The sequence below is a fragment of the Halomonas shantousis genome (genome assembly GCF_054654615.1).
Window position 1 is genome coordinate 622,942 of sequence record NZ_BAAIER010000002.1, and the last position, 56,471, is coordinate 679,412.

The window sequence follows — 56,471 nt, forward strand, 5'->3', positions numbered from 1 at the left end:
GATGATCGGCGTGCCGAGGCTCTGGGCGCCAACGGTGGAGCCGATGGTCGCGGTACCGATGTTGATGATCACCGAGATGCGAATCCCGGCGATGATTACCCGCATGGCCAGAGGCAGTTCGATGCGCCACAGCACCTGCCGGGCGTTCATGCCCGAGCCGCGGGCGGCTTCCAGGGTCGTGCCGGGAACGGTGCCCAGCCCGGCGATGGTGTTCCGCACCACCGGCAGCAGTCCGTAGAGCGACAGTGCCACGATAGTGGGCGTGAAGCCGAAACCCGCCAGAGGCACCACGATCGCCAGCACCGCGACAGGGGGAAAGGTCTGCCCGATGGCGGCCAGCGTGGAGACCATCGGCTCGAATTCGCGGCCTGCCCGACGGGTCACGAAGAGCCCGGCACCGACCCCCAGGGTGACGGAAACCAGCGAAGAGATCAGCACCAGCCGCAGATGATCGAGAGTCAGCTGCAGGAAGGTCTCACGTCGATAGACGACCACGTCGAGATCGGGAAAGGCGGCACGAAACAGCGGCTCCAGCTCGCGCATGAACAGTACCAGAGCCACCAGCAGCAACGTGAGCCCTCCCAGCAGCAGGCGCCGGCGTCGGACGGCGCGGGATGTGGCCGTACTCATGGCTGTTGGCCCATCACGCCGTCCATCGAGACCTCGCCGATCAGCCGGCCCTGCGCGTCGAGCACCGGCAGCGTGAACACGCGAAACCACACCATGCGCGACAGCGCTTCCTTGAGCGTCATGTCGGGGGTGGCGCACCAGTCGGGATGCACCGGTAGCGGTGAGTGCGCCGGTGCGTCTTTCAGCCCCTGGCGCGCACCATATAACGCTCGGGGGGAGCCCGCGGTATCCACCGTCCAGACATGGCCGTGCGTTCTTGACGCCGTGTCGAGCGCATGGCGGGTGGCGTTTTCGGCAAGCGTCGGTGCTTCGCGACAATACTGATGGACCCAGCGTCGCGAGAGCAGCTTGAGACCGAGGTCCGCGCGGCCGATGAAATCCCGCACGAAGTCGTCGGCGGGCTCGATCAGCAGCTCGATGGGGCGGTCGTACTGCACCAGGCGCCCGGCATGCAGGATGGCGATGCGCGAGGCCAGCTTCAGCGCCTCGTCCATGTCGTGGGTGACGAAGACGATGGTCTTGCCGGTCTGGCGGTGCACGCGCTGCATCTCCGCCTGCAGCACGTCACGGGTCAGCGGGTCCACGGCCCCGAAGGGTTCGTCCATGAGCAGCACTTCGGGATCGGCGGCCAGCGCACGCGCCACCCCGACGCGCTGGGCCTGGCCGCCGGAGAGCTGATGCGGATACTTGTCGCGGAACTCCCGGGCATCGAGCTGAAACAGTGCCATCAGCTCATCGATACGATCGTCGATGCGCGATTTGGGCCATTTGAGCAGCTTGGGGACTACGGCGATGTTCTGCGCCACGCTCCAGTGCGGAAACAGGCCGATGGATTGAATGGCGTAGCCGATGCGACGGCGCAACTGCTCGCCGGGCAGGTGAGTGACATCCTCGCCGTTCAGGATGATGCGGCCCCGGGTGAGCGGAATCAGGCGGTTGATCATGCGCAGCGTCGTCGACTTGCCGCAGCCCGACGGCCCGATCAGCACTGCGAATTCGCCGCTCTCCACGGTCAGCGAGATGTCCTGCACCACCTCGCGGCCGTCATAGGCCTTGGTAAGGCCTTGCAACTCGATCATGACAATCCTTGCTCAAGGGCGCCTGCTAGGCGTGAGCCGGACGGCTGAGCGCCACCAGCACCTGAAAAAGAAAATCGACGCAGACCGCCAGGAAGATGGTGGGCAGCGCGCCGAGCAGTACCAGGTCGATGGCGTACTGCCCGAGCCCCTGGAAGATGAAGGCGCCGAGCCCGCCCGCGCCGATCAGGGCCGCCACCGCCGTCAGGCCGATGGCCTGGACGCTGACGATACGCAGCCCCGAGAGGATCACCGGCAACGCCAGCGGTACCTCGACCCGCCACAATATCTGGCGCGAAGTCATGCCCATGCCCCGGGCCGCTTCAAGGGTGGCGGCCGGCACGCCGGCGAAACCGGCATAGGTGTTGCGTACCACCGGCAGCAGTGAGTAAAGCACCAGGGCGATGATGGCGGGAGCCGCGCCGATGCCTTTCACACCCAGCTCACGCAGTAACGGGATGGCACTGCCGAGCGCCGCGAGCGGGGCGACCAGCAGGGCGAACAGCGCAATGGAGGGAATGGTCTGGAAGAAGTTGAGCACCCCGAACAGGCCGGCACGCATCCGGGCCCGGCGTCTTGCCAGCAGGCCCAGTGGCATGCCGATGACAAGCGCCGGCACCAGGGCGGAGATCACCAGCCGCAGATGGGTGAGAAACTCGGCGGTGAAGCTGTCCTGAATATTGAAGTATTCACGCATGATCGACAGGTTGTCGAAACGTCCGCTGGCAAAGAGCGCGGCGATCGCGACGATCGCTGCCGTGCCGTAGAGCCCGCGAGCCAGCATGCCCAGGCGTTGCCGCTGCAGGGCATCGAGCGCAGCCAGGACGGAGCAGAACACGAGTATCCAGAATGTCGCCCCCATCGACACTCGGGCAGCCGGTGAGGTGCTGGACAGGGTCCGTTCGGCATAGTCGCCGATGCCGTACATCACCAGCAGCAGGCAGAGCAGGGCGGCGACCAGTACCAGAGGAGGTGCGAATCCAGACGGCAGCGGGCGGCGCAGGCAGGCCAGCAGCATGAGCGCAGCGAGGCTCGCCAGCAATCCCCACTGCCAGGGCAGCAGTGCCTGCCAGAGCATGATGGGTTGTCCAGAGACCAGGCGGTTGCGTGCGAGGGAGGCGAATGGCAACAGCAGTACAGCGAGGCCTCCCGCCATCCATAGCGTCAGCAGGACGCGATTGGTGACCCGGCGATGCCGGCCAACGGGGCCGTCTCGAGTTGCCGCGAGCGTCATGAAAGCCTCAGTCCAGCAGGCCCTGTTCTTCCAGGTAGCGTCGCGCGACCTGCTTGGCGGGCTGGCCCTCGACCTGGATCTGGCTATTGAGTGTCTGCAGCGCTTCGCGGTCAAGCGACTCGAAGACCGGCGCCAGCAGATCGCGGATTTCGGGATGGGCCTCGAGTACCGGCTGGCGAATCACCGGGGCCGGCGCATAGACCAGCTGCACGCCCTGGGTGTCGTCCATGACGACGAGATCGGCCGGGGCAATGGCGCCGTCGGTACCGTAGACCATCGCGGCGTTGGTACCGTTGGTGTTCCCGGCGGCAGCGCGGATGGTGGCTGCGGTGTTGCCGCCGGCGAGGACCAGCAACTGATCCTGATCCAGCTCGAAGTCATAGGTCTGCTGGAAGCTGGGCAGGGCGGCCTGACTATCGACGAACTCCGCCGAGCCCGCCAGCTTGACCTGGCCTCCGTCGCGTACCCACTGCGCGAAGTCCTCCATGGTCTCGAGATCGTTCGGTTCGGCGACGTCGCGACGCACGGCGATGGCCCAGGTATTGTTGGCCGGGGCCGGTGTCAGCCACACCAGATCGTTTTCCTGACGATCGTAGTCGCGGATCTTCGCGTAGCCCGTGTCTATCTTCTTCCAGGCCGGATCGTCGGTGGTGTTGGTGAAGAACGCCCCGTTGCCGGTGTACTCCGGGTAGAGATCGACTTCGCCCGAGAGCAGCGCCTGACGCACGATATTGGTCGGACCCAACTGCAGGCGATTTTCGGTCTCGATATCGGCGTTGTTCAGCACTTCGATAATCATGTTGCCGAGCAGCTCGCCCTCGGTATCGATCTTGGAGGCGACACGCACGGGGTCCGCCGCGTGCGCCTGACCCATGGTCAGTGCCGTGGCGACGACAACGCCGAGAAATTTACCGAGTCTGCTCATGAGGTCCGCTCCGTGGTAGTCACACATGATGTGAGTAATCGTAGTGGCGAGGCTGATGGCTTGCCTACCTTCAGTCTAACGAGCCTGGCCGAACGGCACCAGTCAACGTGCTTGGGGTGTTCCCATCGGCAGGTGGCGAGGCTGCTCGGCGACGCGTGACAGCCAGGCCTGAATGGCGGGATAGGCGTCGAGATCGAAGCCGCCTTCCGGGGCGATGTGGGTGTAGGCATACAGGGAAATGTCCGCCAGGGTAAAACTCTCACCGGTCAGAAATGGCTGCTCGCGCAGAGTCGCCTCCATCACCTCCAGGGCACGGTGGCCGCCTTCCTGCTTGGCGCGATACTCGTCTTCGCGCTCCGGTGGCAAGCCGAGATAGTGAGCGATGAAGCGTGCCGCGGCGATATACGGCTCGTGGCTGTGCTGCTCGAAGAATTGCCACTGCAGCATGCGGGCATGACGAAAGTCATCGGTCGGAATCAGTTCGGTGCCGGCAGCCAGGTAGTTGAGGATGGCATTGGACTCGGCGAGCATGCGGCCATCATGGCATTCGATCACCGGGATCTTGCAGTTGGGGTTGCGTGTCTGGAACGCCTCGGTACGGGTTTCTCCGGCGAGGATGTCGACCTCGATCCAGCGATGGGGCATGTCGAGGCGATGCAGCAGCCACTGCACCTTGTAGCAGTTACCGGAGCGATAGTCGCCGTAGACTGTCAGCATGTGTTCTCCTGGGCGGGCGGCAGGGGTTCGTCCAGCGTAACCGCCGGCGATGGAGATGGCGAGTTGGAACTCCTCGGAAATCAGCCTAGGGTGAGAGTCGCTGACCCTTCGCTATCGCGGGAGACGAGAGACGTCATGATCCGATACCTTCTTCCTGTACTGCTGGGCGCCGTACTGCTCAGTGCCTGCCAGACTCGCATGCCGCCCGAGGCGCCGCCATCACCACCACGGGTTGCCGCGTCGACACCGGAGGCATCGGGCATCGACACCACCTGCGAGGCCGAGACGGTGCAGTCAGCCGTGGGGCGGGCCTTGGACGAGGCGTTACGCAGGCGCCTGGCGAGCGAGAGTGGCGCCGCCCAGGTACGCGTCATGCATCCCGGCCAAGCGTATACCCTGGAATACCGCGAGGATCGGCTGAGCGTGCGCGTCGATGCCCAGGGGCGTATCGAATCGCTAAGCTGTGGCTAGACTGAGCCGCGCAGTGCCGTTAGCGCTCTACGCAGCATTCGAATCATTATCCGTATCGCCAGCGAGGAGGCGGCATGACCCAGGCCCGCATAGTGTCTCAAGGTACCGTTCATTGCTTTCCGGTAGGGTTGCGTGACGCGCGCGATCGTTTGGTCAACGCGGAGATTTCGGCGGTGGTCTACGATGGGCGGCGCCTGATCCTGGCCAGCGATAAGCCGATCCCCGGGGCCGGTCGTTCGGCGGTGTTCGCCATGGAGGTCACCGAGCATGGCGAGCCCGACGACACGACGCTCGATTACCTGACGGCCGAAGCCATCGTGCGCGCCAACAAGTACGAGGACTTTGCGCTGACGGCCGATGGCCGGCATGTCCTGGCGACGACGGGCTTTGATCGCATCGACAACGCAAGCCACGACCTCAACGCCTACAACCATCTGCTGATCTGGCCACTGGATGAGCCCGACAAGGTGCAGGTCGTCGATCCCGACCCCCGCGACGGGGTGGAAGGATCGCTGGAGCTGCGTGCCAAGCTTTCTGCGGCCATCGGCACGGCCTACTACAAGATCGAGGGGCTGGCGGCGATTCCCGGCACGTGCGGCGATGGTTTGCTGCTATTCGGCGTACGCGAGAGGGGAAACGCGCATGACGATTTCGAATACGTCTCGCATCTGGTGGGCGCACATTATCAAGTCAACGCAAGCGGCAGCCTGGAGTTTATCGACGAGTTACGCGAGTACTACCGTTTCGATCCGGATGCGCATCCCGAGGTGTGCCATGTCTGCGGTCTATCGAGTCTGGAGTACGACCCGCATCATGATCGTCTCTACCTGCTGACCAGTTTCGAGACCCAGGATGACCAGGGCCACGAGCGCATCGGAGGGTATCTATGGGCTATCGCGCTTGCCGATCTGGCGACCGGCCAGGCGCCGGAGTTGGTGACGCTAGCGTCCGGCGCTCCTCTTGAGTTCGAGCATAAGGCGGAGGGCATGGCGGTGCTCGATGAGCACCACCTGTTCGTGGTCTATGACAATGATCGTCACCTGGGACTGGGCGCTATCGACACCCGCGATGAGCGCGAGGCCTGTGAGGCGCCTTATACACTGCTCGACATTCACGACTGACGGAGCATCCTCTCTCTGCGGCGGATGTTCCGTCAGTCTGGTGAGCGCTTCAATCGTCGCCCCACACCTCGCGCGCCACGTCGACGACGAACTCGAGCTTGGCCCACTGTTCGTCTTCGCTCAGTGCGTTGCCATGCTCGGTGCTCGAGAAGCCGCATTGCGGGCTCAGGCTCATCTGCTCCAGCGGCATGTAGCGTGCGGCCGCGTCGATGCGCTGCTTGATGAAATCCTTGGACTCGAGCGCTGCAACCTTGGATGACACCACACCCAGCACCATCTGCTTGCCCTCGGGCAGGAAACGCAGTGGCGCGAAGTCGCCGGAGCGCTCGTCATCGTACTCGAGGAAGTAGGCGTCCACGTCGAGTTCGTTGAACAGAACCTCGGCCACCGGCTCGTAGCCGCCCTCGGCGAACCAGGTGCTGCGGAAGTTGCCGCGGCACAGGTGAATGCCTACGGTCATGTCGTCGGGACGGCTGTCGATGGCGGCATTGATGAGTTCGGCGTAGCGGCGTGGCAGCTCATCGAGATCCTCGCCGCGGGCAGCGGCGGCCTCGCGCATCTTGGCGTCGCACAGATAGGCCAGGTTGGTGTCGTCGAGCTGCAGGTAGCGGCATCCGGCCTGGTAGAGCGAGTCGATCTCGTCGCGATAGCACTGCGCCAGGTCGGCGAAAAACACATCCAGATCGGGGTAGGCCTCGATGTCGATGGAGGCGCGTCCGCCGCGGAAATGCACCATGGTCGGCGAGGGAATGGCGACCTTGGCCAGCGCGCCATCCTGCACGTGGCGCTGCAGGAACTGGTAATTCTCGGTTTCGATGGGGCGCGCGTGGGCCAGCTTGCCGGTCACCGACAGTTTGGGCGGAGAAAAGCCGTCGCTGCTGGGCTTGGCGTTGGGGTTGGAGGCGATATTGCCGGTGACGGTGACGCCATCGAGTTTCTGCAGGAAGTCGAGATGGAAGTAGGCGCGACGGAACTCACCGTCGGTCACGCTCTTGAGGCCCACTTCCTGCTGCTTGCGCGCGATACGTGCAATGGCGTCATCTTCCACGCCACGCAGCTCTGCGGTATCGATCTCGCCGTTGGCGTAGCGGCGGCGAGCTTCGATCAGGGCCGAGGGACGCAGCAGGCTACCGACATGATCGGCGCGGAAGGGAGGGGGTAGCTTGGCCATACGGGACTCTCCTGGAGAAAAGGGCACAGGCTAGCGAGATGGGATGCACTTCACCAGTGAACCCTTTGCACGTTGTTCATGAATAATTTTCTTGCCAGCGCTTGGTCTCGATCTGCGATTTGATGACCTCGAGCACCTCGATGAGGATATGTTCGGTGATGCGATCGGTACGTTCGTCGACATGCAGCCAGACGTCGATGCCGCTGGCGGCCATGTCGCCCAGCAGGGAGCTGAACTCAGGGGAGCGCAGCCCCATGATGGCTTCGTGCACGACACGGCTGGCGACGTCGCGCAGACTGCTTTCCAGCGACTCGGCCAGCGGCTCGCCGAGGGGGAGACGGCGGAGGCGGCGAATTTCGGGACTTTCCGTCATGGTGCGGCTGACCAGGCCGCCGACATAGCGGTGCACGTCGGCGCGGTTCTCCGCATAGGAGGTGTCGATCATGGCTTCCATGCGGCTGGAGATCTCGTTCACCAATTGTTGCTTGCGCGGCCGTATCACTTCCTTGGAGATGCGGTGGGTCAGGGCGTCGCTGCTTCTGATCTCGTCCTGCACGTTGCTCAGCAGCTTGATCGCCACGTGATCGGCAAGTTCCTCCATGAGGATATGGTAGTACTTGATGTAGGTCTCGTAGATCGACCAGCGGGTGATGTCGATCACGCCGAGGCGCTGCAGGCGTACCATCAGCGAGATGACACGCAGCACGCGCAGTATACGAAAGCCGCTGAGGGGAATGCAGCCGAGCACGTCGTACCAGTGCACGAAGGGGTAGAAGAACCAGCGGCGATAACGGTGTTCGGCGATGGCGACGGCCCAGCCGATCAGCACATCGAGGAGAAAGATGGCGACGAAAGCCAGGTCAATGGTCAGAAAGTTGTCATGGATATAAGTGTCGTAGGCGGTGTACAGATCGGGAGCGACAGACTCGAAGGCGCCGTTGAGCGGGGGTAGCAGAAACAGGCTGTCGAACAGCAGTAGCGCAAGGTTGACCAGTACCAGGGTAATGATGAACACGTCCCACACCAGAAAGATGTCTTCCCGGCGACGACTGCCGCCGCGCTTGGGGCGTTTCGGCCGTGGTGGCGGTGTGCGTTCCAGCATCAACGTGTCCTATGCGGGTGAAAACAGGCGGGTAATCGATGGGGTGTTGCGCCACGACAGGATGCCCGGTCGAAGCCGTAGCGTCGACCGGGCAGGGAGTTTCGCGGTGAATCCGTCAGCTGGGTGTGGCGGGCAGCCGACGCTTATGGGCGGTCTTGCGGTAGGCCTCGAGGATGATCTCGCTGGCTCGTTCGTCGACGGGATCGCCCTCGAGAAAGTCGTCGATCTGTTCATAACGGACCCCGAAGGCATCCTCGTCGGCGCGCTGGGGCGATAGCGATTCGAGATCGGCAGTGGGCGCTTTCTCGATCAGCGATACGGGAGCCCCCAGTGTGCGAGCGAGTTCGCGGACCTGACGTTTGGTCAAGCCGGTCAGCGGTGCGACATCGCAGGCTCCGTCACCATATTTGGTGAAAAACCCCATCAACGCCTCGGCCGCCTGATCGGTACCCACCACCAGACCGCCATGGGCGCCGGCGACGGAGTACTGGGCAATCATGCGCTGGCGCGCCTTGACGTTGCCGAGCACGAAGTCCCGGTGTGCCGCGTCGCGGAAGACCAGATCGCCCCGCTCGAGACTTTCGAGCATGGCGTCGCTGGCGGGTTTGACGTCGACAGTGAGAATCTCGTCGGGCGCGATGAAGTCGAGCGCCATACGGGCATCGCTCTCGTCGTGCTGGGTGCCGTAGGGCAGGCGCATGGCGAAAAAGCGCGCGTCCAGGCCCTGCTCACGGGCGCGTTCGACGGCAATCTGGGCTAGACGGCCCGCCACGGTCGAGTCGACACCCCCACTGATGCCCAGCACCAGCGCATGCTGGCCGCTCTCGATCATCTGGTCCCGCAGGAAGGCGCTGCGTCGGGTGATCTCCTGCTCCGGATCGATGGCGGCCCGTACCCCGAGGGCGGAACTGATACGGCGCTGGGCGCCGCTGTTGGGTAGCGTGTCCATGGCTGTCTCCTCTGTCAGTGGTTGTCCGCTCCATGGGCATGAACGGGAATCGCATCGCCACTCATGACCTTGCCGTGATAGTCGGGGATCCGCGAGAGTGCGTAGTGTGCCGCCGCGAGACGCACCTCGTTTCTGTCGCCATCGAAATGCTGCGTTTCGGAAAACAGATAGACGTGGCCGGCATGTCGGTAGGCCCAGGCGAAGCATAGCGTGCCGACCTCAATGTCATCATTGGGCGCGCCAGGACCGGCGACGCCGGTATTGGCCACTGCTACATCGGCATTGTTGCTGTTGAGCGCGCCGACAGCCAGCTCGCGGGATACCGCCTCGCTGGTCAGCCCATGCTTTTCGATGGTGTCGAAGCTGACGTTGAGATAACGATTCTTGGCCTCGGGCGAATAAACGGCCAAGCCGCAGTCGATCGACTGCCCGCTTCCCGGAATGCGGGCCAGTTCCGAGACGATCAGGCCGGCGGTGCAGGACTCGGCCGTGGCCAGCATCAGGGTTTGATCATCGAGATACTTTACGATGCGTTCCAGCAGTTCCATGGCGCGTCTCCTTCTGCGCTGCTCTTGCTCATCGATAGGCGTGGCAATGAATGCTACGCCGCCGTTTCCGTGGCTTACCCTGTACTATAGTGATCCTGCCGAGGCTGTCGACTGACGTCGAATCGCCTCTTCCTTCAGCGAGGCTGTTGCCCGTAATGATCGGTGTGGGTGCGTCGCGCCTCTTCCTCGGCCTGCTTGCGCAGCTTCTTGCGTAGTGCTGCCTTTTCGAAGCGCAGCTTCTGCAGCGGTGTTTCCAGCTTGAGGGGAGGCACCTGCGCGGGGCGCCCCTCGGCATCCACGGCGACCATGGTCAGATAGCAGCTGTTGGTATGACGGATCACCTTTTCCTGAATGGATTCGGCGACGACTTTCACGCCGATCTCCATGGAAGAGCGTCCCACGTGATTGACCATGGCGAGAAAGGTCACCAGCTCGCCCACATGGATGGGCTGCTTGAACAGCACTTGATCCACGGACAGAGTGACCACATAACTTCCCGAGTAGCGGCTGGCACAGGCATAGGCGACTTCGTCAAGTTTCTTGAGAATGGCGCCGCCGTGTACCTTGCCGCTGAAATTGGCCATGTCCGGCGTCATCAGGATGGTCATGGAGAGTTCATGCTGGCGCGGCAGGTCGTCAGGCGTCATATCGGAATCCATCGAGCTGTCAGGGAAAATTATGGTACAGGATTATCATGTTTTGTCTGTAAAGGCGCGCCGCGTTCGGCTCCCGGTGCCTTTTTTGACTATCCTGAACCCCAGACGCCTTCCGCTTGGCGTGTCATTGTGACTGCGGCGGCATCAGTCGTCGCAACGTATTATCCCAGCGTAAGGAGAGGCACCATGGAAAACGCATACAAGGTCGGCGCCGAGGTCCAGGACACGGCGCAGGATAAAGTAGGGACAGTGGATGTCGTGGGGAACGAGTATGTACGTATCGTCAATGAACAGTTGACCTACAACTGGATTCCGTTCACGCGGCTGAAGGCGGAAGGGGACAATCTGTTGACTCTGGTTGACGATCCGGATGGCAACCTCGGCAGCGTCCTGACCTCACCGCCCGTAGGCGAGGACGATGCCCTGGCCGATGAGGCCAGTAACGAGTCCTTCCCGGCCAGTGATCCGCCCGCCTTCACACCCGACAAGTCATGACGCGTAGGCCTTGACCCGTTCTGCCATGGTCGGAAGAGACTATGAGCGGGGCGCTGGCGAGAGCGTGCTGTCGGCGCTCTCGTGCCAGCGTGAGCGGCGATAGTATAGATAGTAGCTGCCCAGTGTGGCCGAGCGTACCAGCGTGAACAATGTGAAGGACAGCCACAGACCGTGGTTGCCCAACTCTTGAGTGAGAAACCAGGTCGGCAGATAGATGGCCAGAGCGACGAAGATGCTATTGCGCATTTCTCGGGTGGCCGTAGCGCCGATGAAGACGCCATCGAGCAGATAGCTCCACACGGCAATGGCAGGCATGGCCGCCATCCATGGCAGATAGTCCGCCGCCATGGCACGGACGTCGGGCAGGTCGGTCAGCCTGGCTATCAGCGCGTTACCCCCTAGCGCGAATACCAGCGTCGCAACGGCCGTGACGACCAGCGAGAAACGTGCGGCCGCTCTCACCGACACGGCGAACAGCCGCCAGTTCCGCTGTCCTACGGCGCGCCCGATCAGGGCCTCGGCAGCATGGGCGAATCCATCCAGGGCGTAGGACGTCAGCATGATGAACTGCAGCAGAACGGCGTTGGCTGCCAGCACGATGTCTCCCTGACTCGCGCCCTGCGCGGTGAAGAACGCCATGGCGAACAACAACCCCAACGTGCGCACGAAAAGATGGCGGTTGACCTGAAACAACTCAGTGTAGGCCATCAGGCGGAACAGCCGTTCGCGCAGGAAACGCCCCGGCAGCAGGCGGAGCTGGCGCGCTACCAGCCAGAGGCCGAACGCGAGTGCGACGTAGTCGGCGATGACCGTGGCCCAGGCGACCCCGTCGCTGGTCATGCCCATCGCTACCACGAACAGCAGGTCGAGCAGAATATTGACGCTGTTGGTCAGCACCATGATGGCCAGCGTGACCCGACTGTTCTGCTGGCCCAGGAACCAGCCCAGAATGGCGTAGTTGGCCAGTACTGCCGGCGCCGAAACGATTCGAATGTCGGCGTAACGCGCCGCCAATGTCATAGCCGCCTCGCTGCCGTCGAGCAGCCACAGGCCAAGCGCAATCAGCGGATCGGCGCATATGATCAGCATCAGTCCGATACCCAGTGCCAGCAGTATCGACTGTCCCAGCAGGTTGCGCACATCGTCGGCGTCTTCCCGGCCCACCGCCTGGGAGGTCAGCCCGGTGGTGCCCATGCGCAGAAAGCCGAAGCCCCAGTAAAGAAAGCTGAACAGGGTTGCCCCCAAGGTGACGGCTGCCAGGTAGCGTGGGTCCGGCAGGTGCCCGACCACGGCGGTATCGACCAACCCCAGCAGGGGCACCGTGACGTTCGACACGATGATCGGCCAGGCCAGGCGCCATACCTGGCCGAAAGGCGTGGTGACTTCAGACGTATTGCTCATGAAGCCTCGTGGGTGGCAGGGCATGAGGGGCAAGAGCGCATGATAACGGCTCGCGGGCGCCGGGTCATGCCGCCTGACGTCTACCGCCGGGCGGAGCTGTTCCCATGCGGCGTTTGGCTCAGTTGAGGCTAAGGTGATAGGAAGGGCGGTATCAGGCACCGTCCACGCCGAGCATGATTCATGGATATCAGGGGAGAGCGACATGATTCGCGCAGGAAGGACCCACCTTGGCGAGTTGACGGCGGTACTGACAGGGGTCGGCGGACTGCTCGCGGCTCCGGGCGCAGTGGCGTTTACCGCCGTGACCGATCTCGATTATCTGAAGGCCGGCATTCAGCAGCCGGACGCCGACATCGAGCTTTATCACAATGAGGCCAGCGATGTGCGCCTTGACGGCGCCGTGGCGCTTTATGGTTATGGCGCCACCACGCGCAATGCCAATTTCGGCGCGCGAGAGAGTATAGCCGGAGCGCCGACCAAGCGGCATCCCGCCTGGTGGGAGGCCTCGCTGGTCCCGACCCTGCTGGGTGAGGCGCCGCTGCCGGGCGGCAGTTATAGCTTTGCCGGCGTGAGGGGGATCCTGTCGATGACCCGGGGCAATCAGTACGGCGACATCGACGGCGCCACGCCGGGGCACCCTGAGGATGGCCGCATCGACCTGGCATACATGGGCTGGAACAGTGGCACGCTGTTCGCCGATTCGCTCGGTGAGGACGCCATTACGCTTTCCTACGGGCGCCAGAAGTTCGAGTTCGGCGACGGTTTTCTGGTCGGCGACGGTTTTCTCGATACTGGCAAGTATGCCGCCTACTACATCGGGCCCAGCGAAGGATTCCACAATACGGTGGTGGCCTCGATCGACAGTCACGGCTGGCATGGCGACCTGTTCCACCTCAAGCGCGACCAGTACGTGCGCGGCGCCCCCGACCGGCAGACCTACGCCAACGGCGTCAACGTCGATTATCTGTGGGCCGAGCGCGCCAAGCTGGGTGCTGCCTACGTGCACACCTACAATACCGATATCGCCACCCGCGAGGGCATGGACGTCTACAACCTGCGTGCCAAGGGCGTGCCGTTCACGGCGATTCCCGATCTGGCGCTGGGCGGACAATATGTCCACGAGAGCAACGACAAGCAGGGTATCGACGAGAACGGCTGGTATGCCCAGGCAACCTACGTGTTCAGTCAGGCGCTCTGGACGCCGCAGATCATGTACCGCCATGCCGAGTTCAGCGAGGACTACGATACGTTGTTCTACGATTTCGCCGGTGGCTGGGGCAATTGGTACATGGGCGAGATCGTCGGCGAGTACATGCTGTTCAACTCGAACCTCGAGGTCGACATGCTCCGCGCCTCGCTGCAGCCTCGTGACGATCTCGAGACAGGCATCATCGGCTATCGCTTTCGCTACCAGGACACGCCCGACGGCATCGGTAGCCGAAGCTTCGCCAAGGAGGTCGACCTCTACGCCAACTGGAGCGTTACCGAGAACCTTTCGCTGTCGGGCGTCTATGCCGTGGCGTTTCCGGATCGTGGCGGTGAGCAGGCCTTCGATCACGATCATACTTCGCAGCTCTTCCAGCTCTACGCGTCATATCTCTTCTGACACCACCCGAAGACGCGGCTCCTGGCCTGCCGGGCCGCGTCACTGCTCGGGCAGGGCGTAGGCAATGACGGTGGCGTCACCGATTCGGATCCCGGCGCACCGTGAACCTGAAAGACGCAAACGGTTATTGGCGGAGACTCGTGCCACCGATGGATATCGGCCAAAGGGCGATCCGACGGATCCCGGGCATGAAGCAAAGCACCGAAGCCAAAGCGCTGGAGCGGGAAACGCCGAAGCCCCACGGCTGCGGAGCTTCGCTGCGACGAGAATGGAGGTGAGAATCAGGCAGCGGTGGTGATGAGCTTGTATTTCGCCATCAGCTGGTCGTGGCTTTCCTCGTGCGCGGGATCGAGCGGGATGCAGTCCACCGGGCATACCTGCTGGCACTGGGGCTCGTCGTAGTGTCCCACACACTGCGTGCACAGCTTGGGGTCGATGACATAGATTTCCTCGCCTGCGGAGATGGCCTCATTGGGACATTCGGGTTCGCAGACGTCGCAGTTGATGCACTCGTCGGTGATCATCAGAGCCATGTGAGTTACCTCAATGCGTCGTGAGCGACCATCACTGGTCAGAGGAATAATGCGCTTGCAGCGCCTCGGCAACGTGGGGATGCACGTGCTTCGAGATGTCGCCGCCCAGGCGCGCGATCTCACGTACGATAGTGGAAGAAATATAGGAGTTCTTGAGCTCAGGGGTCAAAAACACACTTTCGACATGCGGTGCCTGCGCCCGGTTCATGTTGGCCAGTTGCAATTCGTACTCGAAATCCGACATCGCGCGCAGACCGCGCAGGATGATACGCGCATGCTGCTGCTCGAGCAGGTCGGTGAGCAGGCAACTGAACCCGATGACATCGACGTTGCCGAACTCGCGGACCACGTGACGGGCCAGCTCGACACGGCCTTCCAGCGGCAGGGTGGGCTTCTTGCCGGGGCTGGCCGCCACGGCCACCACCACCTTGTCGAACATGCGCGCGGCGCGCTCGATCAGGTCGGTATGACCGTTGGTGATGGGGTCGAAGGTGCCGGGGTAGACCACGATGTTCATGGGCGCATCCTGCCGGGTTCGCGAGCTTTGGGGGCACAGAGTACCCGAACACCCGGGCGACGACAATTGAGCGGCGGCCGGGTATCCGCGATGGCCTAGTCGAGCGTGCCGAAGGGATTGTCGACGCGCAGAGCAACCGGCTGGGCGTAGCCCGGGATATGGATGGCCTCGCGGGAGACCTCGAGTTCCGGCCCTTCGAGGACGCCCTCTCCGAAGCGGTAGGTCACGTCGAAACGTCCGGCATGCGCCTGCTCTTCGTGATGGGCCGAGGCTTCCAGTGTGGCTTCGCGACGCTGTTTCCAGGCCGCCACGGCACGTTGGCCATGGCGCTGTATCAGCAAGCGCTCGGTCACGTCGGGCGACAGCACCAGGCCGGTGGCATTGTTGCCACCGAATCCCTTGGCATTGATGAAGGCGACATCCGCGGCGAATTCCAGCGGATCGCGGAAGAAGCGCAGCCGTTCGGCATAGACGTCGTCGGCGACGCTGTCCAGGGTGAAGATGCCGGGCAGCAGGCCATGGGCGAAACTGCCCAGTGCGCTGGTCAGCTGGTCGCCGGCGGCGCTGCCCTGGGAATGGCCGACGAACGCTTTGATGGCGGCGACGGGCCAGGATTCGATGTGATTGGCGCGAGCCACGCAGTCGAAGACGTGTGACTCGGTCACCCGATTCTTGGGAGTGCTGGTGCCATGGGCGTGCAGATAGCTGCGCCGACGTACCCCCTCTTCGCCGACGATCGCCGTGGCGAGTGCCACCGACTTGCCGAGCGTGATGTAGTTGCCGATACCGGGAGCCGAAATCGAACGTTTCCAGCCGTCGGCATTGACATGGACTTCCGGCACCGCGCCCAGTATCTGGGCGCCGACCTCCAGCGCCAGCGCATCATCCATCAGCATGACGAACTGGGTGGATTCGGCGATGGTGAAGCCGCAGTTGCGCGCGAAGGGCCGACAGGCACGCTGATAATCGCTGTCGGTCAGCAGCGTCAGGGCATCGAGGGCCTTGAGGCTCACGTCATCGGCCAGCGCGCCCATGGTCCGGAAGCCCTCGATGATCTCAGGGGTGATCGGCGCGTCGGACGTGCCCACCATGACGACCCGGCGACGTCCGGCACGGATGTCTTCCACTCCCAGACGCAGGTTATAGAGAAAGCTGGCGCAGGCTCCCTGGATGGCGCCGGTGGCGCCGACGCTGCCCAGCACATAGGCATTGAGGAAGTCGGCCGGCATCTGGCCGTAGCCCAGCGGCATCTGCTTGGACGTGGCGCGATTGCCCGAGACGAAGCTCTTCAACAGACCGCCCCAGCCCTCGTCGTCCAGCTGGCCGATGGAGTTGCCGGCGTAGACGGCGATGGCGTCGGGGTCGAGACGGCCCTGCAGTGCGCTCCAGTTCAGGCCGCTCTGGCCCAGGCAGTCGGAGGCGCCGAAGACCGCCATCGACAGGCCCCGAGGATGGTGCACGCTGCGATAGAGCCGTTCGGGCGTGAATCCCGTCGGCAACTGCCCCGCGGTGCGCACCAGGGCATGCCGGCGTTCGGGCAGCAGCACATCGAGGCTGCCCGCAGGCACGGTCACTTCTACCTGCTGCCTGTCGATCTCGCGTACCTGCCAGTGTTCGGGCACGGCATCCGGCAACTGGCGGCGACGTACCTGGAAAGTCAGTGGCGCAGACAGGTCGAGGCGCGCTTCGCGATTGGCGGGAATGCCCTCGTCGCCGAAGCGTGCATCCTCGATGCGGCGTATCAGAGTGTGATCGAGAACCTGCTGGCGGTAGCGGGTGACGACGTCGGCATCGTCGAGACGTTCGCCGCTGGCGTCCTGCCAGGCGCCGTCATCCGTGCGGACGACTAGCTGCATCATCGCTGCGAGCGCCATCAGGGTCTGGGCCTGAACGGCGTCGGGCAGAGCCTCGAGTACCGTGCGGCGATAGGCGTGATGGCCCGAGGTTCTGCCGGCGGCATTGACGCCGCCCATGCCGACGATCACCGGTAACTGTGACAAGCCGCGTCCCTCGTGTGCTGTTTGTGTGGGTGTCATATCTACGAGTCGTGACCGGCGCATCGGTTCAGATGGCCGGTCTTATATATTGCGACATCACCGGACGTGGTGACATCCAGCCCAGCGGACGGAAGGCCGCTCTCTGGAACACCGGCACATGACCCAAGCCATGCGTCACGTTCACGCTGGACTTGAGCCATGACCGATATTTCGATTATGGAGCGAAATGATAGCACTCGTGTACCAGACTCGTCATGCCGGTACCGAAGGGGAGCGCGTGGAGACTGGTGCGGGAAGCGCGCGGGACGGGGCCGCGCGACTTCCGGAGAGGATCAGGATTGCGATGGCTGTTCGCGCAGGCGCTTCTTGTCGAGTTTGCCGACGCTGGTCTTGGGTAGCTGCTCGACGCGGGCAATGGTATCGGGTAGTCCCCAGGCAGGCAGTTCGCCTGCCGCCACGCCCTCCTCGAGCAGGGCGCGCAGCTCCGTATCGAGGTCGTCGCCGGCCTGCGGGGCCACGACAAACGCCAGGGGACGCTCGCCCCACTTGGGGTCGGGGATACCGATGACGGCGCACTCGGTGACCTGCGGATGTCGGCTCAGGCGATTCTCCAGGGCCAGCGAGGAGATCCACTCGCCACCGCTCTTGATCACGTCCTTGAGCCGATCACGAATCATCAGCCAGCCGTCACCGTCCAGGGTGGCCACGTCACCGGTATGCAGCCAGCCGCCGGACCACAGGGCCTCGCCAGCCTGGGGGTCGCCGAAATAGCCCTGTGTCAGCCAGGGAGCCCGCACCACCAGCTCGCCGCTGGTTCGCCCATCGCGGGGCTGCGATTGGCCTTCGGCATCGACGATATCGAGTTCGACCAGCGGTACGGTGCGCCCGGTCATGATGCGCAGATCGTCAGCCTCTGCGCTGTCCTTCTGCAGTTCGGGTGGCAGCAGTACGCAAGTCAGCAGCGGACAGGTCTCGGACATGCCATAGGCGGCGCGCACGTCGGCGCCGAGAGCGCCGGCGCGTCGAACCAGACCGGCGGTCAGAGCGCTGCCGCCGATGATGACCTTCCAGCCGTCAAGCCGGGCACCGGCCTGTTCCGCGGTGTTCAACACCATGCCCAGCAGGGTCGGTACGCAGTGGGAGAACGTCACCCGGTGGCGCTGGATGAGTGCGAGCAGACGGGCAGGGTCGTAGCGTCCCGGATAGACCTGGGTCAGCCCCATGGCGGTGGCCGTGTAGGGCAGCCCCCAGGCGTGGACATGGAACATCGGCGTGATCGGCATGTAGACGTCGCGCCGCGACAGCAGGTTCTCGCCGGACAGGTTCAGCGATCCCATTTCCGACAGGGTATGCAGTACCAGCTGACGATGGGAAAAGAACACACCCTTGGGCTTGCCCGTGGTGCCGGTGGTGTAGAACAGCGTGGCGGTCTGCTGCTCATCGAAGGTGGGAAAGGTGAAGCCTGTCTCGGCTGTCGCCAGCCACTGCTCGTATTCGGCCCATACCGGCACGCCGCCCAGTGTCTCGGGCAATTCGCCGGCCTCGTCCTCGAGAATCACGATGCCGCGCAGCCGGGGCAGGCGTGGCGCCAGCGATTCGATCAGCGGCAGGAAGTCGCGATGCACCAGCACCACACTGTCCTCGGCATGTTCCAGGGTGTAGTGGATCTGCTCCGGCGCAAGGCGAATGTTTACCGTGTGCAGCACTGCACCCAGCATGGGAATGCCGAAAAACGTCTCGAGATAGCGATGGCTGTCCCAGTCGAGCACCGCGATGCGCTCTCCCGCCTCCACGCCCCGGGCCGTCAGCGCCGCGCCCAGACGATGCACGCGTTCGTTGAGGTCGGCGTAGCTCAGGTCGTGCTCGCCGTGATGAATGCGGCGTCCATCGGCCTGGTGCAGGCTGTTGGCCAGCAGGCGATGAATCAGCAACGGCATGTCATGAGCTTGCCTGGCGGGGATGAAGTCGCGTTCGTAGCGCTGGGTCATACGGTCTCCTGACGGGCGCAGACGTGGCGCCGGATATGGGGTGGCAGAGCGGCGTGAAACGTCTGTCAGCGTAGATCGAGCCCCGCAAAACGGAAATTAAACAATTGTTTGAGAAAGTCGTTGGGGCGGGGTATATTTAAACGGCTGTTTGAGTCATACGAGTATTCGTGGCGCGTCCGCCTGGGCCGCGCCATTTTTTTGCCTGCCGGGCTTGGTAGAATGGGGTCCCATTCGCCAAGACTCGCCTGTCCATGCACGCCAATTCCCGCGCTATCGTCACCAATCAGACCGGCCCCCATGAGGCGCTGGAACGTCGCGTGACCCGAGCGCTTTCGCACCCTCTGCGCAAGCCCGTGGCGGCCCACACCCGAGAAGCGTTCGAGGCGGCCGCGTTCTGGTATGCCGCGCAAGCGCGGCCTCTGATCCTCGATGCCGGTTGCGGCGTAGGCGTCTCCACCCGTCGGCTGGCAGCGGCATTTCCCGAACATGCGGTGATCGGTATCGATCGCAGTGCCGACCGGTTGTCCCGTGATCATGGCGCGCTGCCTGCCAATGCGCTGCTGGTACGTGCCGATCTGGTGGACTTCTGGCGCCTGGCGCTGGCGGCCGGCTGGCAGCCGGAGCGCCACTATCTGCTTTATCCCAATCCTTATCCCAAGGCGGCTCATCTCAAGATGCGCTGGCACGGTCATGCCGTCTTTCCGGCCCTTCTCGCGCTTGGCGGATATCTGGAACTACGTTCCAACTGGCGGCTGTATGTGGAGGAGTTCGCTCTGGCCATGGCGTATGCGACCGGTCACCGGCCCGAGGTGGAGCGCCATGTGCCGGCGGATGGGTTCCTGACACCGTTCGAGTCCAAGTATCATCGCAGCGGTCAGACGCTATGGCGCCTGGCGGCGTCTCTTCCCCACCGGCCGATGCCTGCCGCGTCCTGTTCCGGAATCGACGTGCCGCCTGGCGAAGAGACGCCCGACACCCCATGAAGGCGTGCGCCAGGCCTTGGTTCTGCGCCCAGGTCCACCACAAGCCAGGTTCACCACAAGGAAGTTGCATGAGCTATCTCTTTCTGGCAATTGCCATCATCGCCGAGGTCATCGGCACCAGTGCGCTGAAGGCGTCACACGAGTTCACTCGTTTCTGGCCCAGCGTGCTGGTCGTGGTGGGGTACGCCACGGCGTTCTACATGCTGACGCTGGTGCTGCGAACGATGCCCGTGGGCATCGCCTATGCCTTCTGGGCCGGGCTGGGCATCGTGCTGGTCACGTTGATCGGCATGCTGATCTATGGCGAGAAACCGGATCTGCCGGCCATCCTGGGGCTGGTCTTGATCGTCTCGGGCGTCGTGGTGATCCAGGTGTTCTCGAAAATGGCCTCGCATTAGGCACCTTTTCATCGCTATCACGGCCATGCAGCCCGGTACCATGACCTTCTCGGAGTTCTCCCTGCGGAGCGAATCGCATCCATGTCACGACTGTTGTGTTTACTTTTCCTGTTACTGCCCCTGTCCGCCCTGGGGACCGGGTTCGACAATGTCTCGTCCCTGGCCGGCAAAGGCTTCGCCATCAGTGCGCAGGCGCGGCTGCTCGACAGCGACGAGACGCTGGGGGCACTGGAACCGGAGCGGCTGCTCTCGCCGGCCTCCGTCTCCAAGCTGTACATTTCGGCGGCTGCGCTGGATCGCTGGGGCCCGCAGCACCGGTTCACGACCCGCTTCGTGACCACCGGTCACCTGGATAGCCAAGGCGTGCTGCATGGCGATCTGGTGCTGGAGGGCGGCGGCGACCCGGCCCTGGTATCCGAGGATCTCTGGCGCCTGGTCCAGGGACTGAGGCAGCAGGGCGTGAGCGCAGTGACCGGTCAGCTGGTCATCAGCCAGTGGCGCTATGGCCCCGTGCAGTGCATCACTACCGACCGCTGCAAGTCGCGTGGTCGAACCGCCAACGCCTACAGTGCGCTGCTGTCTTCGGCGGCAATCAACTACGGCAGCTGGTGCACGAGCGTCATGCCGGGTGCCAGCGTAGGGGCCCCGGCGAGAATCACCGCCTGCGATTCCGCAGTGCCCATCACCCGGGTGAAAAATACGGTCACCACAGTCGCCGCCGGCGGCGGCACCGGGCTGAGTGCCGAGCGAGTCACCGATGCCCGGGGCGATACCCTGCGTATCAGCGGCAAGATTGCCCTGGGTGCCCAACCGCAACTGGTCTATCGGGCCAGCTCCGATCCCGCCATCCAGACCGGTGAAACCCTGCTGGCGATTCTGGAGCAGGCCGGCATCGATGTCAGCAGCTACACCACCAGCGAAACGGCGCCTCCTGGAACGGCCCGTCAGTTGGCTGCCATCGATGGCAAGCCACTGCAGGAGTTGCTGTTGCGCACCCTCAACTATTCCAACAATTTCATGGCCGACACCTTGAGTCTCAATCTCGTGTCACAGCCGCATGCCGATCTGGCGCAAGGCGCCTCCGAGATCGAGCATTTTGCCGAAGCCTTGCCGGGACATGGCCCGCTGATCATGAAAAGCGGCAGTGGCCTGACACCGGAGAATCGCGTCTCGGCCCAGGGCGTCAATGCCCTGCTGGCGGCCATGTATCAGCGCCCGGCACTGTTTCCGACCTTCGTCGCCGGTATGCAGCTGCCGGTCAACGGCCCGATGCGTTTCATCCGCCGCGGCAGCGACACTTTCCAGAACCATGTCATGCTCAAGACCGGTACGCTCAACCAGCCAGTCTCCGTACGGGCCCTGGCCGGCTATTTTCGTACCGCGACCGGACGCTGGGGAAGCTTCTCGGTGCTGGTCAATGGCACGGCCAAGACACCCTATCTGACCTGGTCCCAGGTGCTCGAACCGGTGTCGCGCGACCTCACCGCGATGATCGAAGCCAACTGAATTGCCGCGGGTCCGCCATACGTGCTGCTCGAAGCCCTTCCTCGGAAGGGCTTTTTCATCGAGGATCGCGGGTCAATGGTCGGGAACGTCCCGCCCATGGGCGGGCAGGGCAATCTCGTCGAAGCATCGCGCCAATGTGTCGAGCCCGTCACGCAGTGCCTCCCTGGCCATGGGCATGCCGTGTCCGGTCATCGCCACGCTGGGGCGTAACGCCGCCAGCCGCTGTACGGAGGCGCGGGCGGCATCCCAGTCGGGGGTGAAGTAGCGGGGCGGCCCGCTGATCTCCTGATGCTGCGTCAATACCTTGAACAGTGCATCCTGACGAACGGTGACGAAAGCGTCTCCGGCGATCAAGGCGTGATCGTCGTCACGGAAGAACGACACGTGCCCCGGCGTATGGCCTGGCGTATGCACCCAGCGCCAACCCGCCATGCCTGGCACGCTGCCGTCGTCGGGGAGCGTCCGGACGATCCCTTGAAGATCCACGGGCTCGCTGGGGAAGAAGCGCGAAAGCTTGGCCACGATGCCACCCTGCACGCTGGGGTCGGGGTAGGGGTAACGCTGTTGGCCGGTCAGGAAGGGCATTTCCAGTTCGTGGGCATAGACGGGGACATCCCAATGCTCGGCCAGCTCTAGAACGGAGCCGACATGGTCGAAATGCCCATGGGTCAGAATGATCGCCCGGGGGCGGGCGTAGGCGCCGAAACGCTCCTCGGCGGCCCGGATGATCATGTCCGCCGAGTGGGGCATGCCACTATCGATCAGTACCCAATCCCCCGGCGTGCCGGGAAGCCCCACGAAATAGACATTCACGATCTGTACGGTCAGCCCTTGTATATCCGGCAATACGGGCATGGGCGATCCGCTCTTGAGAGACGTCATCGGCAGGTGCACGTCATGCAGCGGATTGTGTGGCATGAGGCCTCCTTGGGCTAGGTCCTACTGGCCGAAAGTCGATGGAAGCGAAAGATCATTCATTCAAGTCTAGGCGGCTCTTGGGAATCAGCGAGCACAAGCCGAACGGAAGAGAACATGACTTCGAGGCGCGACGATAGTGTGAGTGTCTTTAATACATGAACCTCCGCTAATAAGAGTGGGTTGGGTATAATACATTCGTTTTAATCATGAAGTGTTACTTAATAGTGAGTTAAATATTCACATTCTTGGTTTTGTAGGTAGCCATAAATATCAGTGGGTTAAGTTTTGTTAAGAAAAAAATTAAGAATATTTTTCCACGTAAGCAAGGACTTGCGAACTTAGCTAAGTTAAATTAGGAATGTTGCGTTTATAAATGCTTTTTTTTATTTTATATTGTTGTTGACGATATTAGTGTAAGAAAGTAAATATAGTTAGAGTAAAAGGATGTACGTTACGACTGGTATCAGGAAAACAGGTTTCACCGGGGCATGCGATAAGGAGTCTCCTTTGCCGACTCGGATCTCCTGATACTGGGCTCGACCGGCATTTGTTTAGGAATTCATGGCGTACGCATCCTGCGTCTGCCTGCGTAAAAATGAAGACCTTAACGCCTCGGCAGAATCAGGCAGGGGAGTACTCCCCATGCATTGATCCGCTAGCAGGCAAGGAGCCTTGCCCGTGATACCCCCAGCGCTTCGTCAATCACTCGAAAACTGCGCGACACTGCCTTCCCTGCCTACGGTTGTTCAGCGTGTCATCGAGCTGGCTCGTGACCCCAATACCAACGTACAGGAGATCGGAGCGGCCATCAGCAATGATCCGGCGCTCTCGGTGCGTCTGCTGTCGCTGGCCAATACGGTCTTCTACGCCGCTGACCGACCCGCGGAAGACCTCCGCCAGGCTGTCAATCGGATCGGAATCGAGCGGACCCTGTCTCTGGCGCTGGGGTGCAGTCTGGTCTCGGCAACCGGGACCCAGGACGCCCCTGGCCTGAACCTGGAGCGCTACTGGCAGCGCTCGCTGATCTGCGCCCTGAGCGCCAAGTCTCTGGCGGAAACCCTCGAACTGGACGGCGAGAGCGGAGCGCTGTTCACCGCGTCGCTGCTGCAGGACATCGGCATGCTGGCCCTGTATGCGGCCGATGCCAAGCATTACCGCCCGCTTCTCGAAAGTGCGCGAAGCCATGAGGAACTCGTGACCCAGGAGCGTCGGGCCTATGGCATCGATCATGCAGAGGTGGGCGGGTGGCTGGCCGAGAAGTGGCAATTGTCCGAGCGAACGGCGCGCTGGATCCGCCACAGCCACGACGGCATGCTCTCCGCCGAGACGCGTAGCCAGCAGTCGACCAACTGCATCATCGCCTCCGGGCTGCTGGCCGATGCCTGGCTGGAGGGCGAGGCATCGCTGAGCGTGGTGATGGCGTCACTGGATTCCCATTTCGGGCTCGAGACACCGCAGATGATCTCGAAGATCATGACGCTGCAGGAGCAACTTCCGGCAGTGGCATCACTCTATCAGGTGTCGTTGCCCGCCCGGTTGGATGCCAACGATCTGATGTTCGAGGCGAAGCTTCTGCTGGCCGAGCGCAACGCTCGCCTGCAGCAGGACCTTGCCCGCCAGCAGAAGGAGATCGAGGCCCTGCGTCAGGAGCATGAAGCGCTCAGTCTCCAGGCCCGCTTCGATCCCCTGACCAAACTCTACAATCGTCTGCATCTTGAAAAACTGCTGCGCTCGCTATTCGACGAAGCTTGTGAAAGCGATCGTCCGCTGACGGTCATCTTCATCGATCTCGACCGGTTCAAGGCGATCAATGACGATTTCGGCCACAGCGTCGGGGACGAAGTCCTCAAGAACTTTGCCTCACTGCTGCGCCACACGCTGGATGACAACAACGGTATCCATGCCGGTCGCTACGGTGGTGAGGAGTTCGTCGTGGCACTGCCTGGCCAAGGCGCCTGCCAGGCCAAGGCATTCGCGGAGCATCTGCAGGCCGAACTCAGCGTGATGCCGCTCTGCCAGGTTCAGGGCAAGTCGATCTATGTCACGGCCTCGTACGGCATTGCGACCACCGAGCAGGATCGGCGATTTTTCAGCTATGGAATCGAAGCGTTACTCAACGCCGCCGACAGAAGCATGTACGAAGCGAAGCGTATCGGCCGCAACCGGATTACGCTTTCCACTCCCGCCCTTTACCCCAATAGCGCTTGAAATGAACGGAGGCGTGCCATCGAGAACGTACTCATCGCAGGACCATGATGGCAGTCAGTGCCAGGAGGATTCGATGACAAAAATCGCACTAGAGAGCCGTCTTCAGATCCAGCAGGTTCGAGGCGCGCTGGAGACCGAAAGGCATCTACGGCAACTCTTCGATCAAGCACCGGGCTTCGTCTGCATCCTGAGCGGGCCCGAACATCTCATCGAGCTGACCAACCGGGCCTACTGCCAACTGGTCGAGCATCGCGAGGTACTCGGCAAGCCGGTAAGAGAGGCTCTGCCCGAGCTGGATGGTCATGAGTTCTTCGAACTGCTGGATCATGTCTACGCCACCGGCGAGGCGTTTTCCAGCGGTGCCATCCCCATGCTGATCCAGCCCCATCCCCAAGCGGCGCTCGTCGAGGCCCACATCGATTTCGTCTATCAGCCGATCGTGGACGACGCGGGGGACGTGACGGGCATCTTCATGCAGGGCAGCGACGTCAGTACCACGCATCAGCCTCATCATCAATCGACTCACGACACCTTGACGGGATTGATCAACCGCCACGAATTCGAGCGTCACCTGCGCCAGACGCTGCTCAACACCCGTCAGTCCGAAACCGAGCATACCCTGCTGTATTTCGTGATCGACCAGTTCAAGGTCGTCAACGACACCTGCAGCCATGCCGCAGGCGATGCGCTCCTGCAGTATCTGAGCAAGCGCCTGCGTTCCTGGGTGCGTTCGAGCGACGTTCTGGCGCACCTCGAGGGGGACAAGTTCGGCCTGCTGCTGACCGATTGCGAAGACCTGCCGGCGCAGCGCAGGGCCGAAGAGCTGCACCGGCTGATCGGCGACATCGAATTCAGCTGGGGGCAGCTCCGATACAGGCTGGCGGCGAGTATCGGTGTGGTCACCTTCGGAGACAGCTTCACCCCGAACAAGCTGCTCAGCGCTGCGGATCTGGCCTGTTTCCTGGCCCGGGAGAAAGGACGCAACCGTGTACACGTGTATCGCCAGGACGACGAGGAGACGTCGGCACGGCTATGCGAAATGAACTGGGTCGGAAGACTCCAGAAGGCGCTGCAGGACGAGCGACTGGTCCTGTTCGTACAGCGCATCGTACCGATTACCGGGCGTCACGCCATGGAATGGGGCGAGGTGCTGCTGCGTCTGCGCGACGAGGATGGCTCGATCGTGCCGCCGATGGCGTTCCTGCCTGCCGCCGAGCGTTACAATCTGATGCCGGCCATCGACCGCTACGTCGTTCAGGCGGCGTTCCGGCATTTCGACCAGCTTCCCGAGGCGACGCGACGACGTACCGCCTATTCGATCAATCTTTCTGGCGCCACGCTGGACGACAAGGAGTTCCTGCAGTTCGTCGAGGAGCAGCTCGCACGCCATCGTGTACCGCCCAGTCAGATCTGTTTCGAGATCACCGAAACGGTGGCGGTAGCCAATCTGACTCAGACGGCGCAGCTGATCCGCTCGCTTCAAGCGCTGGGCTTCAACTTCGCGCTCGACGACTTCGGCAGCGGCATGTCCTCCTTCGGCTATCTCAAGCATCTGCCGATCAACTACCTCAAGGTGGATGGCGAGTTCGTCAAGGGTATCCTCGAAGATGCGGTGAACTGCGCCATGGTCGAGGCGATCGCCAAGGTGGCGGGCGTCATGGGCATCAAGACCATCGCCGAGTTCGTCGAGAGTCAGGCCGAGCTGGATCTGCTCGATTCGATCGGCGTCGATTTCGCCCAAGGGTTCGGTGTCCACAAGCCCGAGCCGCTCCTTGCCGGCTCCGTGGAAACGCTTCAAGGGGTCTGAGCGCGCGGGAGGCGGCCGCTGCCGCCTCCCGGTGGCATCAACGACCTGGGGTGATCAGGACCCGGCCGTGGATTTCGCCGCGCAGCATGGCTTCGGAGCGATCCGCTATGCCATCGAGGCCGATCTCCTCCACCGCCATGCGAGTGAACAATGCGTTGGGAAGCGCCGCGATGCGCTGCCAGGCGGCGCGACGCCTCTCGAACGGAATCATCACGCTGTCGGTACCGAGCAGCGATACGCCACGCAGAATGAACGGCATCACCGTCACCGGCAGCTGAGTGCCGGCGGCGAGGCCAACCGCTGCGACGCGGCCGTGATACATCATCTGCGACAGTACGTTGGCAAGTATGTTGCCGCCCACGGTGTCCACGGCGCCGGCCCAGCGGCCCTTGTCGAGCGGCCTGGGCTCGCCTTCGAAATCGGCTCGGGCATGCAGCGCCTGCGCTCCCAGCGAGGTCAGCCATTCGCCATGGGCGGGCTTGCCGGTCACCGCGTGCACCTCGAAGCCCTCATGGGCGAGAAGCTGCACCGCCCAGCTGCCGACGCCACCACTGGCACCGGTGACCAGTACGGGGCCGTCACCAGGCTCGAGTCCGGCATCCTGAAGGCGCATCACGCACAGCATCGCCGTCAGACCGGCGGTACCCAGCAGCATGGCGTGCCGGGTCGACAGCGGCCCCGGGCAGGGAACCAGCCAGTCGGCATCGACCTTCATCGTCTCGGCATACCCCCCCCAGTAGCGCTCACCCACTCCCCAGCCGGTGAGAATCACCTTGTCGCCGGGACCGTAGCGTGCATCCTCGGATTCACGCACCGTGCCGGCGAAATCGATGCCCGGGACGAAAGGCATTTCGCGGACGATCTTGCCCTTGCCGGTCACCGCCAGGGCATCCTTGTAGTTCAGGTCGGAATGATCGATATCCACGCAAACAGCACGATCCGGCAGCTCGGCGATGTCGAGTGTCTCCACGCGGGCGCGTGGCGTATCGTCAACGAGCTTGAGTACGCGGGGCATGACGCCTCCTGTTGCAATGGTTTTACGGGGAACGTTCGTTCAGGGTAGCCCGTCGGGTTTCAGTGCGGCAACGCGACCAAGGAGGGGGCACGAGCGTTGCTGACCGTCGTTGTCTACCATCGATCCACGGTTCTGCTAGCATCGACGGGTACTTGAACGGTCTCGTTTCGCCACTTGATCAGCTCCGTGAGCCCATCAGCCATTTCGGCATCATGCGATCAGTTGAGGATCCTGCATCATGAAAGCCCGCCATACCGGCATTCGCCATTTGGTGAGTTCGACTCTCTACTCATTGAAAGGTCTGCAGGCAGCCTTTCACAACGAAACCGCCTTTCGACAGGAACTGGGGATCTGTGGGGTCCTGGTGCCGCTGGCCTGGTGGATTGGAGAGAATCCGGTGGAGTGGCTGCTGCTGGTGGGGAGCTGCGTCTTCGTATTGATCGTCGAGCTGCTCAACAGTGCCGTGGAGAACGTGGTCGACCGTATCGGCTCGGAGCATCATGTGCTTTCGGGGCGGGCCAAGGACATCGGCTCGGCTGCGGTCATGCTGGCGCTGATCATGGCGGCGATCACCTGGGTACTGCTGGGCTGGGACAAGTTCTTCGGCTAGCGCTGCAAGCTGGCGATCCCTTTCTCTCATTCCCGTAAATCGGCAGGAAGGTCGACATCGCGATGGATACCGGCATCCTCCACATGGATCTCCCGGCAGGCTACTGCATGGCGGCGCAGCAGTTCGCGGGCTCCCGGCTGGCCGCGGATCAGTGCCATGTCCTTCCAGAAGGCTCGCCCGAACAGGACAGGATGCCCGGGATGCCCGGCATGTCGGGGCCGCAGGATACGACGGGAGCATGCCAGGTCGCGCAACCGCTGGCAGGTGGCTGGCTGTATCCAGGGCATGTCGCCGAGCATGACCGCCGCGGCCACGACCTCCTCCGGCAGGTGGGCATCGAGCGTGAGGAAGGCATCCGCCAGGCTGCTGCCGAGCCCTTCGTCGGCATGCGGGGCACGCAGTATTTCGAGCGTGGACGGGATGCCCAGGGCACTGGGATCATCGTCGTCACGGAGCACCACATGAGTGGCTGCGAAGCTGCGCCGGGCCAGCGCCAGCGTGGCGGAAAGCAGCGTCCGTCCGTCGGGTAAAGAGGCACTGCGCTTGTCTGCGCCGAAACGGCGCGCGCGCCCGGCAGCCATGACCACGGCGATCACCGTCGCCGGCTGGTTCGCGCGGGACCCGGACGTATCCTTCACAGGGCCTCGCGGGGTCTGCCGCGGTGCACGCGCAGAATGTCGGCCATGACGGCCAGGGCGATCTCCGCCGGCGTCTTGCTGCCCAGGGCCAGGCCGATGGGCATGTGAATGCGGGCGATGGCCGCGTCGTCCAGGCCTCCCGAGCGGCGCAGACGCTCGGCACGTTGCGTGGAGGTGCGGTGCGACCCCATGACACCGATGTAGAACGCCGGGGTTCGTACCGCCTCGATCATCGCCAGATCGTCGATGCGCGGATCGTGGGTCAGGGCCACCACGGCGGTGGCGGCGTGACAGCCCCCGGAGGCGATGAACAACGAGGGCAGCACCGCCTGCACCTCGACGCCGCTGACCGTGAAGTCCTTGCGCGCCTCGGCACGGGGATCGCAGACGATGACCTCGAAGCCCAGCATCCTGGCGAATTCGGCGCAGGCTTCGGAGACCGGAGAGATACCGGCAATGATCAGGCGCAGCGACGGGCCGATTCGAACCCGTACGGCGTCGCTGTCCGGTTCGCGCTCGACGCGCGGGCCCTGGCCGCTGTCCTCGACGAAGCGTGCCCGGCCGCTGTCGAGCTGGACGCGGCGCATCAGCGGGCGCTGCCCCAGCAGGGTGGCATGCAGGACCTCGAGGTGGACGATATTCGCCTCGTTCGGCACCAGACGCTCTATCAGGACTTCGAGGATCCCGCCGCAGGGCAGCTGCACCTGAGGCCCATTTTCGGCGCCATCGCCATAGCGGATCACCGAAGCCGGCGTGTCGAAGCTGCCGTCACGCAGCCGGGCGAGAAAGTCCTCCTCCACGCAGCCACCGGACAGTGAGCCGGCATGGGCACCCTCGGCCGTAGCCGCCAGCAGTGAGCCAGGCTCGCGCGGCGAGGAGCCGAAGGTCGCCAGCACCGTACACAGCCAGACCGTCTTTCCGGCATTGGCCCAGGCCAGTGCGCGTTCGATGACTTGCAGGTCGAGATGTTGCATGCCGTCTCCTTGGCTGCGATCCGTCAAAACGGCGTGCCGAGCCACGTGCCCGGTCGCCATCATCGCAGCATAACGGATGCGCTCGATGGGCTCTATGCCGCCGCACACGTCAAGGCCTTCTGCCCACCTCTCGCCTTCGCTATGCTGGAGGGGCACCCGACAGGAGATCGCTATGGTCCTGCCCGAATCCTTTCTTTTCCCGGCGGAATTTCCCGAACCGCTGCGCAGGACGCTGCACAACGTGCAAGCGCACCTCAATGACAGCTTGAAGACGGCCGAGCGCACCGCCCAGGCCTCGGATCGCGAGTCGCCACTGGAGGGCTGGCTGGCGCTTGACGAGTCGCGCCGTCGCGAACTGGCCAGGGTGGTGGCGCTGTCCGATTACGTGGGCGATTCACTGGTGCGTCAGCCGGGTCTGTTGCTGACGCTCGATGCTGGCCAGGAGCTGGACATGCCGCCCGAGCGTGATGCCATGGCGGGCTGGCTGGCCGAGATGCTCGAATCGGCTGCCGACGAGGCGCAGATGCAGGCGTGCCTGCGGCGTTTCCGTCGGGCGCGAATGGTGGCCATCATCTGGCGCGACCTGGCGCGAGCACGCCATCCCGATGGCATGTGGCAGACCGCTGCCAGCGTTTCGCAACTCGCCGAAGTGTGCCTGGAAGGAGCGCTGGTCTGGCTCGAGGAGCACCTGACGCCACGCTGGGGCACGCCGGCACCGCGGGCGGACGGCTCGCCTCAGCGTCTGGTGGTGCTCGGCATGGGCAAGTTCGGTGCCGGCGAGCTGAACCTGTCTTCGGATATCGATCTGATCTTCGCCTTTGCGGAGAAGGGCGAGACGCAGGGCGGGCGCAAGACGTTCGATCACCAGGAGTATTTTACCAAGCTTGGGCAGAAGCTGATCGCTGCGCTGGATAGTGTCACCGCCGATGGGTTCGTGTTCCGTGTCGATATGCGTCTGCGGCCGCTGGGAGACGGCGGACCGCTGGTCGGCAGTTTCTCGATGCTGACCAGCTATTACCAGGATCAGGGCCGGGAGTGGGAGCGCTATGCCATGCTCAAGGCCCGGCCGGTGGCCGGTGACATCGAGGCGGGCCGCGAGCTGCTGGGAGAGCTTAGGCCCTTCGTCTACCGCAAGTATCTGGATTTCGGGGCCATCGAATCGCTTCGAGAAATGAAGTCGCTGATCAATCGGGAGGTCAAGCGCAAGGGGCTGGGGGACAACATCAAGCTGGGGGCCGGCGGGATTCGCGAGGTGGAATTCGTCATCCAGGCCTTCCAGCTGATTCGCGGCGGCCGCGACACGGAACTGCAGGTCACTTCGTTGCGTCAGGCGTTGCAGCGCCTGCCCGCGCTGGGATTGCTGCCTGCGGAAGTGACGGCCGACCTCGAGGCGGACTATGGGTTTCTGCGCGACATGGAGCACGCGCTGCAGGCCCAGCAGGACCGCCAGACCCAGACGCTGCCGGCCGATACGCTGGGACGCGAGCGACTGGCACTGGCCATGGAGGCGGATGACTGGCCGGCGCTGATGGCAAGGCTCGACGAGGTGCGCGGCCGCGTGCAGGGGCATTTCGATGCGGTGATCGCGCCTCCCGAGGACGAGGCCGAGAGCGAACTTGCGCCACAAGCCGAGCAGGGCGGCTATTCGCTCGAGGAACTGCGCGCATTGTGGCGTGGTGAACTGACACCGCAGGAGGCCGCGGGGTGCCTCGAGGAGGCGGGGTTCGCCGAGCCACAAGCGGTGTACAAGCGCCTGGGCGCGCTGCGCCAGTCCCGCCAGGTGCAGAGTATGCAGCGTATCGGCTATGAGCGGCTCGACGCGCTGCTGCCTCTGCTGTTGACGGCCGTGGCGGAGAGCGATGCACCGGATCGGGTTCTCGAGAGAGTTCTGCCGTTGATCGAGTCCGTGCTGCGGCGTACGGCTTACCTGGCACTGCTGCGCGAAAATCCCGATGCCCTGACCCAACTGGTCAGGCTGTGCGAGGCGAGCCCATGGATCGCCGAGCAGCTCGCACGTCATCCGCTGCTGCTTGACGAGCTGCTGCATCCCGCCACGCTCTACACGCCTGCCGACCGGACGCGCCTGGCCGATGAGCTGCGTCAGGCACTGGCGCGTATTCCCGAGGAGGATGAGGAGGCCCAGCTCGAGGCGCTGCGTCATTTCAAGCACGCCCAGGTACTGCATGTCGCCGCCTCGGACATCGCGGGTGCCCGGCCACTGATGAAGGTCAGCGATTATCTCACCTACATTGCCGAGGTCGTCCTGGAACAGGTGCTGGCCATGGCCTGGAAGCACCTGGCCCGCAAGCATGGTCGTCCCCGGCGCCAGGGCGACTCCGGAGGAGAATCGGCCGAGGCGGGCTTCGCCATCATCGGCTATGGCAAGCTGGGAGGCATCGAATTGGGCTACGGCTCCGACCTGGATCTGGTATTCCTGCACGACGGCGCTTCGCAGGGCAGTACCGACGGGCCGCGCACCATCGATAACACGGTGTTCTTCACCCGCCTGGGGCAGCGTGTCATTCATCTGCTCACCGCCGTGACGCCGGCGGGCGCACTCTATGAGGTGGACATGCGCCTGCGTCCTTCGGGCAACGCGGGGTTGCTGGTGACGACGCTCGACGCCTACGCCGACTATCAGCGTCATCAGGCCTGGACCTGGGAGCATCAGGCGCTGGTACGGGCCCGGCCGGTGGCCGGCAGCCCGGCATTGATCGAGCGTTTCGACGCGGTGCGCCGCGAGATTCTCGGCCAGCCGCGCGACCTCGACGCACTGCGCGAGGAGGTGGTCAAGATGCGACACAAGATGCGTGACCACCTCGGCAGTAGCGAAAGTGCCAGGCGGGAGGGCTGGTTTCATCTCAAGCAGGATGCCGGCGGGATGGTGGATATCGAGTTTCTCTGCCAGTACGCCGTGCTGGCGATGAGTCACGAGACGCCGACGCTTCTGGAGTGGAGCGACAACATGCGGATTCTGGAAACGCTGGAGTCGACCGGCCGCCTGGAGGGGGCGGACGCCCGCCGTCTGCGCGAGGCCTATCTGGCCTATCGCAACGCCGCTCACCGCACCGCACTGACCAAGGGGGATGCGCGAGTGCGCGAACAGGATTTTCATGCCTATCGCCAGGCGGTGTGCCACCTCTGGCGAGCATGGCTGGAGCCTGACGATACCTGATCCACAAAAGCGAGCACGTGTGCAGCGCCTCGGGTTGTCCGGAGCGTGATTTTCCCCCTTCTTCCTGCGTCCGCTTGATGGGCCGCCTGGCTGAGCCGGTTGTGTCATGCGCTTCGCATGGATGATTGCATTGCTAACTAAACGTTGAGGTGACTATAGTGGCAGGCTTTCATGCTTGGATGACAAGGGAGAACAGCGCATGGCGTCGCAGTGGATCATTTACATGGTGGCTTTCGCGGCGTTTCTCGGCCCGTTCACGCAGACCATCTATGCACCCATCCTGCCGGAGCTGGCCCAGTCGCTGAACACCAGCCATCTCCTGATCAATCTGAGCATTTCCATCTTCACCTTCTTCATGGCAATGATGCAGATCGTCTATGGTCCGCTGACGGATCGGGTCGGGCGCCGGCGAGTGCTGCTGGCGGGGGTGGCAATCTACATTCTGGCGTCGCTGGGATGCTTCTGGTCGGGCACCATCGAAAGCCTGCTGGTCTTTCGCGCCCTGCAGGCGGTGGGCATTGCCGCCGGATCGGTGGTGGCGGTCACCGTCATCGGGGATCTGTTCGAAGGTCGGCTGCGAGCCCGGGCGATGGGGACCTTTCAGATGATGGTGGCACTGGGACCGGTGCTTGGCCCGGTCGCTGGCGGCTTTGTCGGCGGTGCGCTCGACTATCACTACGTGTTTCTGGTACTGGCGGTCATCGGCGCGGCAGTTCTGCTGCTCAACGCGCTGCTTCTCAAGGAAACCCGACCTTCGGTGAGCAGCGGCCGTTTCAACGTCAGGGACTATGTCGTCGTGCTGGCCCATCCCTTCGGCTCGGCCATCGTGCTGCTGGGGTTCGTGCAGTTCTATGCCTTCTACAACTTTCTGGTCTTTCTGCCCAACATACTGACCGCCGAATACAGCCTGTCGGTCGAGCAGAAAGGCTTGGTGTTTCTACCGCTCTCGCTGGGAGTAGTGCTGGGCAGCTTTGCCAGTGGCCGAGCCCAGGACCGGATCGATCCCAAGACACTGCTGCTCTGGGCTTCCGGGTTGAATGTGCTGTCTATCGTGGCGTTCGTGCTGCTCGCCGATGTTTCCCTGGCGCTGCTCATCGCCACGATCGCACTCTTCGGCTTTTTCCTGGGACTGTCGATGCCGGCGCAGACAACGCTTCTCACCGAGGCTTTCCGGCACAACCGGGCCACGGCCGTCGGCGTATACAATTTCGCCCGCTTCATGGGGATGGCCTGCGGTCCGCTGGCAGGAACGCTGCTCTATCAACGAGGCGGCATGAGCCTGTTGTACGGAGTCGCGGCGTTTCTGTTCGCTTGCGCCATCTTCTATACCTACCGACGCATTCGACAATCCGAGGCCGAGGCGGCTCCACGCATGTAGTGCGCCTTGGGGAGCATTCTCAGAATGATTGTTTTTAACTATTTCCTGTATTTCATCAATATATTGGTCTTATGGTGAGGCGAGACGATAGAGTCATGAACGTCTGGAGGCTTACAGACAGTTTTCATTTCTTGCATCGTTCCGAGATGCATCCCTAGCTACACCCCATTTCGACCCGTGCACCCCCTGCACGGGTTTTTTTTTGTCGAGATTGACCGCAACGCAAGACACCCCGGGTATGAGAATGCCCGGGGTGTGGCGTTACTGGTTGGCCTGCCAGGCCAATACTGACGGGGTCAGCCGTTACTGCCGAAACTTGACCGTGTAGTGGCCTTCCAGCACTTCGGTAGGGTGAGAGGATGGCTCGCCTTGCCGGGCGCGTCCGGCTTCGTCGAAGCTGCCGCCGGCATATTGCGCCTGCCGGGCGCGAAAGGCCTCGGCGCGTTTCTTCATGCGGTGACGCAGGAAGGGCAGCATGGCCCAGCCGATCAGCAGGAAGAACAGGCCGAAGAGGGTGCCGACGATCAGCATGGTGCCGAACAGCAACCAGGTGGCGATCAGACGCAGTCCGCTCATGCCTTGGGAGGGGCGCGTCTGATGTACCCGCTCACGCCACTGCTGGGCAGCGTGCCAAGCGGCATTGCCTTGGGGGGAACCGTCGCGATGTCGTTGCCATTGATCAGTCATGAGCTACTCCGGTAAAAGGCTGCGCGCCTTGCCTGGCGTGTCCTCGTGGTCCGAGGGGGTCGCCGCCATCCCTGTCGTGTGGCTGAACAGTATGACAGCAGCGTACCGGAAACGTTGCACGCCGCTATCGCCTCCTGAAGCAGACATCAACACCTGTCCGAACTCAGCTTCGCCACACTTCGGCGAGGATTTCGTAGCTGCGCAGACGATCCTCATGACGATAGAAATCGGAGTTGATCATCAGTTCATCGGCCTCGGTGCGCTCGAGAAAGCGCTCCAGCTCTTCACGAACGGTCTGCGGACCGCCCACAATAGCGGCGCCCAGGTTCTGGGCCACCATGGAACGTTCCTGGGGTGACCAGTCGAGTTCGTCGACCGGTGGCAGGGCGCGCGTGCTGCGGCCACGGATCAGGTTGAGAAACTTCTGCTGCTGGGTCGTGGCCTGAAAGCGCGCTTCTTCGTCGGTATCGGCGGCAATCAGCGGGATACCCAGCATCACATACGGCTTGTCGAGTACCTCGGAGGGCCGAAAGCCCTGACGATACAGACGGATGGCCTCATGCATGTACCCTGGCGCGAACTGACCGGCAAAAGCGAAAGGCAGCCCCAGGTGGGCGGCCAGCTGGGCGCTGTAGCCGCTCGATCCCAGCAGCCAGATCGGCACGTGAGTCCCCTGGCCGGGGGTGGCTCTGACACGCTGGTCGGGGAGCGGGTCGCCCAGATAACGTCGCAGTTCGTCGAGTTGATCGGGAAAGTCATTGATACCCGAGCGCGGGTCGCGGCGCATGGCCTGCATGGTGATCCCGTCGGAGCCCGGTGCACGGCCGAGCCCCAGGTCGATGCGGTCGGGATACAGCGTCTGAAGAGTGCCGAACTGCTCGGCGATGACCAGTGGAGGATGGTTGGGCAGCATGATGCCCCCCGAGCCGACGCGGATACGCTGAGTGGCGCCGGCCACATGCCCGATGAGGACGGCGGTCGCAGCGCTGGCGATACCGTCGATGTTGTGGTGCTCGGCCAGCCAATAACGATGATAGCCCAGGCGGTCGACATGCTGGGCGAGATCCACCGTGCGTCGGAAGGTGTCGGCCGCGGTGCCTTCGATGGTGATCGGGGCAAGATCGAGAACGGAAAGCGGAATATCGGAAAGTCGGCTCATGAGGCCTCGCTCGGTTGGGACGAAGGAGGAATCGCCTTCGTTAGCGTGCTTAATAGGAAGCAGATGGGGACGCGCAGGGCACAATCCAACCGGTGGGATGCAAAACGCCGGCTACATGACGAAAGCCGGCGTTCATTGCAAGGCTTAGCTGCGGCGAGTGCCGAAATTCCCGAAGCGGCGCTGGAACTGCGCCGCGCGGCCTTCACTGCTGGCCTGGCGCTGCTTCCCGGTATAGAACGGATGCGATGCCGAAGAAATATCCAGACGTACCAGCGGATAGGTGTTGCCATCTTCCCATTCGATGGTCTCGTTGGACTGAATCGTCGAGCGAACCTTGAAATGCACGTCAGCGTTGGTGTCGTGAAAGATCACCGTCCGGTATGCGGGGTGAATGTCCGCTTTCATGTCGTCTCCTCGAGAGTCTCGCTTGGTAGCGTTATAAGATAACGTTCTAACTCTAGGGGACCAGGAGCCGCCTGGCAAGGGAGGGCGAGCGGCCGGATCAGGGGGTCACCTGCAGCCACAGCCAGATTCCGAACAGCATCACGCCGACCGCACCCAGCGGCCTGGAATGGCGCTTCCAGAGCTGCAGAGCCGCATTGCCCATCAGGGCAACGAGCAGGGCCAGGCCATAATAGCGAATGCCTCGCCCCAGCATGGCGGCCAGCAGGAACATCACGATGGGATAGCTGCTGGCGCCGGCCGCGAGCATGGCGATCTGAAAGGGCACCGGCACGAGGCCGATGGCCAGGATGGCCGTGAAGCCGTCCTGCTGGAAACGGCTCTGGAAACTGTTGTACGTCGCTTGATCGCCGAAGAAATTGATCAGCGCGTCGCCCCACTGGGCCATGGCGAAGGCGCCCAGGTAGTAGCCGATCATCGCGGCGGTCAGGTTGCCGGCCAGCGCGACGCTGGCGATGGTCCACTTGCGATCGGGATGGCAGAGCATCCAGGGAATCAGGATGACCTCGATGGGAATCGGGACCACCAAGGTCTCCATCATCGAGGCCACGAACAGCAACAACAACGCATGACGCGACCTGTCCAGACGGTCGAGCCAGGCTCGGGCGGAGGCAATCGCAGAAATTTTCGGCAAGGGCATGCAGAACCGTACATCGTTAGAAGGCTTGTCTTCAGCTTAGAAGATTCTATCTTTCGTGTTTTCGCTTTGCCGCAGCCTTTCGGTCTAGAGTGTTAGATAGCAAGCGAAAAATAGCACTGAGTGAAGGAACACCCAGAGGACTCGCATATGGTCAACGCCAACAATGGACGGCATCGTGTATTTATCATTGCCGCTGCAATCATTGCCGTGCTGGTGGCATTGGGCGCGGCATTTCCGGATCGATTCGGAAGCGTGGCGTCTTCCGCCCTGACGGGCATCTCGCACTACTTCGGCTGGTTTTATCTGTTTTCCGTGTTCGGCTTCGTGCTGTTTCTGGTCGGGCTGGCGTTCAGCAAGTACGGCAAGATCCGCCTCGGCCCCCAGGACAGCAAGCCGAGCTACAGCTTCTTTTCCTGGGTCAGCATGCTGCTGGCCGCCGGTTTCGGCGTGGGGCTGGTGTTCTACGGCATGGCCGAGCCCATGACCCATTACTTGAACCCGCCTTTCGCCGATATGCCCGGCGAGACCGAGGAGGCGGCGCGCTACGCCATCCAGTACAGTTTTTTCAACTGGGGGATTCATCAGTGGGCGGCCTTCGCCCTGGTGGGGTTGATCATCGCCTATTTCCAGTTTCGCAAGGGCCAGGCGGGTCTGGTGTCGGTGGTGTTGTCACCGGTGGCGGCCAGGCTGCCGCGCAGTCGCGAGATCGGCACTGCGCTGGACGTGTTCGCCGTGGTGGCCACGGTGATGGGCGTCGCCACCTCGATCGGCCTGGCGGTGCTGCAGATCAACGGTGGGCTGCATGCCGTATTCGGCGTGCCCGAAGGCATGTTGTGGCAGTTCATCATCATGGGTGCGATGTTCTGCTGTTACATGCTGTCCACCTGGTCGGGTCTCGACAAGGGCATCAAACGCCTCTCCAATCTCAACATGGCGCTATGCCTCGGGCTGATGCTGTACGTGCTGTTCAGCGGTTCGACCGTGGCCATTCTCGAAACCATCACGCTGGGCATCGGCGACTATCTGCAGAACTTCATCGGCATGAGTCTGCGCGTGGCGCCGTACAGCGGCAGCGAATGGGCAACCGACTGGACGATCTTCTACTGGGCCTGGGTCATCGCCTGGTCTCCGTTCGTCGGCACCTTCGTGGCGCGCGTGTCGCGTGGGCGCACCATCAAGGAGTATGTCTTCGGTGTGCTCATCGTGCCGCCGCTTCTGGCCTGCCTGTGGATCGGCGTTTTCGGGGGCGCGGCGCTGAACATGGAGCTCAACGGCGATGTCGGGCTGGCCGCGGCCACCGAAGAAAACATTACCGTGGCGTTGTTCGAGATGTTCGACCTGATGCCCTTCAGCGGCATCCTGTCGGTGGTGGCGATCTGCCTGATCTTCATCTTTCTGGTCACCTCGGCGGATTCGGCGACCTACATCGTCTCGCAGATGACCGATAACGGCTCACTCAACCCACCGCTTTACAAGCGCATCACCTGGGGGCTATTGATCGCGGGGATCTGCCTGACGCTGATCATCGCCGGTGGCTTGAAGGGGCTGCAGTCCGCCGCCGTACTCTCGGCGCTGCCATTCACGTTTATCCTGTACGGCATGGTCTACATTCTCATCAAGGAGCTGAAAGAAGACCGCAGGGCGATGCTGGCTGCGCTGTATCGCAAGCATGACGAGACTCCTGTCGGGGCGGATCCCTTCGAAGCGGAGATGATGGCCGAAGACGACCGGATCCGGCGCGCTCCGGATGTCGTCAATCGCCGCATCAACAATCAGCATTGAGCCGAGACCGGCCACCCGTGACGTCGCGTCGGGTGGCCGGGATCACGTTGCGTTGACAGCAGTGCTGGTGAAATGGTCGCGAACCTCTTAATGTTCGGGTATTACCTGCTGCCATCCGGTGGAGTCCGACCGTGCCGGTGAAACCCTCCCGACATCATGGCGCTACCCGGCGTCCCTCATCCAAGCCCTCCGTCATGCAGTGGCTGCGTCAGCCACAGGCGTTGGATCGTTTGCTCGACGCCTTGGTCGTGGTCTCCGTGAGCTGCGCGCTGATCGTTGGCGCCATCGCCCTGCTGGTGACGCTGCTGGTCTGACTGCGGTCGCCTGTTCTGTCGCCACTGCCTAGGCTGATGAGGGGTGGCCTGGCATGACATGCCAGCGACAGCTTGATTGTCAGACAAGGAGGAATCGCAATGGAGGAGCGCGAGGCCGAGGTGGCCATCATCGGAGCCGGCAGTGCGGGACTGGCAGCCTATCGTGCTGCCAAGGCACGTACGCGATCGGTCATGCTGATAGAGGGTGGCTCTTACGGTACCACTTGTGCTCGAACCGGCTGCATGCCCAGCAAGCTGCTGATCGCCGCTGCCAATGCCATTCACGACGCCAGACACGTCGAGGTCTTCGGTGGCCGTCTCGGCGCTGGCGTGAGCGTCGATGGCCGGGCCGTGATGGCTCGCGTCCACCACGAGCGCGCGAGTTTCCTGAATTCCGTCCTGAGCTCAGTGGAACAGCTGCCCGCCGAGGACAAGCTCCAGGGGCCGGCTCGCTTCGAGAATTCACGGTCGCTGCTCGTCGGTGACCATACGCGTGTACGTTTCGAGCGTGTGGTCATCGCCTGCGGTTCACGTCCCAAGGTGCCGGACATCTTCAAGGCCGCCGGCGACCGGCTGGTGACCAGCGACACCCTGTTCGAATGGGAGACGCTACCCGAATCGGTGGCCGTGTTCGGGCCTGGCGTGACGGGGCTCGAGCTCGGTCAGGCGCTGGCACGCCTGAACGTGCGGCTGCGCGTGTTCGGGCGCAGCGGCGGGTTGGGCGGGCTGACGGATCCCGTCGTTCGCGACGAAGCCTGCCGCGTCTTCAACCGGGAGTTCCCACTCGATCCGCAGGTCGACGTTCAGGACATCTCTCGTCAGGGCGAACGGATCGTGATCACCTTCCGCGAGCGCGGCTCCGGTGACGTGCTCCGGGAGGCGTTCGACTATCTGCTGGTTGCTACCGGACGCCAATCCAACCTCGACCGGCTCGGGCTGGAAAATACCTGTCTCGACCTGGATGACAAGGGGGTGCCGGCCTATGACCGCTTCACGATGCAGTGCCAGGGCGAGGGAGACGCGGAGTGTTTCTTCATTGCCGGCGACGCCGACCAGGGGGAGCCGCTGCTTCACGAGGCGACCGACGAAGGGCGCATCGCCGGCGACAATGCCGGGCGCTTCCCCCATATTCGCGCGGGGCATCGGCGTGTACCGCTGAGTGTGGTGTTCTGCGAGCCGCAGATCGCCAGGGCCGGGCTTGGCCATGCCGAGGTTCAGCAGCGTTACGGTGATCGGGGGGGATTTGCCTGTGCCGAAATCTCTTTCGAGGATCAGGGCCGAGCGCGTGTCATGAACGTCAACCGCGGGAGAATGCGCGTCTATGGCGAGTACGGTTCCGGGCTGCTGCTCGGCGCCGAGATTCTCGGCCCTGATGCCGAGCATCTCGGCCATCTGCTGGCCTGGGCCTGTCAGCAGCGCATGACCGTGACACAGATACTGCGCATGCCGTTCTATCACCCCACGCTCGAGGAAGGGCTGCGTACGGTACTGCGCGATCTGGGCAGTCGCCTGCGGCTCGAGTCGGCGCTGGTCGACCCTTGCATGGAGTGCGGGCCGGGTACCTGACGGCCTTTCTCGTTACCCATGCTTTTTCATTGCACGCCCACTTCCTCCAAAGAGTGACCATGAAGCGTTTCTGGATGGCGTTCTGGCTGGTGCTCATCGCGATCGGGGTCGGTTTCGACAAGCAGTGGTGGAGCATTCCCGACGAGTGGAACCCCTGGGCACCGCTGGCGATCGGTGACCCGCCGACGCCGCTGACGAAGTGGAAACTGAAACAGCTGAAGGAGGATCGCGAGGGCTGCCTGGCGGTACTGGCGAACGCGCCGGAAGAGACGCTGCGCTATACCGTGCTGGCCGACCACACGCCGGTGGCGGGGTGCCCGCTGGAAAATGTGGTGCGCCTTCATCGGGCCGGGGTGAGTTTCAATTCAAGCTTCGTGGCGACCTGCCCCCTGGCGGTGGCCTGGCTGATGTTCGAGCGCCACCGGCTTCAGCCGGCAGCCGAGCGGTATTTCGACCAACCGGTGGCCCGGGTGGATCACTATGGCTCCTTTGCCTGTCGCAACATCTATCACCGTCAGAATGCTCGTCGAAGTGAGCACGCCAGCGCAGAGGCGCTCGATATCGCCGCCTTTCGCCTGGAGGACGGTCGGCGCATCAACGTACTCAGGGACTGGGAGCGGGAAGGGCCAGCCGGCGACTTTCTGCATCAGGCGCATGACGGTGCCTGCGAGTTTTTCGGCACGACCCTGGGGCCGGATTACAATGCCGCCCATGCCAATCACTTTCATCTGGGCATGCGCGGCTTCGGCTTCTGCCGCTGAAGAGCGGGAGACATCAAGGTTACCGGCAAGCTCTTACAAGCTCTTAATCGGTAAGGTCGAACTCCTCGAGATTGACCGTGTCCTCATCGGTGAGGGCCCCGGTGGCAGCACCTACCGCTGCCCCCATGGCCGCCCCGGTGAGCAAGCCGGTATCGGTGACGGCCGCGACACCCGCACCCGTGGCCGCCCCGACTCCTGCGCCACTGGTGGCTCGTTCGGTGGTACCGGTACCGCACCCGGACAGCCCCAGCACGGTAACCAGGATTCCCAGACGCAACGCTGACATAGCAGCCTCCTGTCCTTGCATAATGTCCTCACAGCGTAGAGGGCCGTCGGAGAGGCAGCCAAGCGGGCCGGGAATCAGGGGCGCGGCTGCTGCTGGGTGATGCAATGAATGTTGCCCCCGCCGAGAAGGATCTCCCGGGCATCGACACCGATGACACGGCGACCCGGAAACAGGTCGGCCAGGAGCGTCCGGGCCGGGGCGTCGTACTTGGGATCGAGCAGCGGCATGACGATCACCGTATTGGCGATATAGAAATTGACGTAGGAGGCGGCCATGCGATCGCCGGGCTGGCGGGGCCGCGAGCTGTTGAGCCGATCGACGCCGCTGGCCTCCTCCTCCTCGATATGCAGCGGCCCCGGCTGGAGCAGCTTGTGGACCTTGAAGTCGCGCCCGCGGGCGTCGGTGGAGCGCTCGAGCACGTCGAGCGCCGCCCGCGAGATGGCATACTGCGGATCGTTTTCGTCTTCCGTCCAGGTCAGGGCGACGACGCCGGGGGCGATGAAGCAGCACAAGTTGTCGACGTGACCGTCGGTTTCGTCCAGGTAGCAGCCGTTGGCCAGCCAGATCACCTTCTCGATGCCCAGATATTCCCCCAGCAGCCGCTCCATGGTGGCGCGATCCATGTCCGGGTTGCGGTTGGGGTTGAGCAGGCACTCCTCGGTGGTGATCAGCGTGCCCTCGCCGTCGACGTGAATGGCACCCCCCTCGAGCACCATGGGCGCGGCGAAGCAGGGCACACCCAGCATTTCGGCGATCTTGCGCCGGATGCGCCGGTCCTTGTCCCAGGGGAAATAGAGCCCGCCCTTGAGCCCGCCCCAGGCATTGAAATCCCAGTCGACCATCGCCAGCCGGCCATCCGGATGAGTCAGGAAGGTCGGCCCCACGTCACGCATCCAGGCATCGTTGCTCGACAGTTCGACCACGCGGATATGCTCGGGAAGCTGATGACGGGCGTTCTCGTACTGCTCGTCGTTGACGCCGACGAAGACGGTCTCGCTCTCGGCGATGGCCGTGGCAACCTTGACGAAGGCGCGCTGTGCCGGCTTGGCGCCGTAGCGCCAGTTATCGGGCCGCTGCGGCCACAGCATCCAGCAGGCGTCATGCGGAGCGAACTCGGCTGGCATGCGAAAGCCGAGTTGCGCAGGCGTCCGATGATCGACGGTAACGGGAGTGGCGGGTGTCGAACTGTCTGTCATGTGAACCTCGAAAAGTCCTGCGCCTCGTGATTGTGGCCTTTGGGCAGCGTGGCCTGTCTACCCTGTGGCGGCACGTGCCGATCTGCAGATGTCCAGGGGCAGCGGAGCCCGACGCCATCCTGCGACGGATAAAAAGCGCGACTTTAGCACCGCTCGTTCTGCGGCCCAACGCCTGTGCATGTCGGGTTCGTGTCCCGCCTATCATGGGCTAGGCTATAGGATGGATAGAGTGGAGCAACTCACAAGGAGACGAAGATGGCCGAAGACGAAGTGACGATGCGTCTGTTTATCGAAGGCATCAATCAGGATCAGCCGATTCCCGGACAGTATGCCTTTGCCGTGCCGGATGCCGAGCAGCATTTTCGCTTCAGCGACAATCGCAATCCTCAGGTGGTGTGGGATTTCGTGCCCGAGGATACCCGCAGTTTCGCGTTACTGGTGATCGATCCCGATGTGCCTTCCGACCCCACCGACGTGAACCAGGAGGGCAAGACGGTGCCGCGGGATCTGCCGCGCGTGGACTTCTATCACTGGGTGCTGGTCGACATTCCCGCCGATGTGCGTCAGATCGACGAGGGCGAGGACGCCGACGGCGTCGTGGCCAAGGGCAAGGCGCCGGGCAGGACGCCCAAGGGGCTACGCGGCATCAATAGCTACACGGATTTCTTCGCCGGCGACCCCGACCTGGAAGGCGTCTACGGCGGCTACGACGGGCCCTGTCCGCCGTGGAACGACGAGCGTCTGCACCATTATCATTTCATCCTCTACGCCCTCGATGTCGAGACGCTGGGGCTGGACGGGGAGTTCACCGGCGATCAGGCCCGTGAGGCGATGCAGGGCCATGTCCTGGCGCAGGCCAGTGTGGTGGGGACCTACACGCTCGATCCCCAACTGGCGAAGTGAGTCGGTCCGAAAAGGGCGGTACGAGGCTGTCATGAACGACGCAATGGAAGTGCAGACAACGAGACTGGAGGTTACCGCCGCGGAGGGGGGCGATGTCGAGGTCCGCCTCGAACGTGGCGAGGCGGGATTTGCCGCGAACGCGGAGCAGCGCGGCACTCGCATCGCCACGTCGGACGGCGCGGATGCCGTGGAAACGCTGGCATCCTGTCTGGCACAGGTTGCCCGTATGGTGGGGACGGACAATATCCGTTCGGCGCAGGTAAGCGGATACAAGCTGATGGGCGATGCCGGCTTCGCCAAGGCCTGTCGGCAGGCGGGGATAGAGATTCCCGCCTCCCGCTAGCTTTTCTCCGCAACCTTCCCGCTTCCTGTCGCGCTTCCCGTCACCGGCAACGTGCACCTCTTCGACGGGACGCGCTCAACAGGACGCTCGCCGTAAGGTGCGGTTCAGGTGGCGCTGTCGTCGCATGACGTCTGTCCGTCTTTAACCTCGCCGCGGCGTTACTCTACAATCAGGGCTCCTACGCAATCGGCAGGCCTTTCTCCTATGCTCGAATTTCTTCAAGGGTTTGCCTACGGGATATTCATCAGCTGTCTGCCTTGGTTTCTGATCGGCATGATCAGTCCGCGACACGCCATCCCGACCCCTTTTCCCAATCGCCTGCAGGTGATCATCCGCTACTGGCTGGTGATCCCGTTCATTGCCTTGCTGCTGTGGCTGACCTCTCTATGGGGCGGCTTCGGCCCATCCCTGGCCGGCTGGCTCGTCGGACTGGTGGCGATCGTCGTCGAGCGCCCCGTGGAGGGACGTCTGCGGCACTGGTGGCACGCGCGCAAGCAGCGCCGGCTCGAGGCCCGACAGAGCGCCGAAGCCGCTCGGCGCCGGGCGGAGCTCGAGCGTGAAGCCCGCGAGGCCGGTGTCGCCACGCTCGATCCCGGTCAGCCGCCGGTGGATGCCGATCAAGTGATCCGGGCGCTCTGCACCGCCAAGCAGCAGTTGCTCGACGTGCGCCGCCCAGATATCGCCGTGCAGGCCGACCGGCTCTACAGCCGCTATTGTCGCGTCCTGGAGGTGCTGCAGGCACGCTTCGACGCCCGCGAACTGACTTTCGAGCGCTCGCAGACCCTGGTACGGGAGGTGTGTCTCGGCGCCGTGGACAATCTCACCGCCATGGCCTCGCAGGCTGGCGGCGTGGCCGGCGTGGATCGCGAGTTCGTCGAGCGGCGGCTGGCCAGAGGGCAGCGGCTGACAGCGGCCGAGCGCTCGGCGCTCGAGCGGCGGCTGGCGCTGGTCGAGGAAACCGAACGTCATCTGCACGATCTAAGCGCCCGTAACGAAGCGGCTCTCACCGCCCTGGACGATACCGCCGTGGCCATGGCACGCATCGAGACCGGCCGGCCCCAGGCCTCGGTGAACGCCGACCAGGCCCTGCGCGACCTGCGGCAGTTCGTCGACGGTGCCGAGCGCTATAGCCGCGAGCGTCGCTGACGGCAAGCGGTACTTGCAGGCGCGGCACTTATACGGCACCAAGGAGGAAAAATTCATGCGCGATGAGCGAGAAACCGGTCCCGGCGAGCGCCTCTCCCTGCCGTCGATAGACGAAGTCTCCGACAGTGTCGAGCGCAGCTCCGACACCGAGCACGATGAGCAACGCGATCTCGCCGCCCAGGCCGATGCCTTCGTCGAGGAACTGCTGACCCAGCCCGATGCCTCGACGGAGCGGCAGCGCCGGGCCGTGGACGAGATGGGCATCGAGATACAGCGTCAGGCGGCGCATCAGAGCGAGATGCTCAAGACGCCGATCCGCAAGCTCGCCCATCAAGGCGATGATGGCGGCCCGGTGGCCCAGGCGCTGACCCGGCTGCGTGGCCAGATGCAGGAGCTCGATCCCAACCGGCGTTCCCTCTCCAGCGGCGGGCTCGACCGGCTCCTGGCCTTCATTCCCGGTGTCGGCAACCGCATGCAGCGCTACTTCCGGCAATACGAGAGTGCCCAGGAGGCGATCGACGCCATCATCCACGATCTGGAGTCCGGTCGCGACATGCTGCGTCGCGACAATCTCACGCTCTCCGACGATCAGCAGGCACTGCGTGACACGCTGGATGAGCTGCACCGCCAGATCGCGCTGGGGCGGATGATCGATGAGCGGCTGGAAACACGCGCCGCCAGGCTTGGCGAGGGCGATCCCCAGCGCACCTTCATCGAGGAGGAACTGCTCTTCCCGCTGCGCCAGCGTATCGTCGACCTGCAGCAGCAGCTCACCGTCAGCCAGCAGGGCGTGCTGGCGCTGGAAGTGGTGATCCGCAACAACCGTGAACTCATGCGCGGGGTGGATCGTGCCATCAATGTCACCGTCGCGGCGCTCTCCGTGGCGGTGACGGTGGCCATGGCCTTGGCCAATCAGCGGTTGGTGCTCGACCGTGTCGAGGCCATCAATACCACGACCTCGGATATGATCGCCGGTACTGCCAAGGCCTTGCGCAGCCAGGGGACGCAGATCCAGAATCGTGCCGCCTCGGCAATGCTCGACATGCACAAGCTCGAGGAGGCTTTCGGTGACGTGTTGGCCGCCATCGACGAGGTTTCGCGCTATCGGCGCGAGGCGCTGCCTCAGTTGGATGCCCAGATCGACCGCCTGGAAACCCTGGCCCAACAAGGGAACAGCGCCATCCACCGCCTGGAGCGGGGCAACGATGCCCAGGCGGGAGAAACCCTGTAGGGCCGGGCCCAAGTGTGTACTGCTGTGCCGTCGGCTATGGCGCTCCAGAAACGTCTCGCTGCGCGGCGGGCGTCTATGCTCTAGGCACGGTTTCCCTCCTTCCCGGCAAGTGACAGAAGCCGGTTGCAGACAGGCCGAGGCGCAATGGACGACGACACGAAGACGGTACGGCGAACGGGACTAGGCATGCTGATCCTGTTCTGGGTGCTGCTGCTGGGGTTCGGTGCCTGGTGGTTTCAGGGCATGTTCGATTCGCGCCACAACCCCAACGCGGATCTGATCCAGAGCGAGGAGGGCGGTGAAGGACCGGTGACGCTGCAGCGCAACGTCTCGGGACACTTCGTCGCCACCGGCCGTATCAACGGCGAGCCGGTGGAGTTTCTCCTCGATACCGGGGCGAGCTACGTCGCCGTGCCCGAAGCGCTCGCCGAGCGCCTGGGGCTCGAACGAGGAGCCGGCGCCCACTTCAATACCGCCAATGGGCGCGTGCCGGGGTACCTGACGCAGATCGATCGGATCAGCCTCGGTGGGCTGACGGCACACGACGTGCGCGGCTCGATCAATTCCGGCATCGATGGCGACATCGCGCTGCTGGGCATGAGTTTTCTGAATCGCTTCGACATCGAGATCCGCGGCAGCGAGATGGTGCTGCGCCCGGCGGGCAACCGCTGACGCTGCCGGTACGTCGTGCAGTGCGAGAGCCGTTGGCGCGGGGCCTGACGATTGCTACCATGGATGTTTGAACAGTATTCGTGACAGCCATGACACGCCCGCAGCTCGACGATCCTTTCTATTATCTCCACAACTTCCAGACCGTGCTGGACTGGGTCGGCGCGCGTTATGAGGATCTGCTGGTGGCGCACGAGCGCGAGTTCATCGCGCAGTTTCCCGCCCTTCCCCACGCCTCCCGAGCCTTGCTGGTGCGTATGGTGATGCGCAAGGGCACGCTGTTTCGCGCCGACAAGCTGCGCTATGCCGAAATCGGCCCGTCACGGGAGGTAGTGAAACCGCTGCTGGCGATGGGCTGGGTCGAGATGGACCCCGTGCTGTCTCTTGAGACGTTGTTCACGCTGCTCACCAAGACCGAGCTGGTCAGGGCGCTGGCGAATCAGGCAAGTGACGGTTTGAAAGGCGCGGCCAGTCTCAGGAAAGCCGAACTGCTGGCACGGCTGAACGACGAGGACGCCGAGCCCCGCCGCTTCTCCGCCTGGTGGCAGGATAGCGGCGACGAGGTCTACGCCTTGTCGCTGATGGCGCTATGCGATCGCCTGCGGCTGATGTTCTTCGGCAATCTGCGCCAGGACTGGTCCGACTTCGTGCTGGCGGATCTGGGCGTCTACCGCTATGAGACGGTCGCGTTCAGTGCCGAGTCGCGGGCCTTTCGTCAGCGCGCCGAGGTGGATACCTACCTGCACCTGCATCATTGCCGCGAGCGCTTCGAGGCGGGCGAGCCGCTGGAGTCGCTTCTCGAGGCGGTGCCCGACGTGGCCTGCGATAACACCTGGCTCGAGTCACGACGCGCCAAGCTGCTGTTCCAGCTCGGCCAGCATTGCGAGCGCCACACGGAGCTGGAAACGGCGCTTGCCCTGTATGCCGGCTGCTCGCACCCCGGTGCGCGCATGCGCCGGTTGCGCGTGCTCGAGCGTTGCGAGCGTTTCGATGCCGCGCTCGCCCTGGCTCGCGAGGCCGAACAGGCCCCGGAGAGCGACGCCGAGCGTCAGCACCTGCAGCGCCTGCTGCCGCGTCTGCATCGCAAGCTGGGGCTTCCCGGGCCGGACTCCCGCAAGGCGGCGCCAGTGAGCCGCATCGAACTTTCCCTGCCCCGCATGGGAGCCTGCGAGTCGGTGGAAATCGCCGTGCGTGACCACCTCGACGAGGCCGAAGGGCCGGTGCACTACGTCGAGAACACGCTGATCAACTCGCTGTTCGGCCTGTTGTGCTGGGAGGCGATCTTCGCACCGTTGCCGGGAGCATTCTTTCACCCCTTCCATACCGGACCTGCGGATCTGCTGCGTGCCGATTTTTACCGGCGCCGGGCGGCGCTGTTCGATGCCTGCCTGACGCAGCTGGAGTCGGCAGCCTACAAGATGACGATTCGTCATCACTTCATCGCCAAACGGGGATTGCAGTCACCCTTCGTGCACTGGGGCGTGCTCGACGAGACGCTGCTCGAACGGGCACTGACCTGTTTCCCGGCCTCCCATCTCAGGCTCTGGTTCGAGCGGTTGCTGCGCGACGTCAAGGCCAACCGTGCCGGCATGCCGGATCTGGTCCAGTTCTGGCCCGAGCGGGAAGACGGCCCGCGCTACCGCATGATCGAGGTGAAGGGGCCGGGGGATCGTCTGCAGGACAATCAACTGCGTTGGCTGTCGTTCTGTGCCGAGCATGCCATGCCGGTGGAGGTGTGCTACGTGCAGTGGACGGAAATCGTCGTCAAGGAGCCGCTTCGTTGAGCTATAGCGTTGCGGTACGAACCCTGTGCGAATTCACCGCCAAGGCCGGCGATCTGGATCTGCGCTTCACGCCATCGCCGACCGCCCAGGAGGGTATCGCCGGTCACGGTGTGGTGAGCGCACGACGCGGCGACGGCTACCAGCGTGAGATCTCGCTCAGCGGCGATTACCGGCATCTGGAGGTGCGTGGCCGGGCCGATGGCTTCGATCCATCCCGCGGTCAGCTCGAGGAGATCAAGACCTTCCGTGGCGATCTGGACCGAATGCCCGCCAATCACCGTGCGCTGCACTGGGCGCAGGTCAAGGTCTACGGCTGGTTGTTCTGTCAGGCGCGGGAGTTGTCGGAGCTGCGCCTGGCGCTGGTCTACTTCGATATCGCCACTCAGCGGGAAACGGTACTCAGCGAGGTATTCTCCGCCGAGGCGCTACGGGAGTTCTTCGAGCGGCAGTGCGCGCGGTTCCTTGACTGGGCCGAGCAGGAACTTACCCATCGCGAGGCGCGTAACGCGGCGCTGATGGCACTGCATTTTCCGCATGCGGCGTTCCGGGCAGGGCAGAGGCCGCTGGCCGAGGCGGTCTACAAGGCGGCGAGTACCGGCCGCTGCCTGATGATGCAGGCGCCTACCGGTATCGGCAAGACGTTGGGCACGCTGTTTCCTCTGCTCAAGGCGATGCCCGGACAGCGGCTCGATCGGGCGTTTTTTCTCACCGCCAAGACGCCCGGGCGCCGGCTGGCGCTGCAGGCGCTCGCGGCCCTGCGCAACAGCGTCGACGAGCTGCCGCTGCGGGTACTGGAACTGACGGCCCGGGACAAGGCCTGCGAGCATCCCGACAAGGCGTGCCACGGCGATGCCTGCCCGCTGGCGCGCGGCTTCTATGACCGGCTGCCCGCGGCGCGTCGGGCGGCGGTAAACACGGGGACGCTCGACCAGGCCGCGCTACGCGGCGTGGCGCTCGAGCACGACATCTGCCCCTATTACCTAGGGCAGGAACTGGCGCGCTGGAGCGACGTGGTGGTGGGCGACTACAACCATTTCTTCGATCTCCACGCCATGCTGTATGCGCTGACCGTCGCTCAGCAGTGGCGGGTCGGGGTGCTGGTGGACGAGGCGCACAATCTGGTCGAGCGTGCCCGGAGGATGTACAGCGCGGAGCTCGATCAGAGCGCCTTGCAGGCGGCGCGCCGTCACGCATCGGCAGCGCTCAAGGCTCCGCTTGAGCGGGTTCTGCGGCAGTGGCGAACGCTGAATGCGCAGCAGGACGAGGCGGCGCCGGGCCAGGACTACCAGGTACTGGACGCATTGCCCGACAAGCTGCTGTTCGCGCTGCAGCACGCCGTGGCGGCGATCACCGATGAACTGGCCGAAGCGCCGGCGGCGCTGGACGGTACGCTGCAGAACTTCTACTTCGAGGCCATGCATTTCTGCCGCGTCGCCGAGCTGTTCGGCGAGCACTCACTGTTCGACATGACGCTTAGACCCGGCAGACGTGGCGCGCAGCTCTCGCGACTATGTCTACGCAACGTGGTGCCGGCGACCTTTCTCACCCCGCGTTTCGAGGCGACACGCACCACGGTGCTGTTTTCGGCGACCCTGGGCCCGCATCACTACTATGCCGGCCTGTTGGGGCTGCCGGCGGCAACGCCATGGATCGAGGTGGAATCGCCGTTCCACGCCGGGCAGCTCAGGGTGCGAATTGCAGGCCATGTGTCGACACGTTATCGCCACCGAGAGGCGTCGCTCTCACCCATCGTCGAATTGATGGCCCGCCAGTATGCCGAACAACCGGGCAATTATCTGACTTTCCTGAGCAGCTTCGACTATCTGGAGCAGGTGGCCGAGCGGTTCCAGGCCTGCCACCCCGAGGTGCCGGTGTGGCGGCAGTCACGCGGGATGGACGAGGCGGCGCGCCAGGCCTTTCTCGAACGCTTCGTTCCCGAGGGCCGAGGCATCGGCTTCGCCGTGCTGGGGGGCGCCTTCGGCGAGGGGATCGATCTGCCGGGAGAACGGTTGATCGGCGCCTTCATTGCCACGCTGGGTCTGCCGCAGCTCAATCCGGTCAATGAGTGTTTCAAGCAGCGCATGGCGGCGCGCTTCGGGGCGGGATACGACTACACCTATCTCTATCCCGGTCTGCAGAGGGTGGTGCAGGCCGCGGGGCGGGTAATTCGCACTCAGCAGGATCGCGGCATCGTCTACCTGATCGATGACCGCTTCGCGCGTCCCGAGGTCGCGGGTCTGTTGCCGGCCTGGTGGAAGGTGGAGCGGCGCTGAGCCACGTCGTTACAGGCAATGCCATTACAAGCCATGTCGTTCAGACCCTGTCGCGACATGATGGCAAAACATGAGCTTCAAGCCCCCTCGAATGGGTACCTGGCATTGGCATCTGAAGGGAGTGGGTCGCAGGCAGGCCCCGACCATCCGCGTGACCGGGGCGGAAGGAAGGACATCAGGAATCTTCCCAGTAGCCGTTGAACTCGTCATAGTTGAACGTCGTCATGCCGGTGACGTCCTCCTGTGTATAGGGTAACTCGTAGGAGGTGTAGCCGGGACTCCAGCCGTAGGTGAAACCATGGAAGGGATAGGCAATCGCGCCTCCGCCACCACCGAAGGTAGGACCGGCCGGCATCACGATCACGGCCAGTAGCTCGCCCTGCTCCGAAAAGACGACATTGTCGACGTAGCCATACTCCATGCCGTTCTGCAGATTGGAGTAATCGTTGAGCAGCTCGGTGAGCTTCCAAGTGCGCTCACCCGTGTCGGCGCCTTCCTCTATCGCGGCCTTCTGCTGGAAGTCTTCGCGGGTAACGGCCGAATTTTCTCCATAAAGCCGATAATCCTCGACGTTGTCCTCATTGACCGGAATGCGGACGCCTTCCTCGGTCAGCTCGGCCTGATCCCAAGGCACGATGACGTGAGTGTCACCGATGTCCCAGACCCCGCCGACCTGGGCGATCAGGGCGACGATCCGGTTCTGCTCGTCGAGAACCGCATTGACGACGTCACCGATATCGTCCCCATTCTTGCCGATGGTATCGGCGCCCAGCAGACGATCACCCAGAATGCGCCCCTTCTCGTAGACTTCGTCGTAGTTCCACTCGCTGAGAGGACGAACCTGTCCCTGGTTGTCGCTGTTAGCGCGGGCCGCATTGTCCGTCTGGGCCTGGACCGGTGAAACCGCGGCGGTTGACGCAATAGCCAGGGCAAGAGCTGAAGCGGAAACGGGTATGCGATGCTGAAGTTTCATGTCAGTCGCCTCCTTTTGCACGGGACACTGTCCAAGCTAGCAAAGGAGAGGAAGGCGTAAAGCGAGGCCTGGCGACAGCTCGGTGCGATCCGTGAAATCCCCGATTGCCTCTGCTATCGTCGCTAGCGAGCCAGTCGCTTGGACTCAGGGAGGAGAGCATGACCACGCTGCGCCATGGCGGTGACGAAGTGGTAATCAGGCAACCGACGGTCAACGACAGCGCCCGGCTGCATGATCTGGTGCGTCGAGTGCCGCCGCTGGCCGAGAATTCGGTGTACTGCAATCTGCTTCATTGCACCCACTTCGCCGAGACCTGTGCGGTGGCCGAAAAGCGGGATGAGCTGGTCGCCTTCGTGACCGGGTATCTGCATCCGAAACAGCCCGACACCTACTTTCTCTGGCAGATCGGTGTGCATGAGCATGGACGAGGCCAGAGGCTGGCGCTGCGCATGATCCAGCATATCCTGGCGCGTCCCATCTGCCGCCACGTCACCACCCTGGAAGCGACCGTCAGCGCGACCAACGCAACCTCGCGCGCCATGTTCGAATTCGTGGCCAGGGCCGAGGCAGCCGAGGTCGAGCGACACCGCGGCTACTACCCGCCCGAGGTCTTCGGCGCCGAGAACACGCTGGCCGAGGATCTGCTGCGCATCCATCCGCTCTCGACCCCGCGCGGCGCTTAGGGTTTCGAGCGGATCGTCGGCCTGTCATGTACGGTCACGCCGGGACGGCGTTTTTCACCAGTGGCGGCCGTCGGTCAGTGAGCGGAAATACCTGCTGAAAGGCTTGGGCGGCACGTAAGACCATGGCGTCGTTATGACGCGCTCCGATGATCTGCGCGCCAATGGGCAAGCCATCCCGGGTGAAACCGCAGGGGACGCTGATGGCCGGCTGCCCGCTCATGTTCCAGGGCCAGGTGAACGTGGCCCAGCTGGTCCAGCGCGGGTGAGGCCATCCCTCAGGAACCTCCCGACCGGCCGTGAAAGGGCGGATCGGCGTGGTGGGGCAGAGGATCAGGTCATAATCCTGATAGAAGAAGCTCATGCGGTGCATGAGTTCGACCCGGGCAGCATCTGCCTGCAGATAGTCCAGCGCGCTGAGACGGGCGTAGCGCTCGGCCACTTCTCGTAGTTCGGGATCCATCTGCGCTCGGGCGGCATCGTCCTTGTCCTTGACCATCAGCGACGCCGTGGAAAAGAACAGGCGCTGGTAGTGTTCGCGGAGGTCGCCGATATCCGGGTCGACGCGAATGACCCGGGCTCCCAGTTCCGAGAACTTATCCGCCACATGGCGCACGGCGGCGGCTATCTCGGGATCGACATCGATCTCCAGGCCGAGACTGGGGCTATAGGCGATACGCAGCCCCCTGACACCGCCATTGAGTTCCTCGCGGTAATGCTGGGAAGCGTTCTGCAGCCGTGGGTCGCTGGGATCGGACTCGGTCATGACCTCGAGAAGCAGGGCGGCATCTCGTACCGTCCGGGCGATCGGACCGGGCTGGGAAAGCTTGCCGTAGTGGCTGCCCGGGTGCATGGGGGCACGTCCATGGGTCGGCTTGAAACCGACCAGACCGCAGAAGCTGGCGGGTATCCGGGTCGAGCCGCCGGAGTCCGCCGCCAAGGCCAGCGGCGCGATCCCCATGGCCACGGCGGCGGCGCTGCCGCCGCTGGAGCCACCCGGCGTCTTGTCCAGGTTCCAGGGGTTGCGGGTGATCCCGGTCAGCGGCGAGTCGGTGACCGCCTTCCAGCCGAACTCGGGCATGTTGGTCCTGCCGACCGGTACGAAACCGTGGCGGCGACAGGCGGCCACTGTCGGTGCATCCCTTCTGGCGGGGCTAGCCTCGGTGAGTCGCGAGCCGTCGCGCGTCGCCCAGCCAATCTGGTCGAAGGCATCCTTGACCGCTACCGGGAGCCCGTCGAGCAGCCCCATGGTCTGCCAGGCGCGATAGCGTTCGTCGGCGGCATGGGCCATTTCCAGGGTCATGTCACGGTCGATCTGCCGAAACGCATTGACCTTGTCGTCCAGGGCCTCGATGCGCTGCAGTGCCGACTCGGCCAGTTCCACCGCCGTGACGTCGGAGCGCTGCAGTCGGATGAGGAGTTCGGTAGCGGTGAGGCATTCATAGGATTCCATCTGCGATTCCATGCACTCTCCTTGGCGTTCATCGTGGTCGTTTTCCAGCCTCGGGGAGGCCGCGTGAAACGTTGACACAATGAATGAAGGCTAGCATACGCTGGGTGGCGTTCTGCCGGAGGCAGTTGTGCTGAGGCAGGAAAACCCTTCGCCGGTAACGCTAGGTGCAGGATGACGAGGCGATGCGCTGGTCGATCAGGGGCAGCACCACGTCCCGGGTCAGCGGTGCCAATCGCAATCGACTCGCGTCCTCGCGAGAGACCCAGCGGGACTCCTCGATCTCGGCCGCGATGCGGACACTGCCCTCGAGCAGGGTCCAGAACAGTTCCGCGCACACGACGTGGTCGGCTTCGTTCGCCGCGGGCGCTCGATAGGTCCCGATGTGTTGTGCCGAGCGCAACGTCACGCTCAACTCTTCTCGCAACTCGCGGTGCAAGGCACGCTCCGGCGTCTCGCCCGCGTCGATCTTTCCGCCCGGTTGCATGAAATAGCGACTGCCTCGCTTGCGCACCAGCAGCAGCCGGTGCTGATCGTCGAGGACGACCGCAGCCGAAATGACAATGACGCGTTTCGTGTCCATGAGATACCCATTGAGCCGGAAAAGCCCCGCTGAGCGGGGCTTTAGAGAGTCTCCAGAGCGTCGACTGGCCGGAATGTCAATCCCAGCTCAGTGCGCCGCCGACCTGATACTCGGTGACACGCGTCTCGAAGAAGTTCTTCTCCTTGCGCAGGTCGATGATCTCGCTCATCCACGGGAAGGGATTGGTGGCGCCGGGGAACTGCTCCTTCAAGCCGATCTGCGCCAGGCGGCGGTTGCAGATGAAGTGCAGGTACTCTTCCATGATCGCGGCATTCATGCCGAGCACGCCGCGCGGCATCGTGTCGCGGGCATAGTCGATCTCGAGTTGAGTTCCCTGAAGGATCATCTGGGTGACCTCATCCTGGAACTCCGGCGTCCACAAGTGCGGGTTCTCGATCTTGATCTGGTTGATCATGTCGATGCCGAAGTTCAGGTGCATGGACTCGTCGCGCAGGATGTACTGGAACTGCTCGGCGACGCCGGTCATCTTGTTGCGCCGGCCCATGGAGAGAATCTGGCTGAAGCCGCAATAGAAGAAGATGCCTTCGGTGACGCAGTAGAAGGCGACCAGATTGCGCAGCAGTTCTTGATCCGTCTCCGGAGTACCGGTATGGAAGTCGGAACGCGACAGCGACTGGGTGTGCTTGAGGCTCCAGGCGGACTTGGCGGCCACCGAGGGCACTTCGCGGTACATGTTGAAGACTTCGCCTTCGTCCATGCCCAGCGACTCCACGCAGTACTGATAGGCGTGGGTGTGAATGGCTTCCTCGAAGGCCTGGCGCAGCAGGTACTGGCGGCATTCGGGGTTGGTGATCAGGCGATAGACGGCCAGTACC

Annotated in this window: 53 protein-coding genes (2 of these 53 only partly in view); 24 read left to right on the forward strand and 29 right to left on the reverse strand. The window is 63.4% G+C overall.

Features of this window, described 5'->3' with window-relative positions; all coding sequences use genetic code 11:
- The 5 genes from ACYQ12_RS03595 to ACYQ12_RS03615 form a co-directional block, all read right to left on the reverse strand.
- Positions 1-630, reverse strand: the 5' portion of a protein-coding gene (locus ACYQ12_RS03595) for an ABC transporter permease (RefSeq protein ID WP_459867817.1). The gene continues 138 nt to the left of window position 1, outside the view; only the first 630 of its 768 coding nucleotides appear in the window; its start codon is at positions 628-630; its stop codon lies off the left edge, out of view.
- A complete protein-coding gene (locus ACYQ12_RS03600; protein ID WP_459867820.1) occupies positions 627-1,709 on the reverse strand; it encodes an ABC transporter ATP-binding protein in 1,083 nt (360 codons plus the stop codon). The genes ACYQ12_RS03595 and ACYQ12_RS03600 overlap by 4 nt, the downstream gene beginning before the upstream one ends.
- A 25-nt stretch (positions 1,710-1,734) precedes the next feature.
- Positions 1,735-2,940, reverse strand: coding sequence for an ABC transporter permease (locus ACYQ12_RS03605; protein WP_459867823.1), 1,206 nt, complete (start codon positions 2,938-2,940; stop codon positions 1,735-1,737).
- A gap of 7 nt (positions 2,941-2,947) precedes the next feature.
- The gene (gene osmF / locus ACYQ12_RS03610; RefSeq protein WP_459867826.1) at positions 2,948-3,865 is read right to left on the reverse strand and encodes a glycine betaine ABC transporter substrate-binding protein OsmF; all 918 of its coding nucleotides are present in this window, start codon (positions 3,863-3,865) and stop codon (positions 2,948-2,950) included.
- Positions 3,866-3,967: 102 nt separating this feature from the next.
- On the reverse strand, positions 3,968-4,582 hold the full coding sequence (locus tag ACYQ12_RS03615) for a glutathione S-transferase family protein (protein WP_459867829.1): 615 nt from the start codon (positions 4,580-4,582) through the stop codon (positions 3,968-3,970).
- 135 nt (positions 4,583-4,717) lie between these two features.
- Between ACYQ12_RS03615 and ACYQ12_RS03620 the strand changes: the two genes are divergently transcribed.
- Together ACYQ12_RS03620 and ACYQ12_RS03625 are read left to right on the forward strand one after the other, a co-directional pair.
- A complete protein-coding gene (locus tag ACYQ12_RS03620; RefSeq protein WP_459867832.1) occupies positions 4,718-5,053 on the forward strand; it encodes an I78 family peptidase inhibitor in 336 nt (111 codons plus the stop codon).
- Positions 5,054-5,127: 74 nt separating this feature from the next.
- Positions 5,128-6,174, forward strand: coding sequence for a hypothetical protein (locus tag ACYQ12_RS03625; protein WP_459867835.1), 1,047 nt, complete (start codon positions 5,128-5,130; stop codon positions 6,172-6,174).
- Positions 6,175-6,223: 49 nt separating this feature from the next.
- On the opposite strand, the gene ACYQ12_RS03630 is transcribed toward ACYQ12_RS03625, so the two are convergent.
- The 5 genes from ACYQ12_RS03630 to ACYQ12_RS03650 form a co-directional block, all read right to left on the reverse strand.
- Positions 6,224-7,345 carry a 5-methyltetrahydropteroyltriglutamate--homocysteine S-methyltransferase gene (locus tag ACYQ12_RS03630; RefSeq protein WP_459867838.1) on the reverse strand — a complete coding sequence of 374 codons (1,122 nt, stop codon included), beginning with the start codon at positions 7,343-7,345 and terminating at the stop codon, positions 6,224-6,226.
- A 76-nt stretch (positions 7,346-7,421) separates the two neighbouring features.
- Positions 7,422-8,447 (reverse strand): ion transporter, encoded by a 1,026-nt coding sequence (locus ACYQ12_RS03635; protein ID WP_459867841.1) that lies wholly within the window; start codon positions 8,445-8,447, stop codon positions 7,422-7,424.
- 115 nt (positions 8,448-8,562) lie between these two features.
- Positions 8,563-9,396, reverse strand: coding sequence for an NAD(+) synthase (nadE, locus tag ACYQ12_RS03640; protein WP_459867844.1), 834 nt, complete (start codon positions 9,394-9,396; stop codon positions 8,563-8,565).
- Between the two features lie 14 nt (positions 9,397-9,410).
- Positions 9,411-9,944, reverse strand: a complete 534-nt coding sequence (locus ACYQ12_RS03645) for a CinA family protein (RefSeq protein WP_459867847.1) — start codon at positions 9,942-9,944, stop codon at positions 9,411-9,413.
- Positions 9,945-10,078: 134 nt separating this feature from the next.
- The gene (locus ACYQ12_RS03650; RefSeq protein ID WP_459867850.1) at positions 10,079-10,591 is read right to left on the reverse strand and encodes an acyl-CoA thioesterase; all 513 of its coding nucleotides are present in this window, start codon (positions 10,589-10,591) and stop codon (positions 10,079-10,081) included.
- 195 nt (positions 10,592-10,786) lie between these two features.
- Here ACYQ12_RS03650 and ACYQ12_RS03655 point away from each other — a divergent pair, with 195 nt between their 5' ends.
- Positions 10,787-11,095, forward strand: a complete 309-nt coding sequence (locus ACYQ12_RS03655; RefSeq protein ID WP_459867853.1) for a hypothetical protein — start codon at positions 10,787-10,789, stop codon at positions 11,093-11,095.
- Between the two features lie 39 nt (positions 11,096-11,134).
- On the opposite strand, the gene ACYQ12_RS03660 is transcribed toward ACYQ12_RS03655, so the two are convergent.
- The gene (locus ACYQ12_RS03660; protein WP_459867856.1) at positions 11,135-12,496 is read right to left on the reverse strand and encodes an MATE family efflux transporter; all 1,362 of its coding nucleotides are present in this window, start codon (positions 12,494-12,496) and stop codon (positions 11,135-11,137) included.
- 202 nt (positions 12,497-12,698) lie between these two features.
- On the opposite strand from ACYQ12_RS03660, the gene ACYQ12_RS03665 reads away from it, so the two are divergent.
- A complete protein-coding gene (locus ACYQ12_RS03665) occupies positions 12,699-14,102 on the forward strand; it encodes an alginate export family protein (protein WP_459867859.1) in 1,404 nt (467 codons plus the stop codon).
- 281 nt (positions 14,103-14,383) lie between these two features.
- Here the strand turns inward: ACYQ12_RS03665 and ACYQ12_RS03670 are convergent, their stop codons facing one another.
- From ACYQ12_RS03670 to ACYQ12_RS03685, 4 genes are all read right to left on the reverse strand, one after another.
- On the reverse strand, positions 14,384-14,635 hold the full coding sequence (locus ACYQ12_RS03670) for a YfhL family 4Fe-4S dicluster ferredoxin (protein ID WP_459867862.1): 252 nt from the start codon (positions 14,633-14,635) through the stop codon (positions 14,384-14,386).
- A gap of 31 nt (positions 14,636-14,666) precedes the next feature.
- Positions 14,667-15,152, reverse strand: a complete 486-nt coding sequence (coaD, locus tag ACYQ12_RS03675; protein ID WP_459867865.1) for a pantetheine-phosphate adenylyltransferase — start codon at positions 15,150-15,152, stop codon at positions 14,667-14,669.
- 95 nt (positions 15,153-15,247) lie between these two features.
- Positions 15,248-17,125, reverse strand: a complete 1,878-nt coding sequence (locus ACYQ12_RS03680; protein WP_459874459.1) for a beta-ketoacyl synthase — start codon at positions 17,123-17,125, stop codon at positions 15,248-15,250.
- 356 nt (positions 17,126-17,481) lie between these two features.
- Positions 17,482-19,137 carry a fatty acid--CoA ligase gene (locus tag ACYQ12_RS03685; RefSeq protein WP_459867868.1) on the reverse strand — a complete coding sequence of 552 codons (1,656 nt, stop codon included), beginning with the start codon at positions 19,135-19,137 and terminating at the stop codon, positions 17,482-17,484.
- Positions 19,138-19,388: 251 nt separating this feature from the next.
- Here ACYQ12_RS03685 and trmB point away from each other — a divergent pair, with 251 nt between their 5' ends.
- From trmB to dacB, 3 genes are all read left to right on the forward strand, one after another.
- Positions 19,389-20,120, forward strand: coding sequence for a tRNA (guanine(46)-N(7))-methyltransferase TrmB (gene trmB / locus ACYQ12_RS03690; RefSeq protein WP_459867871.1), 732 nt, complete (start codon positions 19,389-19,391; stop codon positions 20,118-20,120).
- A 68-nt stretch (positions 20,121-20,188) separates the two neighbouring features.
- Positions 20,189-20,518: a DMT family transporter gene (locus ACYQ12_RS03695; protein WP_459867874.1), complete on the forward strand. Its 330-nt coding sequence runs from the start codon at positions 20,189-20,191 to the stop codon at positions 20,516-20,518.
- An 81-nt stretch (positions 20,519-20,599) separates the two neighbouring features.
- Complete coding sequence (gene dacB, locus ACYQ12_RS03700; protein ID WP_459867877.1) at positions 20,600-22,024, forward strand: D-alanyl-D-alanine carboxypeptidase/D-alanyl-D-alanine endopeptidase; 1,425 nt, start codon at positions 20,600-20,602, stop codon at positions 22,022-22,024.
- A gap of 72 nt (positions 22,025-22,096) precedes the next feature.
- Here dacB and ACYQ12_RS03705 read toward each other — a convergent pair whose 3' ends face one another.
- Positions 22,097-22,942 (reverse strand): MBL fold metallo-hydrolase, encoded by an 846-nt coding sequence (locus ACYQ12_RS03705; RefSeq protein WP_459867880.1) that lies wholly within the window; start codon positions 22,940-22,942, stop codon positions 22,097-22,099.
- A gap of 678 nt (positions 22,943-23,620) precedes the next feature.
- Between ACYQ12_RS03705 and ACYQ12_RS03710 the strand changes: the two genes are divergently transcribed.
- Together ACYQ12_RS03710 and ACYQ12_RS03715 are read left to right on the forward strand one after the other, a co-directional pair.
- Positions 23,621-25,150 (forward strand): sensor domain-containing diguanylate cyclase, encoded by a 1,530-nt coding sequence (locus ACYQ12_RS03710; protein ID WP_459867883.1) that lies wholly within the window; start codon positions 23,621-23,623, stop codon positions 25,148-25,150.
- Positions 25,151-25,223: 73 nt separating this feature from the next.
- The gene (locus tag ACYQ12_RS03715; RefSeq protein WP_459867886.1) at positions 25,224-26,957 is read left to right on the forward strand and encodes a putative bifunctional diguanylate cyclase/phosphodiesterase; all 1,734 of its coding nucleotides are present in this window, start codon (positions 25,224-25,226) and stop codon (positions 26,955-26,957) included.
- 37 nt (positions 26,958-26,994) lie between these two features.
- On the opposite strand, the gene ACYQ12_RS03720 is transcribed toward ACYQ12_RS03715, so the two are convergent.
- The gene (locus ACYQ12_RS03720; RefSeq protein ID WP_459867889.1) at positions 26,995-27,972 is read right to left on the reverse strand and encodes an MDR family oxidoreductase; all 978 of its coding nucleotides are present in this window, start codon (positions 27,970-27,972) and stop codon (positions 26,995-26,997) included.
- Positions 27,973-28,210: 238 nt separating this feature from the next.
- Between ACYQ12_RS03720 and ACYQ12_RS03725 the strand changes: the two genes are divergently transcribed.
- Positions 28,211-28,582 carry a diacylglycerol kinase gene (locus ACYQ12_RS03725; protein ID WP_459867892.1) on the forward strand — a complete coding sequence of 124 codons (372 nt, stop codon included), beginning with the start codon at positions 28,211-28,213 and terminating at the stop codon, positions 28,580-28,582.
- A gap of 26 nt (positions 28,583-28,608) precedes the next feature.
- Here the strand turns inward: ACYQ12_RS03725 and ACYQ12_RS03730 are convergent, their stop codons facing one another.
- Both ACYQ12_RS03730 and ACYQ12_RS03735 read right to left on the reverse strand, forming a co-directional pair.
- Positions 28,609-29,220, reverse strand: coding sequence for a nucleotidyltransferase family protein (locus ACYQ12_RS03730; RefSeq protein WP_459867895.1), 612 nt, complete (start codon positions 29,218-29,220; stop codon positions 28,609-28,611).
- Positions 29,217-30,194, reverse strand: coding sequence for an XdhC family protein (locus tag ACYQ12_RS03735; RefSeq protein ID WP_459867898.1), 978 nt, complete (start codon positions 30,192-30,194; stop codon positions 29,217-29,219). Before ACYQ12_RS03735 ends, ACYQ12_RS03730 begins: the two co-directional genes overlap by 4 nt.
- A 172-nt stretch (positions 30,195-30,366) precedes the next feature.
- Between ACYQ12_RS03735 and glnE the strand changes: the two genes are divergently transcribed.
- Positions 30,367-33,369, forward strand: a complete 3,003-nt coding sequence (gene glnE / locus ACYQ12_RS03740; RefSeq protein WP_459867901.1) for a bifunctional [glutamate--ammonia ligase]-adenylyl-L-tyrosine phosphorylase/[glutamate--ammonia-ligase] adenylyltransferase — start codon at positions 30,367-30,369, stop codon at positions 33,367-33,369.
- Positions 33,370-33,568: 199 nt separating this feature from the next.
- On the forward strand, positions 33,569-34,747 hold the full coding sequence (locus ACYQ12_RS03745; RefSeq protein ID WP_459867904.1) for an MFS transporter: 1,179 nt from the start codon (positions 33,569-33,571) through the stop codon (positions 34,745-34,747).
- Positions 34,748-35,050: 303 nt separating this feature from the next.
- On the opposite strand, the gene ACYQ12_RS03750 is transcribed toward ACYQ12_RS03745, so the two are convergent.
- From ACYQ12_RS03750 to ACYQ12_RS03765, 4 genes are all read right to left on the reverse strand, one after another.
- On the reverse strand, positions 35,051-35,434 hold the full coding sequence (locus ACYQ12_RS03750) for a hypothetical protein (protein WP_459867907.1): 384 nt from the start codon (positions 35,432-35,434) through the stop codon (positions 35,051-35,053).
- A 163-nt stretch (positions 35,435-35,597) separates the two neighbouring features.
- Positions 35,598-36,593 carry an LLM class flavin-dependent oxidoreductase gene (locus ACYQ12_RS03755; RefSeq protein WP_459867910.1) on the reverse strand — a complete coding sequence of 332 codons (996 nt, stop codon included), beginning with the start codon at positions 36,591-36,593 and terminating at the stop codon, positions 35,598-35,600.
- 144 nt (positions 36,594-36,737) lie between these two features.
- Positions 36,738-36,998 carry a type B 50S ribosomal protein L31 gene (locus ACYQ12_RS03760; RefSeq protein ID WP_459867913.1) on the reverse strand — a complete coding sequence of 87 codons (261 nt, stop codon included), beginning with the start codon at positions 36,996-36,998 and terminating at the stop codon, positions 36,738-36,740.
- A 97-nt stretch (positions 36,999-37,095) separates the two neighbouring features.
- Complete coding sequence (locus ACYQ12_RS03765) at positions 37,096-37,695, reverse strand: YqaA family protein (protein ID WP_459867916.1); 600 nt, start codon at positions 37,693-37,695, stop codon at positions 37,096-37,098.
- 147 nt (positions 37,696-37,842) lie between these two features.
- Here ACYQ12_RS03765 and ACYQ12_RS03770 point away from each other — a divergent pair, with 147 nt between their 5' ends.
- The 4 genes from ACYQ12_RS03770 (at position 37,843) to ACYQ12_RS03785 (ending at position 42,118) form a co-directional block, all read left to right on the forward strand.
- Complete coding sequence (locus tag ACYQ12_RS03770) at positions 37,843-39,477, forward strand: BCCT family transporter (protein ID WP_459867919.1); 1,635 nt, start codon at positions 37,843-37,845, stop codon at positions 39,475-39,477.
- Between the two features lie 131 nt (positions 39,478-39,608).
- A complete protein-coding gene (locus tag ACYQ12_RS03775) occupies positions 39,609-39,791 on the forward strand; it encodes a hypothetical protein (protein WP_459867922.1) in 183 nt (60 codons plus the stop codon).
- Positions 39,792-39,890: 99 nt separating this feature from the next.
- Entirely contained in the window at positions 39,891-41,357 is a 1,467-nt protein-coding gene (locus ACYQ12_RS03780) for a dihydrolipoyl dehydrogenase (protein ID WP_459867925.1), read from the forward strand.
- Between the two features lie 59 nt (positions 41,358-41,416).
- Positions 41,417-42,118, forward strand: a complete 702-nt coding sequence (locus tag ACYQ12_RS03785; RefSeq protein ID WP_459867928.1) for an extensin-like domain-containing protein — start codon at positions 41,417-41,419, stop codon at positions 42,116-42,118.
- 43 nt (positions 42,119-42,161) lie between these two features.
- Here the strand turns inward: ACYQ12_RS03785 and ACYQ12_RS03790 are convergent, their stop codons facing one another.
- Positions 42,162-42,404, reverse strand: coding sequence for a YMGG-like glycine zipper-containing protein (locus tag ACYQ12_RS03790; RefSeq protein WP_459867931.1), 243 nt, complete (start codon positions 42,402-42,404; stop codon positions 42,162-42,164).
- A gap of 74 nt (positions 42,405-42,478) precedes the next feature.
- A complete protein-coding gene (aguA, locus tag ACYQ12_RS03795) occupies positions 42,479-43,600 on the reverse strand; it encodes an agmatine deiminase (protein WP_459867934.1) in 1,122 nt (373 codons plus the stop codon).
- Positions 43,601-43,855: 255 nt separating this feature from the next.
- Here aguA and ACYQ12_RS03800 point away from each other — a divergent pair, with 255 nt between their 5' ends.
- The 7 genes from ACYQ12_RS03800 to ACYQ12_RS03830 all read left to right on the forward strand — a co-directional run bounded on the left by ACYQ12_RS03800 (position 43,856) and on the right by ACYQ12_RS03830 (position 51,949).
- Entirely contained in the window at positions 43,856-44,503 is a 648-nt protein-coding gene (locus ACYQ12_RS03800; RefSeq protein WP_459867937.1) for a YbhB/YbcL family Raf kinase inhibitor-like protein, read from the forward strand.
- A gap of 31 nt (positions 44,504-44,534) precedes the next feature.
- A complete protein-coding gene (locus ACYQ12_RS03805; protein WP_459867939.1) occupies positions 44,535-44,846 on the forward strand; it encodes a hypothetical protein in 312 nt (103 codons plus the stop codon).
- A gap of 204 nt (positions 44,847-45,050) precedes the next feature.
- On the forward strand, positions 45,051-45,992 hold the full coding sequence (locus ACYQ12_RS03810) for a cobyrinic acid a,c-diamide synthase (protein ID WP_459867942.1): 942 nt from the start codon (positions 45,051-45,053) through the stop codon (positions 45,990-45,992).
- A 55-nt stretch (positions 45,993-46,047) separates the two neighbouring features.
- A complete protein-coding gene (locus ACYQ12_RS03815; RefSeq protein WP_459867945.1) occupies positions 46,048-47,223 on the forward strand; it encodes a toxic anion resistance protein in 1,176 nt (391 codons plus the stop codon).
- Between the two features lie 144 nt (positions 47,224-47,367).
- On the forward strand, positions 47,368-47,895 hold the full coding sequence (locus tag ACYQ12_RS03820) for a retropepsin-like aspartic protease family protein (RefSeq protein WP_459867948.1): 528 nt from the start codon (positions 47,368-47,370) through the stop codon (positions 47,893-47,895).
- Positions 47,896-47,984: 89 nt separating this feature from the next.
- The gene (locus tag ACYQ12_RS03825) at positions 47,985-49,676 is read left to right on the forward strand and encodes a VRR-NUC domain-containing protein (protein ID WP_459867951.1); all 1,692 of its coding nucleotides are present in this window, start codon (positions 47,985-47,987) and stop codon (positions 49,674-49,676) included.
- Positions 49,673-51,949, forward strand: coding sequence for an ATP-dependent DNA helicase (locus tag ACYQ12_RS03830; RefSeq protein WP_459867954.1), 2,277 nt, complete (start codon positions 49,673-49,675; stop codon positions 51,947-51,949). The genes ACYQ12_RS03825 and ACYQ12_RS03830 overlap by 4 nt, the downstream gene beginning before the upstream one ends.
- Positions 51,950-52,124: 175 nt before the next feature.
- On the opposite strand, the gene ACYQ12_RS03835 is transcribed toward ACYQ12_RS03830, so the two are convergent.
- Positions 52,125-52,922: a PRC-barrel domain-containing protein gene (locus ACYQ12_RS03835; RefSeq protein ID WP_459867957.1), complete on the reverse strand. Its 798-nt coding sequence runs from the start codon at positions 52,920-52,922 to the stop codon at positions 52,125-52,127.
- 158 nt (positions 52,923-53,080) lie between these two features.
- On the opposite strand from ACYQ12_RS03835, the gene ectA reads away from it, so the two are divergent.
- On the forward strand, positions 53,081-53,605 hold the full coding sequence (gene ectA / locus ACYQ12_RS03840; RefSeq protein WP_459867960.1) for a diaminobutyrate acetyltransferase: 525 nt from the start codon (positions 53,081-53,083) through the stop codon (positions 53,603-53,605).
- 34 nt (positions 53,606-53,639) lie between these two features.
- Here ectA and ACYQ12_RS03845 read toward each other — a convergent pair whose 3' ends face one another.
- The 3 genes from ACYQ12_RS03845 to ACYQ12_RS03855 form a co-directional block, all read right to left on the reverse strand.
- The gene (locus ACYQ12_RS03845) at positions 53,640-55,067 is read right to left on the reverse strand and encodes an amidase (protein ID WP_459867963.1); all 1,428 of its coding nucleotides are present in this window, start codon (positions 55,065-55,067) and stop codon (positions 53,640-53,642) included.
- Positions 55,068-55,215: 148 nt separating this feature from the next.
- Complete coding sequence (locus ACYQ12_RS03850; protein WP_459867966.1) at positions 55,216-55,635, reverse strand: NUDIX hydrolase; 420 nt, start codon at positions 55,633-55,635, stop codon at positions 55,216-55,218.
- Positions 55,636-55,711: 76 nt separating this feature from the next.
- Positions 55,712-56,471 carry the 3' portion of a ribonucleotide-diphosphate reductase subunit beta gene (locus tag ACYQ12_RS03855; RefSeq protein ID WP_459867969.1) on the reverse strand. Its footprint extends 500 nt past the window's final position, so the window shows 760 of its 1,260 coding nt (coding positions 501-1,260); the start codon falls outside the window, past its right edge; the stop codon is at positions 55,712-55,714.

Bases quoted from the DNA above. Each gene is read 5' to 3' on its own strand.
- ACYQ12_RS03600 (WP_459867820.1), bottom strand. From the start codon at position 1,709: ATGATCGAGTTGCAAGGCCTTACCAAGGCCTATGACGGCCGCGAGGTG.
- ACYQ12_RS03605 (WP_459867823.1), bottom strand. From the start codon at position 2,940: ATGACGCTCGCGGCAACTCGAGACGGCCCCGTTGGCCGGCATCGCCGG.
- osmF (WP_459867826.1), bottom strand. From the start codon at position 3,865: ATGAGCAGACTCGGTAAATTTCTCGGCGTTGTCGTCGCCACGGCACTG.
- ACYQ12_RS03615 (WP_459867829.1), bottom strand. From the start codon at position 4,582: ATGCTGACAGTCTACGGCGACTATCGCTCCGGTAACTGCTACAAGGTG.
- ACYQ12_RS03620 (WP_459867832.1), top strand. From the start codon at position 4,718: ATGATCCGATACCTTCTTCCTGTACTGCTGGGCGCCGTACTGCTCAGT.
- ACYQ12_RS03625 (WP_459867835.1), top strand. From the start codon at position 5,128: ATGACCCAGGCCCGCATAGTGTCTCAAGGTACCGTTCATTGCTTTCCG.
- ACYQ12_RS03630 (WP_459867838.1), bottom strand. From the start codon at position 7,345: ATGGCCAAGCTACCCCCTCCCTTCCGCGCCGATCATGTCGGTAGCCTG.
- ACYQ12_RS03635 (WP_459867841.1), bottom strand. From the start codon at position 8,447: ATGCTGGAACGCACACCGCCACCACGGCCGAAACGCCCCAAGCGCGGC.
- nadE (WP_459867844.1), bottom strand. From the start codon at position 9,396: ATGGACACGCTACCCAACAGCGGCGCCCAGCGCCGTATCAGTTCCGCC.
- ACYQ12_RS03645 (WP_459867847.1), bottom strand. From the start codon at position 9,944: ATGGAACTGCTGGAACGCATCGTAAAGTATCTCGATGATCAAACCCTG.
- ACYQ12_RS03650 (WP_459867850.1), bottom strand. From the start codon at position 10,591: ATGACGCCTGACGACCTGCCGCGCCAGCATGAACTCTCCATGACCATC.
- ACYQ12_RS03655 (WP_459867853.1), top strand. From the start codon at position 10,787: ATGGAAAACGCATACAAGGTCGGCGCCGAGGTCCAGGACACGGCGCAG.
- ACYQ12_RS03660 (WP_459867856.1), bottom strand. From the start codon at position 12,496: ATGAGCAATACGTCTGAAGTCACCACGCCTTTCGGCCAGGTATGGCGC.
- ACYQ12_RS03665 (WP_459867859.1), top strand. From the start codon at position 12,699: ATGATTCGCGCAGGAAGGACCCACCTTGGCGAGTTGACGGCGGTACTG.
- ACYQ12_RS03670 (WP_459867862.1), bottom strand. From the start codon at position 14,635: ATGGCTCTGATGATCACCGACGAGTGCATCAACTGCGACGTCTGCGAA.
- coaD (WP_459867865.1), bottom strand. From the start codon at position 15,152: ATGAACATCGTGGTCTACCCCGGCACCTTCGACCCCATCACCAACGGT.
- ACYQ12_RS03680 (WP_459874459.1), bottom strand. From the start codon at position 17,125: ATGGGCGGCGTCAATGCCGCCGGCAGAACCTCGGGCCATCACGCCTAT.
- ACYQ12_RS03685 (WP_459867868.1), bottom strand. From the start codon at position 19,137: ATGACCCAGCGCTACGAACGCGACTTCATCCCCGCCAGGCAAGCTCAT.
- trmB (WP_459867871.1), top strand. From the start codon at position 19,389: ATGCACGCCAATTCCCGCGCTATCGTCACCAATCAGACCGGCCCCCAT.
- ACYQ12_RS03695 (WP_459867874.1), top strand. From the start codon at position 20,189: ATGAGCTATCTCTTTCTGGCAATTGCCATCATCGCCGAGGTCATCGGC.
- dacB (WP_459867877.1), top strand. From the start codon at position 20,600: ATGTCACGACTGTTGTGTTTACTTTTCCTGTTACTGCCCCTGTCCGCC.
- ACYQ12_RS03705 (WP_459867880.1), bottom strand. From the start codon at position 22,942: ATGCCACACAATCCGCTGCATGACGTGCACCTGCCGATGACGTCTCTC.
- ACYQ12_RS03715 (WP_459867886.1), top strand. From the start codon at position 25,224: ATGACAAAAATCGCACTAGAGAGCCGTCTTCAGATCCAGCAGGTTCGA.
- ACYQ12_RS03720 (WP_459867889.1), bottom strand. From the start codon at position 27,972: ATGCCCCGCGTACTCAAGCTCGTTGACGATACGCCACGCGCCCGCGTG.
- ACYQ12_RS03725 (WP_459867892.1), top strand. From the start codon at position 28,211: ATGAAAGCCCGCCATACCGGCATTCGCCATTTGGTGAGTTCGACTCTC.
- ACYQ12_RS03735 (WP_459867898.1), bottom strand. From the start codon at position 30,194: ATGCAACATCTCGACCTGCAAGTCATCGAACGCGCACTGGCCTGGGCC.
- glnE (WP_459867901.1), top strand. From the start codon at position 30,367: ATGGTCCTGCCCGAATCCTTTCTTTTCCCGGCGGAATTTCCCGAACCG.
- ACYQ12_RS03745 (WP_459867904.1), top strand. From the start codon at position 33,569: ATGGCGTCGCAGTGGATCATTTACATGGTGGCTTTCGCGGCGTTTCTC.
- ACYQ12_RS03750 (WP_459867907.1), bottom strand. From the start codon at position 35,434: ATGACTGATCAATGGCAACGACATCGCGACGGTTCCCCCCAAGGCAAT.
- ACYQ12_RS03755 (WP_459867910.1), bottom strand. From the start codon at position 36,593: ATGAGCCGACTTTCCGATATTCCGCTTTCCGTTCTCGATCTTGCCCCG.
- ACYQ12_RS03760 (WP_459867913.1), bottom strand. From the start codon at position 36,998: ATGAAAGCGGACATTCACCCCGCATACCGGACGGTGATCTTTCACGAC.
- ACYQ12_RS03765 (WP_459867916.1), bottom strand. From the start codon at position 37,695: ATGCCCTTGCCGAAAATTTCTGCGATTGCCTCCGCCCGAGCCTGGCTC.
- ACYQ12_RS03770 (WP_459867919.1), top strand. From the start codon at position 37,843: ATGGTCAACGCCAACAATGGACGGCATCGTGTATTTATCATTGCCGCT.
- ACYQ12_RS03780 (WP_459867925.1), top strand. From the start codon at position 39,891: ATGGAGGAGCGCGAGGCCGAGGTGGCCATCATCGGAGCCGGCAGTGCG.
- ACYQ12_RS03785 (WP_459867928.1), top strand. From the start codon at position 41,417: ATGAAGCGTTTCTGGATGGCGTTCTGGCTGGTGCTCATCGCGATCGGG.
- ACYQ12_RS03790 (WP_459867931.1), bottom strand. From the start codon at position 42,404: ATGTCAGCGTTGCGTCTGGGAATCCTGGTTACCGTGCTGGGGCTGTCC.
- aguA (WP_459867934.1), bottom strand. From the start codon at position 43,600: ATGACAGACAGTTCGACACCCGCCACTCCCGTTACCGTCGATCATCGG.
- ACYQ12_RS03800 (WP_459867937.1), top strand. From the start codon at position 43,856: ATGGCCGAAGACGAAGTGACGATGCGTCTGTTTATCGAAGGCATCAAT.
- ACYQ12_RS03805 (WP_459867939.1), top strand. From the start codon at position 44,535: ATGAACGACGCAATGGAAGTGCAGACAACGAGACTGGAGGTTACCGCC.
- ACYQ12_RS03810 (WP_459867942.1), top strand. From the start codon at position 45,051: ATGCTCGAATTTCTTCAAGGGTTTGCCTACGGGATATTCATCAGCTGT.
- ACYQ12_RS03815 (WP_459867945.1), top strand. From the start codon at position 46,048: ATGCGCGATGAGCGAGAAACCGGTCCCGGCGAGCGCCTCTCCCTGCCG.
- ACYQ12_RS03820 (WP_459867948.1), top strand. From the start codon at position 47,368: ATGGACGACGACACGAAGACGGTACGGCGAACGGGACTAGGCATGCTG.
- ACYQ12_RS03825 (WP_459867951.1), top strand. From the start codon at position 47,985: ATGACACGCCCGCAGCTCGACGATCCTTTCTATTATCTCCACAACTTC.
- ACYQ12_RS03835 (WP_459867957.1), bottom strand. From the start codon at position 52,922: ATGAAACTTCAGCATCGCATACCCGTTTCCGCTTCAGCTCTTGCCCTG.
- ectA (WP_459867960.1), top strand. From the start codon at position 53,081: ATGACCACGCTGCGCCATGGCGGTGACGAAGTGGTAATCAGGCAACCG.
- ACYQ12_RS03845 (WP_459867963.1), bottom strand. From the start codon at position 55,067: ATGGAATCGCAGATGGAATCCTATGAATGCCTCACCGCTACCGAACTC.
- ACYQ12_RS03850 (WP_459867966.1), bottom strand. From the start codon at position 55,635: ATGGACACGAAACGCGTCATTGTCATTTCGGCTGCGGTCGTCCTCGAC.